The 57,475-nt window shown below is 56.2% G+C and carries 51 protein-coding genes (2 of these 51 cut by a window edge); 25 read left to right on the forward strand and 26 right to left on the reverse strand.

The genetic code is table 11. The features are described 5' to 3' along the window. The 4 genes from cobT to cobS form a co-directional block, all read right to left on the reverse strand. A protein-coding gene (gene cobT / locus ABJI08_RS14635) for a cobaltochelatase subunit CobT (protein WP_348402580.1) crosses the window boundary here: on the reverse strand, positions 1-106 show its beginning. 1,769 nt of this gene lie to the left of the window's left edge; 106 of the gene's 1,875 nt are visible here — the first part of the coding sequence; its start codon is at positions 104-106; its stop codon lies off the left edge, out of view. A 72-nt stretch (positions 107-178) separates the two neighbouring features. After that, on the reverse strand, positions 179-580 hold the full coding sequence (locus tag ABJI08_RS14640) for a hypothetical protein (protein WP_348402581.1): 402 nt from the start codon (positions 578-580) through the stop codon (positions 179-181). 173 nt (positions 581-753) lie between these two features. Then, a complete protein-coding gene (locus ABJI08_RS14645; protein WP_348402768.1) occupies positions 754-1,455 on the reverse strand; it encodes an aspartate/glutamate racemase family protein in 702 nt (233 codons plus the stop codon). Beyond that, complete coding sequence (gene cobS / locus ABJI08_RS14650; protein ID WP_348402582.1) at positions 1,455-2,429, reverse strand: cobaltochelatase subunit CobS; 975 nt, start codon at positions 2,427-2,429, stop codon at positions 1,455-1,457. Before cobS ends, ABJI08_RS14645 begins: the two co-directional genes overlap by 1 nt. 315 nt (positions 2,430-2,744) lie before the next feature. Between cobS and ABJI08_RS14655 the strand changes: the two genes are divergently transcribed. Continuing rightward, the gene (locus ABJI08_RS14655; RefSeq protein ID WP_348402583.1) at positions 2,745-3,809 is read left to right on the forward strand and encodes an MBL fold metallo-hydrolase; all 1,065 of its coding nucleotides are present in this window, start codon (positions 2,745-2,747) and stop codon (positions 3,807-3,809) included. 109 nt (positions 3,810-3,918) lie between these two features. Beyond that, positions 3,919-4,377, forward strand: coding sequence for a peptide-methionine (R)-S-oxide reductase MsrB (msrB, locus tag ABJI08_RS14660; protein ID WP_348402584.1), 459 nt, complete (start codon positions 3,919-3,921; stop codon positions 4,375-4,377). A 65-nt stretch (positions 4,378-4,442) separates the two neighbouring features. Here msrB and ABJI08_RS14665 read toward each other — a convergent pair whose 3' ends face one another. The 3 genes from ABJI08_RS14665 to ABJI08_RS14675 form a co-directional block, all read right to left on the reverse strand. Continuing rightward, complete coding sequence (locus tag ABJI08_RS14665; protein ID WP_348402585.1) at positions 4,443-5,153, reverse strand: response regulator transcription factor; 711 nt, start codon at positions 5,151-5,153, stop codon at positions 4,443-4,445. Positions 5,154-5,166: 13 nt separating this feature from the next. Next, a complete protein-coding gene (locus ABJI08_RS14670) occupies positions 5,167-5,379 on the reverse strand; it encodes a hypothetical protein (protein ID WP_348402586.1) in 213 nt (70 codons plus the stop codon). Between the two features lie 165 nt (positions 5,380-5,544). Then, positions 5,545-6,561 carry an AraC family transcriptional regulator gene (locus ABJI08_RS14675; RefSeq protein ID WP_348402587.1) on the reverse strand — a complete coding sequence of 339 codons (1,017 nt, stop codon included), beginning with the start codon at positions 6,559-6,561 and terminating at the stop codon, positions 5,545-5,547. Positions 6,562-6,669: 108 nt separating this feature from the next. Between ABJI08_RS14675 and ABJI08_RS14680 the strand changes: the two genes are divergently transcribed. Beyond that, a complete protein-coding gene (locus ABJI08_RS14680; RefSeq protein WP_348402588.1) occupies positions 6,670-6,927 on the forward strand; it encodes a hypothetical protein in 258 nt (85 codons plus the stop codon). Then, positions 6,924-7,334: a hypothetical protein gene (locus ABJI08_RS14685; protein ID WP_348402589.1), complete on the forward strand. Its 411-nt coding sequence runs from the start codon at positions 6,924-6,926 to the stop codon at positions 7,332-7,334. The genes ABJI08_RS14680 and ABJI08_RS14685 overlap by 4 nt, the downstream gene beginning before the upstream one ends. Here the strand turns inward: ABJI08_RS14685 and ABJI08_RS14690 are convergent. Together ABJI08_RS14690 and ABJI08_RS14695 are read right to left on the reverse strand one after the other, a co-directional pair. Continuing rightward, the gene (locus ABJI08_RS14690; RefSeq protein ID WP_348402590.1) at positions 7,316-8,872 is read right to left on the reverse strand and encodes an adenylate/guanylate cyclase domain-containing protein; all 1,557 of its coding nucleotides are present in this window, start codon (positions 8,870-8,872) and stop codon (positions 7,316-7,318) included. The two genes, ABJI08_RS14685 and ABJI08_RS14690, sit on opposite strands and share 19 nt — an antisense overlap. Before the next feature lie 69 nt (positions 8,873-8,941). After that, positions 8,942-9,565 carry a DnaJ domain-containing protein gene (locus ABJI08_RS14695; protein WP_348402591.1) on the reverse strand — a complete coding sequence of 208 codons (624 nt, stop codon included), beginning with the start codon at positions 9,563-9,565 and terminating at the stop codon, positions 8,942-8,944. A gap of 76 nt (positions 9,566-9,641) precedes the next feature. Here ABJI08_RS14695 and ABJI08_RS14700 point away from each other — a divergent pair, with 76 nt between their 5' ends. Continuing rightward, entirely contained in the window at positions 9,642-9,899 is a 258-nt protein-coding gene (locus ABJI08_RS14700) for a BolA family protein (RefSeq protein ID WP_348402592.1), read from the forward strand. Between the two features lie 8 nt (positions 9,900-9,907). On the opposite strand, the gene ABJI08_RS14705 is transcribed toward ABJI08_RS14700, so the two are convergent. The 7 genes from ABJI08_RS14705 to pepN form a co-directional block, all read right to left on the reverse strand. Then, entirely contained in the window at positions 9,908-10,594 is a 687-nt protein-coding gene (locus ABJI08_RS14705; RefSeq protein WP_348402593.1) for a DUF4177 domain-containing protein, read from the reverse strand. 121 nt (positions 10,595-10,715) lie between these two features. Further along, a complete protein-coding gene (locus tag ABJI08_RS14710; protein ID WP_348402594.1) occupies positions 10,716-11,189 on the reverse strand; it encodes a thioesterase family protein in 474 nt (157 codons plus the stop codon). Between the two features lie 18 nt (positions 11,190-11,207). Then, positions 11,208-12,494 carry a tetratricopeptide repeat protein gene (locus tag ABJI08_RS14715; protein ID WP_348402595.1) on the reverse strand — a complete coding sequence of 429 codons (1,287 nt, stop codon included), beginning with the start codon at positions 12,492-12,494 and terminating at the stop codon, positions 11,208-11,210. A gap of 647 nt (positions 12,495-13,141) precedes the next feature. Next, positions 13,142-14,653, reverse strand: a complete 1,512-nt coding sequence (gene gatB, locus ABJI08_RS14720; RefSeq protein WP_348402596.1) for an Asp-tRNA(Asn)/Glu-tRNA(Gln) amidotransferase subunit GatB — start codon at positions 14,651-14,653, stop codon at positions 13,142-13,144. A gap of 74 nt (positions 14,654-14,727) precedes the next feature. Continuing rightward, positions 14,728-16,032, reverse strand: a complete 1,305-nt coding sequence (locus ABJI08_RS14725) for a hypothetical protein (protein WP_348402597.1) — start codon at positions 16,030-16,032, stop codon at positions 14,728-14,730. Positions 16,033-16,140: 108 nt separating this feature from the next. Continuing rightward, positions 16,141-16,569: a hypothetical protein gene (locus ABJI08_RS14730; RefSeq protein WP_348402598.1), complete on the reverse strand. Its 429-nt coding sequence runs from the start codon at positions 16,567-16,569 to the stop codon at positions 16,141-16,143. Between the two features lie 3 nt (positions 16,570-16,572). Continuing rightward, a complete protein-coding gene (gene pepN / locus ABJI08_RS14735) occupies positions 16,573-19,158 on the reverse strand; it encodes an aminopeptidase N (protein ID WP_348402599.1) in 2,586 nt (861 codons plus the stop codon). Between the two features lie 215 nt (positions 19,159-19,373). Between pepN and ABJI08_RS14740 the strand changes: the two genes are divergently transcribed. The 3 genes from ABJI08_RS14740 to ABJI08_RS14750 all read left to right on the forward strand — a co-directional run bounded on the left by ABJI08_RS14740 (position 19,374) and on the right by ABJI08_RS14750 (position 22,867). Beyond that, positions 19,374-21,521 carry a malate synthase G gene (locus tag ABJI08_RS14740; protein WP_348402600.1) on the forward strand — a complete coding sequence of 716 codons (2,148 nt, stop codon included), beginning with the start codon at positions 19,374-19,376 and terminating at the stop codon, positions 21,519-21,521. A gap of 73 nt (positions 21,522-21,594) precedes the next feature. After that, positions 21,595-22,020 carry a heme-binding protein gene (locus ABJI08_RS14745; protein WP_348402601.1) on the forward strand — a complete coding sequence of 142 codons (426 nt, stop codon included), beginning with the start codon at positions 21,595-21,597 and terminating at the stop codon, positions 22,018-22,020. A gap of 67 nt (positions 22,021-22,087) precedes the next feature. Further along, positions 22,088-22,867: a gamma-glutamyl-gamma-aminobutyrate hydrolase family protein gene (locus ABJI08_RS14750; RefSeq protein WP_348402602.1), complete on the forward strand. Its 780-nt coding sequence runs from the start codon at positions 22,088-22,090 to the stop codon at positions 22,865-22,867. Here the strand turns inward: ABJI08_RS14750 and ABJI08_RS14755 are convergent. Further along, positions 22,854-25,208: a Hint domain-containing protein gene (locus tag ABJI08_RS14755; protein ID WP_348402603.1), complete on the reverse strand. Its 2,355-nt coding sequence runs from the start codon at positions 25,206-25,208 to the stop codon at positions 22,854-22,856. The two genes, ABJI08_RS14750 and ABJI08_RS14755, sit on opposite strands and share 14 nt — an antisense overlap. 486 nt (positions 25,209-25,694) lie before the next feature. Next, complete coding sequence (locus ABJI08_RS14760) at positions 25,695-26,447, reverse strand: SDR family oxidoreductase (protein ID WP_348402604.1); 753 nt, start codon at positions 26,445-26,447, stop codon at positions 25,695-25,697. A gap of 348 nt (positions 26,448-26,795) precedes the next feature. On the opposite strand from ABJI08_RS14760, the gene ABJI08_RS14765 reads away from it, so the two are divergent. From ABJI08_RS14765 to ABJI08_RS14780, 4 genes are all read left to right on the forward strand, one after another. Then, positions 26,796-27,248, forward strand: coding sequence for an isoprenylcysteine carboxylmethyltransferase family protein (locus ABJI08_RS14765; RefSeq protein WP_348402605.1), 453 nt, complete (start codon positions 26,796-26,798; stop codon positions 27,246-27,248). A gap of 136 nt (positions 27,249-27,384) precedes the next feature. After that, on the forward strand, positions 27,385-28,956 hold the full coding sequence (locus tag ABJI08_RS14770) for a Re/Si-specific NAD(P)(+) transhydrogenase subunit alpha (RefSeq protein ID WP_348402606.1): 1,572 nt from the start codon (positions 27,385-27,387) through the stop codon (positions 28,954-28,956). 13 nt (positions 28,957-28,969) lie between these two features. Next, complete coding sequence (locus tag ABJI08_RS14775) at positions 28,970-30,403, forward strand: NAD(P)(+) transhydrogenase (Re/Si-specific) subunit beta (protein WP_348402607.1); 1,434 nt, start codon at positions 28,970-28,972, stop codon at positions 30,401-30,403. Positions 30,404-30,686: 283 nt separating this feature from the next. Then, positions 30,687-31,967 (forward strand): DUF3422 domain-containing protein, encoded by a 1,281-nt coding sequence (locus ABJI08_RS14780; protein ID WP_348402608.1) that lies wholly within the window; start codon positions 30,687-30,689, stop codon positions 31,965-31,967. Positions 31,968-32,052: 85 nt separating this feature from the next. On the opposite strand, the gene ABJI08_RS14785 is transcribed toward ABJI08_RS14780, so the two are convergent. The 3 genes from ABJI08_RS14785 to ABJI08_RS14795 all read right to left on the reverse strand — a co-directional run bounded on the left by ABJI08_RS14785 (position 32,053) and on the right by ABJI08_RS14795 (position 35,779). Beyond that, positions 32,053-32,964 (reverse strand): ABC transporter permease, encoded by a 912-nt coding sequence (locus ABJI08_RS14785; RefSeq protein ID WP_348402609.1) that lies wholly within the window; start codon positions 32,962-32,964, stop codon positions 32,053-32,055. Next, positions 32,957-33,964, reverse strand: a complete 1,008-nt coding sequence (locus ABJI08_RS14790) for an ABC transporter permease (protein ID WP_348309593.1) — start codon at positions 33,962-33,964, stop codon at positions 32,957-32,959. The genes ABJI08_RS14785 and ABJI08_RS14790 overlap by 8 nt, the downstream gene beginning before the upstream one ends. A gap of 114 nt (positions 33,965-34,078) precedes the next feature. Next, positions 34,079-35,779, reverse strand: coding sequence for a peptide ABC transporter substrate-binding protein (locus ABJI08_RS14795; protein WP_348402610.1), 1,701 nt, complete (start codon positions 35,777-35,779; stop codon positions 34,079-34,081). Between the two features lie 295 nt (positions 35,780-36,074). On the opposite strand from ABJI08_RS14795, the gene ABJI08_RS14800 reads away from it, so the two are divergent. Beyond that, on the forward strand, positions 36,075-37,895 hold the full coding sequence (locus ABJI08_RS14800) for an ABC transporter ATP-binding protein (RefSeq protein WP_348402611.1): 1,821 nt from the start codon (positions 36,075-36,077) through the stop codon (positions 37,893-37,895). Between the two features lie 165 nt (positions 37,896-38,060). Beyond that, positions 38,061-38,930 (forward strand): alpha/beta hydrolase, encoded by an 870-nt coding sequence (locus ABJI08_RS14805; protein WP_348402612.1) that lies wholly within the window; start codon positions 38,061-38,063, stop codon positions 38,928-38,930. A gap of 62 nt (positions 38,931-38,992) precedes the next feature. On the opposite strand, the gene ABJI08_RS14810 is transcribed toward ABJI08_RS14805, so the two are convergent. After that, complete coding sequence (locus tag ABJI08_RS14810) at positions 38,993-40,054, reverse strand: hypothetical protein (protein ID WP_348402613.1); 1,062 nt, start codon at positions 40,052-40,054, stop codon at positions 38,993-38,995. Positions 40,055-40,238: 184 nt separating this feature from the next. Here ABJI08_RS14810 and argE point away from each other — a divergent pair, with 184 nt between their 5' ends. The 4 genes from argE to ABJI08_RS14830 all read left to right on the forward strand — a co-directional run bounded on the left by argE (position 40,239) and on the right by ABJI08_RS14830 (position 45,233). Then, positions 40,239-41,405 carry an acetylornithine deacetylase gene (gene argE / locus ABJI08_RS14815; RefSeq protein ID WP_348402614.1) on the forward strand — a complete coding sequence of 389 codons (1,167 nt, stop codon included), beginning with the start codon at positions 40,239-40,241 and terminating at the stop codon, positions 41,403-41,405. 101 nt (positions 41,406-41,506) lie between these two features. Next, positions 41,507-42,853 carry an FAD-dependent oxidoreductase gene (locus tag ABJI08_RS14820; RefSeq protein WP_348402615.1) on the forward strand — a complete coding sequence of 449 codons (1,347 nt, stop codon included), beginning with the start codon at positions 41,507-41,509 and terminating at the stop codon, positions 42,851-42,853. 24 nt (positions 42,854-42,877) lie between these two features. Next, on the forward strand, positions 42,878-44,044 hold the full coding sequence (locus ABJI08_RS14825) for a M20 aminoacylase family protein (protein WP_348402616.1): 1,167 nt from the start codon (positions 42,878-42,880) through the stop codon (positions 44,042-44,044). Between the two features lie 25 nt (positions 44,045-44,069). Beyond that, positions 44,070-45,233, forward strand: a complete 1,164-nt coding sequence (locus ABJI08_RS14830; protein ID WP_348402617.1) for a M20 aminoacylase family protein — start codon at positions 44,070-44,072, stop codon at positions 45,231-45,233. 156 nt (positions 45,234-45,389) lie between these two features. Here the strand turns inward: ABJI08_RS14830 and moaA are convergent, their stop codons facing one another. After that, on the reverse strand, positions 45,390-46,397 hold the full coding sequence (gene moaA, locus ABJI08_RS14835) for a GTP 3',8-cyclase MoaA (RefSeq protein WP_348402618.1): 1,008 nt from the start codon (positions 46,395-46,397) through the stop codon (positions 45,390-45,392). An 84-nt stretch (positions 46,398-46,481) separates the two neighbouring features. On the opposite strand from moaA, the gene ABJI08_RS14840 reads away from it, so the two are divergent. After that, positions 46,482-46,910, forward strand: coding sequence for a hypothetical protein (locus ABJI08_RS14840; RefSeq protein WP_348402619.1), 429 nt, complete (start codon positions 46,482-46,484; stop codon positions 46,908-46,910). An 8-nt stretch (positions 46,911-46,918) separates the two neighbouring features. Here the strand turns inward: ABJI08_RS14840 and ABJI08_RS14845 are convergent, their stop codons facing one another. Genes ABJI08_RS14845 through glmU form a run of 3 tightly spaced genes read right to left on the reverse strand, consistent with a single transcriptional unit; the run spans position 46,919 to position 50,815 of the window. After that, complete coding sequence (locus ABJI08_RS14845; RefSeq protein ID WP_348402620.1) at positions 46,919-47,596, reverse strand: DNA alkylation repair protein; 678 nt, start codon at positions 47,594-47,596, stop codon at positions 46,919-46,921. Between the two features lie 41 nt (positions 47,597-47,637). Continuing rightward, complete coding sequence (glmS, locus tag ABJI08_RS14850) at positions 47,638-49,461, reverse strand: glutamine--fructose-6-phosphate transaminase (isomerizing) (protein WP_348402621.1); 1,824 nt, start codon at positions 49,459-49,461, stop codon at positions 47,638-47,640. Position 49,462: 1 nt separating this feature from the next. Then, a complete protein-coding gene (glmU, locus tag ABJI08_RS14855; RefSeq protein WP_348402622.1) occupies positions 49,463-50,815 on the reverse strand; it encodes a bifunctional UDP-N-acetylglucosamine diphosphorylase/glucosamine-1-phosphate N-acetyltransferase GlmU in 1,353 nt (450 codons plus the stop codon). 139 nt (positions 50,816-50,954) lie between these two features. Between glmU and ABJI08_RS14860 the strand changes: the two genes are divergently transcribed. The 6 genes from ABJI08_RS14860 to ABJI08_RS14885 form a co-directional block, all read left to right on the forward strand. Then, a complete protein-coding gene (locus ABJI08_RS14860; protein ID WP_348402769.1) occupies positions 50,955-51,626 on the forward strand; it encodes an HAD-IA family hydrolase in 672 nt (223 codons plus the stop codon). A 130-nt stretch (positions 51,627-51,756) separates the two neighbouring features. Next, positions 51,757-52,950, forward strand: coding sequence for a DegT/DnrJ/EryC1/StrS family aminotransferase (locus ABJI08_RS14865; RefSeq protein WP_348402623.1), 1,194 nt, complete (start codon positions 51,757-51,759; stop codon positions 52,948-52,950). A gap of 187 nt (positions 52,951-53,137) precedes the next feature. Next, positions 53,138-54,301: an isovaleryl-CoA dehydrogenase gene (locus ABJI08_RS14870; protein WP_348402624.1), complete on the forward strand. Its 1,164-nt coding sequence runs from the start codon at positions 53,138-53,140 to the stop codon at positions 54,299-54,301. Next, a complete protein-coding gene (locus ABJI08_RS14875; RefSeq protein WP_348402625.1) occupies positions 54,298-54,798 on the forward strand; it encodes a lysozyme inhibitor LprI family protein in 501 nt (166 codons plus the stop codon). The genes ABJI08_RS14870 and ABJI08_RS14875 overlap by 4 nt, the downstream gene beginning before the upstream one ends. Positions 54,799-54,815: 17 nt before the next feature. Then, positions 54,816-56,423 (forward strand): carboxyl transferase domain-containing protein, encoded by a 1,608-nt coding sequence (locus ABJI08_RS14880; RefSeq protein WP_348402626.1) that lies wholly within the window; start codon positions 54,816-54,818, stop codon positions 56,421-56,423. A 186-nt stretch (positions 56,424-56,609) separates the two neighbouring features. Further along, positions 56,610-57,475, forward strand: the 5' portion of a protein-coding gene (locus ABJI08_RS14885; protein WP_348402627.1) for an acetyl/propionyl/methylcrotonyl-CoA carboxylase subunit alpha. 1,087 nt of this gene lie beyond the right edge of the window; only the first 866 of its 1,953 coding nucleotides appear in the window; the start codon lies at positions 56,610-56,612; its stop codon lies beyond the right edge, outside the window.

A 57,475-nucleotide genomic window follows, 5' to 3' on the forward strand; every position in this document is an offset into this window, starting at 1 on the left:
CGACCGTGTAGGTAACGTTCAGCTCCGGGTCGTCAGCCATCACTTTTGTGGCTTCGGCCAGCGCCTTTTTGAACGGATCAGCGGGGTTGTCAGACTTGGTGCTCATACTTTGTGATAAATCACGGGTTGTGACCCTTGCGCAAGTCACGAATCCCACAGCAGCAGCGCGATTTGCGGCTCAGCTCAGCAATTGTGCACGGCAGCTTTCGACGTTGCGCAACGCCAGCGTGCGGGCATTGTCCGCGCGACGGTCCTGTGTTGCAAATGTCGCCTGTGTCAGCAAAGCCGCCTGCGCCATTTTCGCCTCTACACGCCAGTTCAAAACGGTGCGTCCCTGATCCGGCGGCATCATTGCATCTATGATGTCCAGCACGGCCAGTCGCTCTTGAGAAATTCGGTCTGCGGCTGCGCCATCAAACATCCACTGAAACTCCATTTCCGCAGACAAACGTCCGGCGCAGGTGGCAAAGAACTGCAGAGGATCAGACGTTATTAGGGATTGGGAGAGCGCGGCTGGTCCTATGGGCGCAACCGCCGCGCTCAACACCAAAGAACTCAGTATTGTCTTGATACTGCCCATCCTTTGATCTTTGAGCAGAATAATGTGCCGGGCAAGTGTGCATTGTGAGAAAACTGACCCAAAATCGCGCTGTCACGGGAACGTGAGCGCTGCCCTTACGTCAACTTTTTTGCATAAGCAGAAAGAAGACTCGTAAGGAAACCAATAAGTTGAGTGCGCGACCTTAGAGGCGGTCAGAGTGTGGTCAGGCCATCCTTGCCGCACGCCAGTCGTGCCAACACATCAACATGCACGTCCAGCGCATCAATCACCCGATAACCGGGGGCCTGGCCATCAAATGCCAGATTGAGATCCGTCCCGGCCAGAACAACCGCGTCTGCGCCCCGATCGCGCACCAACCGTGCGCCCGCGTCTAGAAACACCGCGCGCTGATCAGCGGCGCAAATGCCTGCAACGGCCATGTCCTGATAGGTTTGACCCAATGTGTCGATTTCCGGCTCCAGCGCCACAGCGCGGGTTTTGGTCAATTGGCCATACAACTTGGTGCGCATGACCACGCCAGTGCCCAGTAAGCCGACAGTTTGCAGATCCTGCGCTGCGAAATACGCATCCAGCGGCGTGACAGCCGAAATCAGCGGCAGCGGCGACAGTGCCACCGTTTCTTCGAAACAAAAATGGCCGCCCAAGGATGTAATCGCCGCGCAATCACATCCGGCGTTTTTCAGTTGATGCAAAAGCGTCGCATAGACCTGTGCCTGAGACGCCCGGTCATCGGCAAGGTTGTTGCGGATGAGTTCGTGCACATCGCCATGCACGATGGTCAATTGCAAACCGCCGCCCATGGTGTCCACGGCGGCGGTCAGTTTTTGATAATAAACGACGGTCGCGGCAACACCGATGCCGCCGATCAGACCGATATGTAACGGTTTGCCGATCAGCCCAGGCTGACGCTGGCCGCGCTTTCTGGCAGCTCTTCGTCAAAACAACGCTGATAGAACTCGGCCACGGTCTGGCGTTCCAGTTCGTCACATTTGTTCAGGAAACTCAGGCGGAACGCATAGCCGACATTGCGGAAAATCTCGGCGTTCAGGGCCCAGTTGATCACTGTCCGCGGTGACATCACAGTGGACAAATCGCCATTCATAAATGCCGTCCGGCTGAGCGAGGCCACGGTGACCATCTGGCTGACAATTTTGCGCCCTTCGGCGGTGTTGTAATGCGGCGCCTTGGACAGAACGATGGCGGTTTCCGCGTCGTGGCTCAGATAGTTGAGCGTGGCAACCAGCGACCAACGGTCCATCTGGGCCTGGTTGATCTGCTGTGTGCCGTGATAGAGGCCAGTTGTATCGCCCAGACCAACGGTGTTGGATGTGGCAAACAGACGGAAATAAGGGTTCGGCGTGATCACTTCGTTCTGATCCAGCAGGGTCAGCTTGCCGTCATGTTCCAGCACGCGCTGGATCACAAACATAACATCCGCGCGGCCCGCATCATATTCGTCAAAAACGATGGCTGTGTTGTTGCGCAGCGCCCAGGGCAGAATGCCTTCGTGGAATTCAGTAACCTGTTTGCCGTCGCGCAATTTGATCGCGTCTTTGCCGATCAGGTCGATCCGGCTGATGTGGCTGTCAAGGTTCACACGCACACAGGGCCAGTTCAGACGGGCGGCGACCTGTTCGATATGGGTCGACTTACCTGTGCCGTGATAGCCCTGGATCATAACGCGGCGGTTATGCGCAAAGCCCGCAAGGATCGCCAACGTCGTGTCGGGATCAAACTTGTAAGTCGGGTCGATTTCGGGAACGCGATCGCCGCGCTCTTCAAAGCCACGCACCTTCATGTCGGTGTCGATGCCAAACACGTCCCGAACCAGAATATCCTCGGTGGGTTTTGCGTTGGTATCTGTCATCTGAGTTATCCTTGTCACACCGGCCGAATTATGCTGCCCAAATTTCCTCGACCAAAATCATTGGCCCTGTTCATCGGCCTGTCGTGCACGAAATTGCAGCGGATCACAAGAGAAATGAGACCCAACACGCGGTGGCAAATTCAGGGCGGTGAATTGAAGGATTTGACGCTGGTCGAGGGGCAGATCAGCGCAACGCAAAATGGAATTAGCGGCGCAATTCACAATCGATTAATAGCGAGGATGCCCACTAAAAACGAAAAAAAATGACATACGCCCGAAAAAACGATAAAAAGCATCTGGGACAGGAGGGACGATATGAAACATGTAAAGAGACTTGGACTAGGTGGCGCTGTGATAGCGGGCCTGATGGCGGCGTCTGGTGCGGCGGTTGCGGCACCTTGCCTTGATGTTATTTTGACGGGTGTTCAGGGCGGGCCGCCGGTATTTCGGGGCCAGGCCGGAGCGGGCACATTGGTGCGCTATGGCAGCGAAGAAAACAATTGTTCGGACGTTATGCTGCAATTTGACACTGGCCGGGGCACCACGCAGCAACTTTCAAAACTGGGCGTGCCTGCCGGAAAAATTAACGCTGTATTCCTGACGCATGTCCATTCGGATCACTCCGAAGGGCTGGCGGATCTGATGCAGCTGCGGTGGCATTTCGGGTCTGCAGGACCCAAAGTGGACATGGTGTGCAGCGATGATGTGACCACGCCCAAAGGCTACACAATGAGCTGTCGTGCCTATGGTGAAAACATTGGTGCGGCGCTGATTGCGTCTGGCGAAATGGCACAGCGGTTGGCGGAAAACCCCAAACGTCTGCCCGGTGGACCGGCTGACCTCTTGAATATTATGACCTTTTCGCCAGGCGACGACCCCGGCACAGTTTGGGAAAAGGGCGATGTCAAAGTGTCGGCGATCAAGTCACGCCATGTTGCGGGACATGCGTCTTACCGCGTGGATACGCCCGCAGGCAGCGTGGTTATCGGTGGCGATGCCGGAAACGATACGCCCAAACCGCCACGTGACAGCTCTACCTCGGCTCAGGTTGAAAAGCTGGCACAGGGCGCAGATGTTGTTGTGCATTCCGTGATCCATCCGATCATGGGACCAGACGGTGTGTCAGGATTTCCACCTCCGATCTATTACCGTCAATCAACCGCCACGGATCTCGGAGCGTTGTCCAAGCGAGCCGGGGTCAAGCATCTGATGCTGACGCACCATATTCCACCGCTGGGCGCGCCAAGGCAGGGACCTTATCCCGTGTCCAAGACCGGCCTGACCGCCGATGACTATATTGGCGCGGTACGTGACAGCGGCTATGAAGGTGACGTTGTTGTTGGGCCGGACCTGACCAAACTGCGACTTGTCGCGGAATAAAAAACAGGCACGGCTGCGGAATGTGTCAATCTTCTCACGCAGCCGTGCACAGGCTTTTATTGCCGTTTCCTCAAAGGCAACACATGTTGATCTGATAGGAGGACACAACATGAATCGTCGCTATTTTCTTGCGAGCGTTGCCGCAGCAACCCTGACACCACAATTCGCCAGCGCCGCCGCGTTTGAAGTCACCCGCACAGATGCGGAATGGCGCGCCATGTTATCGTCTCTGGAATATAAGGTCATGCGTCAGGAAGGGACCGAGCGCGCGGGCACATCACCGCTGGACAAGGTCACCGCCAAAGGCAAATACCACTGCCGTGGATGTGATCTGCCGCTCTATTCGTCGCGTCACAAATACGACAGCGGCACCGGCTGGCCAAGTTTCTACAAAGCGCTGAACAAAGCTGTGGACACCAAGCCGGACCGGCGCTGGTTGTCTGTTCATACCGAGGTGCATTGCCGCCGTTGCGGTTCACATCTGGGGCATATCTTTGATGATGGGCCCAAACCAACTGGCAAACGCCACTGCATAAATGGTGTGTCGCTGGTGTTCAAAGCGGCTTAACAAAAGGTCTGTCGCAAAAGGCCCGGGCGGAATGCCCGGGCCTTATTGATTTTTGGCTGCGTGCCTTAGTGTTTTGCCTCGTTGGGCGTCATCACATACCGATATCCCAAGCCATACAGTGTTTCGATCGAGTCAAACGTCGGATCAACCTTGCGCAGTTTCAGACGGATGCGCTTGATCTGGCTGTCGATGCTGCGGTCAGTGACATAGATGTCGTCACCATATGCAATATCCAGCACTTTGGACCGGCTGAACACGACGTTCGGACGTTGCGCGATGATCCACAGCACATTGAATTCAGTGACCGTCAATTGCACGGGATGATCGTTCCACGTCACCAGATGACAGTCGCGATCCATGTGCAACGCACCGCGGGTTAGCGCAGCACCTTCGCCAGTGGGCACAGACACGGCCTCGGGTTTGCGGCGCAAACAGGCGCGGACCCGTTCCACCAAAACGCGTGGCGAATAGGGTTTCTGCATGTAATCATCCGCACCCAGGCGCAACCCCATGGCTTCGTCTACATCCGAGCTCTCGCCGCTCAGGAACATGACCGGCAGGTTGGATGTTTCACGAATGCGGCGCAGCACTTCGAACCCGTCGATGTCCGGCATTTGAACGTCCAGAACCGCAAGGTCGGGCTTGGATCTGTTGATGGTCTGCAGCGCCCGTTTCGGGTCAGTAAAGCTGCGTACGGTGTGTCCTTCGTTTTCCAGCAGCGCCGAAACAGAAGTCAGGACGGAACGGTCGTCATCGACCAGAACGAGTTGAGCCATGGTGGTGCTCCTTTCAATAAAAGTTGGACGCCTTGCCGGCGTGGACCAGATAGAACAAGTTGTGATTTGTCCGCTCAAGACGAGCTTCGCGGTGATTTTCAGCGGTAATCGCGACCGGTTCAGGCAGGTTTGCTGCGAACATCGGTTTGATCATGGCGTCAAAAAAGGCTGTTGTATAAGAGGCTGGTGGTTGCGGTCGACACAAGCCCATCGGTTGAATAGTCATTTGGTTTCCCCCAAGTGTTCAAGGCCTTACGGCCCATTGCGCCCGGTGGGGGGTGCGATTTGTCTTTGCGTTCCCTCCGGTTCATTAGACATATGGGGTGGTTTCTGCCTTAATGATTTGGGGAAGCTGCCAGAAATTTGGGAATTCTCGCCAATATAGCGGAATTCAGGCAAGGCTGTGGCGGATTTCGCCCGGCGACCGACCTGTCCAGCGCTTGAAAGCGGTCGCAAAACTGCTGACATCTGAATAACCCAACAGATAGGCGATTTCGCTTTGCGACATCTGGGCGCTGCGCAAATACCGTTCCGCCAGTGCCTGCCGCAGGTTGGCCAGCACTTTTTGATAACTGACCCCGGTCTGATCAAGACGCCGCGCCAATGTGCGGGCGCTCATACCCAGATCACGCGCAATAATGTCCTGAGACAGATCGCCCGAAGACAACCGGTCGGCAATTGCACGCTCGACAATCACGCGGATGTCCGAGCTGTCAGGCGGGGTTTGTGCCAACACCATTTCGCAATGCTGTACGAGGATTTTGTTCAACCCTTCGTCCGAGGTCACAATCGGCAATGCAAGGTCCGCCAGATCAAACGTGATCTGGTTGCGGGGCGCGTGAAACTGAACAGGGCACCCGAAAAAGCGCCTGAACGTATCCTGGTGGTCGTCACGTTGATGTTCAAAGGCAAGCGCAGTGGGGCGGATCTGTTTCTGAACCGCGCGTGTAAATCCGACCAACATATATGCGGCCTGGGATTCAACAAACTGCGTGCAATCCACATGCGCAGGAACCTTGTAGGTCCATGAATAAACGCCGTCCTGGGCAAGTCGCGCGACATCAATCTCCATTGGCTCGCTGAACACACGTCGAAACCGGGCAAGATTGGCAAGCAATTGCCCCAATGTCGGCGAGGTGCGTCCCATGTAGCCGATCAACCCAAGCCGGTTGGCGCTGCGCTGTTTCCCCCAGTCCAATCCGATAAGATCATTCCCGGTCAGCGCCACACCTCGGTTGAACAAGGCCACAATGGCAGGCAAAGGCGCCTGCGCGCCGTCTTCTTCAATTTCAGACAGGACAAGCCCGGTGCCTTTGAGAATATCGCGTTCATCAAACCCCAGACTGACCAAATAGGCTGCAAAGTCCCGGGCAACGGCGGCGATATGGCTGGCTTGGTGTCTCGACATGCCTCAACATCTTACGCGGATCGTGCTCTGGCAAGTGTCTGAAATCAAAAATATGGTTTTCAGTTGCTCGTTACTTTGATACCAAGGTACCTCAAATTGGAGAATCGCATGAAACACATCGAAAGGGTTCAAACCGGGCTGCGGCTGGAAAAACGCATGCTCAAGGTGCTCAAAGCGCTGGCAGAACAACTTGATATGTCTACAGCTGAATTGCTGGAGGGGATTGTCCTGCATGCATTTGACGGTAAAACGCCGTTTTCGGATCGGACACTGGCCAAGATCGCAAAGCTAAAAGACGTCTATGAGCTGGATCTGACGTCACAGGATTCACATAGCTTACAAGAAAACCATGAGGGACAGACATGACTTATCTGACAATGCTGCAAAAGCTGGATGATGGCACGCTGGACCCACAAGACTTTAGCCACCGGGCGCATGTTGCTGTGGCGTGGGAGGCATTAGAACAGGGCGAATTCTTTACTGCGTCCGCCCGATTTGTCGCCGGATTGCGCCGATTGGTCGAGGCGGCCGGGGTTCCGGAAAAATTCCATGCCACCATCACTCATGCCTTTATGAGCGTTATTGCTGAACGTCGGCACGCCAACCCAACCCCGGATGCGGCAACATTTCTGGATCAGAATCCCGATTTACTGAATGGCACGTTCCTGACGTCGCGCTTTTCACCTGAAACACTGGCGTCCCCACTGGCGCGAACTGTGCCGCTGATGCCGGACTTGATTGGCGCGCCGATGCGTCAATCCGAAGAGGCTTGACGCCCGGCCAATGCCGCATCAACGGCGGCCGAAATCTCGCGTTTAGTGCGCTCGTCCATACCGTGCAGATCAACAACCAGCCGTTCGCTATCTTCGCGGGTGCGGCTTTTGGGTTGGTCAGGGGCAGGGCGCAGCACCTTATACGGTGTGATTTCGCGCGAAATACCTTTGACATGGCGCGGCTCTAACGGCTCGGCGTCGATCAGGTCGCGCACGTGGGCATATGTTTCATAGCTCATCACGATGCCGCCCGGCTCGGCAATGCTTTCAAGCCGTGCCGCCAGATTGGCTTCGGCGCCGATAATAGTGTAATCCATCCGGGAGTCAGAGCCGAAATTGCCGACGTTGCAATACCCTGTATTGATGCCCATCCGCGCCCGGAATGGGTGTTCCACTCCATCGGAGCGCCAAACATCTTCCAGCTCATCCAGCCGCTTTTGCATGTCCAGCGCCATACGCACACAGGCGCGCGCATCTTCAGCCGGACCGTGGGTCGATGGGTCTCCGAAAAACGCAACAATCGCATCACCGATGAATTTATCAATTGTGGCGCCGTGATCCTTGGCAATCAGGCTCATCTCACTGAAATACTTGTTCAGCAGCGACGTGAGTTCTTCGGGTTGCATACGTTCGGTTGTGGCGGTGAAATCTTTGATATCCGAAAAGAACACGGTCAGCTTTTTGCGTTCGGTTGAAATCGCCACGTCGCGTTCCCCGGCAAAGATCGATTTGTAGACTTGCGGTTCAAGATATTTCGAGATTTTGGCGGACACATCAGCCAAAAACGTATTGTTGGCGGTCAATTCATCATTGGCGGTGCGGAATTTTTCGGCCAATCGCAATTGGTGGATCGCAAACAGGAAACCCATCGTGCCAGCAACAGCAAGATAGGCGAGCAGGAACTTGAAAGAAAACAGGTTCAAAGCGATGGGTTGACGCACATGCACAATCTGCAATCCGCGCACATCCCCGATTTGCCAATCGCGTTTCGGGCTGTTGACATGGCTATTGTGACAATCAACACAGGTCTGCGCCATACGCACGGGGGTGGCCAGAAACATCTGATGGTCAAAAATGTTGCCAATTTCGTCTATCAGCATGTCTCGGGTGTCTGTTTCGTCGCGAAAGATCTTAAGCGCGTCAGTTTCAAACGCGGTCAGCTCATAATCTTCGCGGTTTGAAAACGGATGATCAGATACAAATCGATAGGCCAGACCACGATTCTGTTCTGAAATTGCTTCGCCCAGCTCAATTGACAAAGTGGCCGGGATTGGAATGGCACCGTCGACAGTGCGATAATCGTGCAGGGCCACGGTTTCATCGTCCGATCCCAGAACACGGGCAACAACATTCGCTGAATAATAGGACCGCACGCTGTTCAACAGCCCGTTCACACCGGTTGCCTGACGATGCAAATTGTTGTGCGACATGCTGTTGAGATCAAGCCAGACACACACCGGAAGCAATGCCACAGCCAGCGTCACAACCGCAAAAAGCAGGCGTGGCCGTTCTGTCATCAATGCGCTTAGCCATTTCATGTGTAGTCTCCGCCTGATCCGGTCAATCACAACCCTATCGACATACAGGTCAGGGGCCAAGCGAACGATTTATTTGAAGTTTCGGCTTTCCTTGATCTGATCCCAGGCCCAGACAACTTCTTGTAGCTGTTCTTCCTGGCTGCGGTCGCCGCCGTTCATATCCGGATGCAGAACCTTAATCAGTTTTTTGTAGGACTTGCGCACATCCGCTTTGGTCCAGTTGTCCTGCGCTTCCAGAATTTCAATCGCCCGGCGCTCTGTTGGTGGCAATCTGCGGGACCCGGCGCCGCCTTTGCCGGGGTTTTGCGTTGCGTTGTTGCCCAGTACCTGATGCGGGTCTTCGATCCCCAGCCGTGCCCAGGCGCGCGCTTCTGGATCGACAAAGGTCTTGGTTTCGCGTTCCCAGACCTTGTCCTTGGATTTCTGGGCATTCATTTCGGCTTCGGTCTTGCCGTCAAAGAAACTCCACTTAAGGTTATATTCGCGCACATGTTCCTTGCAGAACCATTTGAATTCATCAAGCACGTCCGGAGCGCGAGGGGCGCGGAACTGTCCGGCCTCTTCACAGCCCTCATGTTCGCATACCCGCGTCGACGTCTCCTGAGCCCCCGACATGCCCCGTCGTCCGCGGGGGTTCTTTTTCTTGGCTGATTTGATCGACATATCAAAACCAAAGGGATCAGACTTGGCCATGTTCTCACCTTTTCGACTCGGAGCAGAGAGTTTACCTTAAAGAGCGGCAGATTGAAGAGGCTGGAGGCAAAAATTCATGTCTAAGACACAGGAAATTTACGACCGGCTGAAAGTCGCCTTTGAACCGCACGATCTTGAGGTGGTTGATGACAGCGAAAGCCATCGCGGACATGGCGGATATCGCGAGGGTGGTGAAAGCCACTTTAATGTGCGCATCAGGGCCGGTGCGTTTGCAGGCATGACCCGTCTGGCCCGTCATCGCGCGGTGCATTCGGCGTTGGGCGCAGACCTTGTGGCCCGCATGCACGCACTGGCGCTGGACATCGACACCTAGGGCAGGGCTTACGTCTGCTTGACGTTCTTGGCGCGCGCCCGCAGGGCGATCGAAATATCACTGACCGTCGCGCCGATCTCTGGCTCTTCCTCGTCCTGCACTTCTTTTCGATCCGCATGTGTCAGGACCAAAGGCGCCGTCGCAGGTTTCTCGACATCCATGGCAGGGGGCACATCTGCTTCATCGTCAGCGGCAGCTACCTTGGTCGGCGCCTTGGGGGCAACAAAAACAGACGGCTCGGGCACGGTTTTTGGTTTGGCTTCACTGTCAGTTTCCTCAGACGCAGTCGTCGCATCCGCCTCGTCAGTGACAACCGGCGCTGCTGGCTCGGGCTTAACCTCGGCCACAACCACCTGAGGCCGCACGGGTCTTACGGGCTTCACCGGCTCAACGGGCGCAGGCAATTCCGCGACAACTGCAGGCGTGTCCAGCAAACGCGGCGCAAAGGCGCTGGCGTCATCCTTATGCGCACGTCGGAACACCATCACACTGCGAAACGTAGTTGTGCTTGACGTCAACCCACTGCGTTCTTCGCTGGGAAGCGTTTCTGTGCGCTGAAATTCCCACCCCTCGGCGGCCATGTCGTTCATCACGGTTTCCACCGCAAACGCAAACCGTCCCTCGGGGCCTTTGACCTTTTTGCCTTTGCGCCCTTTGGCCGGGGCGGGCACAACCTTGTATTCGTAACGCGTCATGATCAATCGTACCTGAAATATCACAATCAGCTATAACATTCGCCCCGGGCAGTGTCTTCCCGGAAATCCACGCGCCAACCCGCCCGAGGCCTGCGCGCCACAGCCCCGCCAAACCCACGGATCAAGCCCGCAGCCCCATAACCCGCCCCACACGCTCCGGGCGCGCCAAATCCTGATGCGCCGCATATAACGCACGCACATTGCGCAAAATATCCTCGGGCATCGCCGCCACCCGTGGCCCGCTTTGATCCACATGCAGCGCCACACCTTCGCCCGTCGCTGACACCCAGCCCTCCGGATGGATCAGCTCCTGATAAAAATGCACCGCCTTGTCGGTATGATCCAACAGATGAAAACTGACCGTGACCGCATCCCCCAGATGAATTTCACGCAGGTAACACACATGGAACTCTGCCGAAAACGTCGTGCACCCGCTGCGCACGCGATAGTCGGGACCAAAGCCCAATTGCTCCCAAACCTGATCCACACCCCGGTCAAACAACACATTGTAATACGCCATGTTCAGATGGCCGTTATAATCGATCCAGTCTGGCTCGACGGGCAGAGGGGTAGAGAGAAAGGGGGTGATGGTCATGGACGATCCTGTTGTGGGTCAGCGACGGCGCGATTGGATGGCACTAAGGCGTTTTTTTGTTTCCTCGACGAAATAAGATGCCTGTGTCTCTTCAAATACGTCCAGCGCCTGCTCTGCGTGGTCCTGCGCGCGGTCCAAAGCGTCCGCTTTTCCCGTTTTGTCAAAAAATGCAATCTCAACGCCGGCCAGATTATGCTGTGTCATGGCCCAGTCCAGCGGCACACGCTCCCGGAGCAACTCGCGGAGTGCGTATTGATAGGCGGTGGCAGCCTCCTCCAGTCGCGTTGTGCCAGTTTCGCGTTCCCCGAGAGTTAAGAGCGCAGTGCCCAGATTGTTCTGTGTCATGGCCCAGTCCAGCGGCACGCAGTCGCGGGTGTATTCCAACAAGGCATCGCGGTAAGCCTCGACAGCCTGCTCCAACCTGTCCGTCCCGGTTTCGCGTTTTCCGAGGGTCCAGAGCGCATTGCCCAGATTGTTCTGTGTCATGGCCCAGTCCAGCGGCGCACGCTCCCGGATCCGCTCGCGGAGCGCGTCGCGATAGGCGGTGACTGCCTCCTCCAGCCGCTGAGTGCCGGTTTCACGCTGCCCGAGGGTTTGCAGCGCAGCGCCTAGATTGTTCTGTGTCTTTGCCCAGTCCAGCGGTACGCGCTCTTGGGCCCGCTCGCGGAGCGCGTCACGATAGGCGGTGACAGCCTCTTGCAGCCGCTTTGTACCGGTGTCGCGTTCCCCGAGGGTTGCGAGCGCAATGCCCAGATCATTCAGCGCAGTCCCGCGTTGATCTTTGGTGTTTGCCGCCTTCTGTGTCTGCTGCGCCAGTCCAATCGCCACCTCTAGATCAAACCGCAACCCCTTGTCGCGCCCGCGTTCGTACCAGCCGCGCATGACATCGCGCAGGGCTTCAAACCCGCCGCTCTGAAGCGAGAGCTTCTTCAGTTCCAGCGCCACCGCCCGATCGACATTGCGCGTCAGCACCACCTGCCGCAATCCGGCCTCAACCAGCCGCAATTGCGCCGCTTGGGCCCGTTCCAGTTCGTCCCATAATGCTTCCTCAGCGGCGTCAACGTCACCGGCGTCGTTCAGCTTCTTTACTTGTGCCTCGACCAAGGTCGACGCGTCCGAAGCGCTCCCCGGCAACTGGTCCCGCATCTCTGCAGCCTGTTCCAGCGCGTGTTGCAAGCCTGATAGGGCGCTGTCGAAGTCTTCAGGGTTTCCTTCGTGATATCTTCTTGCGAGCGCTACTAGCAAGTTCTCTTGAGTGCCGATGGCGGCTTGCGTCTTTTCGGTAGCCTTGATGAGACGGTCCAAGCTAAGCGTGGTGTTTTGCTCGTCGACGTATTTGAGGCGTGAAAGCTCAATTTTTGGAATTGACAGAGCTTTGGAAAACCTACTGACCGTGTCGGGTCTGGGTCTACCATGTTTGCCAGTCTCAATCCTCGAAATATCTCCCTTTCGAGATTCTTGTCCAAAGACTATTTTTGCAAGCGCGGCTTGAGACAAGCCCAAAGCCTTACGGTGCGCTTTGACGAGCGCGCCGAATTCTTTGCCATAGGTTAAGTCTTGGTTCGACAATGTGATTGCAGTCTGTTTTTACCCAAGGTGCTTGATCAGCAGTAGAATAGCAGCAATAAATTGCAGTGCCACCCCACCTAATCCAAGCCAAATTATCCATGCTGTCATCCTGGCCTCCAATTGCTATGCCATCAACATAATCTAAAATTGAAGTTAGCGCAAGGTTAGCGTGCTAACTTTTCTCTAACTTTGCGGGCGAGAGACGAAGCGACGATATTTGATTTAGAGCGGCGGAGTCATGGGCTTTCGCCACGTGAGGCGAGAATATGAGCCTGCTAAAAACAAAACCCGCCACGGTGCTGTGGCGGGTTTTTTGATTTTCCGGGTGGCAGATGAAACCGACGCAATACCGACATAATACCGACGCGCTGCCGATGTGGGGTTTAGCCCTTGAGTTTTTGTGCGACCAGCTGGTTCACGGCCTTGGGATTGGCCTTGCCGCCGGTGGCTTTCATCACCTGACCCACGAACCATCCGGCCAGTTTCGGGTTCTCTTTGGCCTTTTCGACCTGCGCCGGATTGTCAGCGATGATCTGGTCCAAAGCGGTCTCAATCGCGCCGGTGTCAGTAACCTGTTTCATGCCGCGTTTCTCAACGATTTCAGCAGGTTCGCCGCCTTCGGTATAGACGATTTCAAACAGGTCCTTGGCGATTTTGCCGGAAATTGTCTCGGCCGAAATCAGCTCGATAATGCCCCCCAGCTGCGCCGGAGAGACCGGGCTGTCGGTGATATCGTGGTCTTCTTTTTTGAGCCGTCCAAACAGTTCGTTGATGACCCAGTTTGCCGCCAGTTTCCCGTCACGCCCCTCAGCCACAGCTTCAAAATAAGCCGCCGATTCCGCATCCGCCGTCAACACGCTCGCGTCATATTCGTTCAGCCCGAAGTCATTGACAAAACGCGCTTTTTTCTCGTCTGGAAGCTCTGGCAAGGTGGCTGCAATGTCGTCCACCCAGCCCTGTTCAATCTCCAGCGGAAGCAGGTCAGGGCAAGGGAAATAGCGATAATCATGCGCCTCTTCCTTAGAGCGCATTGACCGGGTTTCGTTTTTATCGGGATCGTAAAGGCGCGTCTCCTGATCCACCGAGCCACCAGCCTCGACAATTGCGATCTGGCGGCGGGCTTCATATTCGATTGCTGCCTGAATGAACCGCATCGAGTTCATGTTCTTGATTTCACACCGCGTCCCCAGATGCGAGAAATCCTGTGTTTCCATATACTTCTCGTGCTGTCCGGCCCGACACACCGACACGTTCACATCTGCCCGCAGGTTGCCGTTTTGCATGTTGCCATCACATGTACCCAGGTAGCGCAGGATCTGGCGCATCTTGGTGACATATGCCGCGGCTTCTTCGGGGCCGCGAATGTCAGGGCGGCTGACGATTTCCATCAGCGCGACACCGGTCCGGTTAAGGTCCACAAAGGACATGTTCGGATCCATGTCGTGCACCGATTTGCCCGCATCCTGTTCCAGATGGATACGTTCAATACGCACTTTGCGCGCCACGCCCGGCCCCATGTCGACGATGATTTCACCTTCGCCAACAATGGGTTCATATAACTGGCTGATCTGATAGCCCTGAGGCAGGTCGGGGTAGAAATAGTTTTTGCGGTCAAAGGCCGATTTGAGATGGATTTCAGCCTTGAGGCCAAGCCCCGTGCGCACCGCTTGTTCCACGCAATATTCGTTGATGACGGGCAACATGCCGGGCATTGCCGCGTCCACAAATGCCACGTTTGCATTGGGCTCTGCGCCAAATTGGGTGGACGCGCCGGAAAATAGCTTTGCGTTGGAAGATACCTGGGCGTGTACCTCCATACCAATGACCAGTTCCCAGTCATGTTTGGCGCCCGCGATGATCTTGGGCTTGGGGGTTTCATAGGTCAGGTCGAGCATCGCTCCGGCTCCTTGAATAACTGGCTGGTCTGCGTTCTAGGCCAGCCAAGGTGCAGGAGCAAGAGGGGAGCGGCTCAGGGGTTGATCTGAGTGATGCCGTCTGGTGTGAAATACACGGTTTGCCCAGCCTGCAGGCTGGTCAGGAATGGCATCGCCACCGCATGCAATGCGATTTCTTTACCTTTCTGTGCCAGACGTTCCTTGGAAATAATCCGGGATGTGTTTTCAAAGCCAATTTCAGCATGTCCCCAGATCAAGGGGTGAATTTCGCGCAGATGTTCACGCACGACCATGTCAAAACCTTTGCGCAGTGCCGGGGGTAAATCTTCGCGTAACCCGTCGTCGTAATATTGTTCCCGCGCGGTTTGCCAGCTGCGGAACAGGTGGGCGGCCATCAGATTGGCAATATGTTGATCCTGCACCCGTTCCAGAACATCCGTGACACCGTCCAGAAAATACTCGACCTCCAGCATCTCAAGACCTGTGGGATCGACAAGAAGCGCGTCAAACCACACCCATGCATATCCACCAGCGCCCCAGATGTCATAAGTTTGCGCAGCCACACGGCGCGCTTGCAGGTCGAGCTGTTCAAAATCGCCATACCAGCGCGGCAAAAGATAGTTTCCGAGCGCCCGCATGTGACGCGGATTGGTGGGGTCCAGGGCGATCAGCGACTCAAATTCGGTACTTAGCCGGTTTGCAGGATGCGGGTTGCCAGGCAATAAAGCACACCGCGCCGCCGAAAGGGCGGGCGAGTGATACTTTTTGGGGCAAAACCGGTCCAGAATGTCGGAAGCCCGGTCAAAATGTGCCTGAAACGCCTCGCGGTTGATCTCGCGTACGTCTTCTTTGGCGGCGGCACCACGCCAGGCCCAACCGATGTCGATATGCATATGCGCGACAACCAGTGCCAGCGCATAGCTGTCAGGGAAGTCTTCGAGCACGTATTCCAGTGCTTCGATGCCGGCAAAGAAGTCAGCGTCTTTGGCCGGGCTTCCATGCAAAAGGGCGTGTTCAGCGGCGCGAACCACATCGGAACGTGCGCCAAACACCATCAGATCCGACAATGGCGTGCCTGCTTTTGTGGTGGCGCGATTCTGATCATGTGTCCGAATCAGATCTTCAAGTTCTTCCCACATTTCCTGACGGGCCAGAAACAAACCGCGTTCGCGAGTAGCCTCGCTTTCGACCTGATCTGCAGTTGCGGTGTTGACGGGAATCAGAAGTCGTTCCTGCAGATCGCGATACGTATGATTGCCTTCTTCAGGCAGAGGTTCACCCTTAGCACGACGCGCAATTGGCAGCTTTCGCGTCAACATCTGAAGTGCCGGGGCGGCGACGCCGGACGCACCTTCTTTGTCTGATGAAAAGAGTTTCATTTTGTCGGTCTGCTCCTGTAGTTGCAAACACTATGAAACCTGTTTCAGGCTAAAAAAGGGCACCAAATTGAAATCATAAGGTCAGGGGTGCGATTGTGCAAAAATGTGTCATATCACCCTGAAATGGTGGCGTTCGGTTTTGATACCTCGTTCCTTGAACGCTTCTTCCAGAGCTTTGTGCGACGGCAAAACATCTTGTGGAATCCGCATCTTAGAGCCGTCTTCTAACGTCAGAGAAACGCGAACAGAAACGTCCAGCCGGGTGTCAAAGCGCGCAGAGGCGATCTTGTCCAACCCTACTTCGGCGGTTTGGGTTGCGCTTTTCCAGGACAAGTGTCGATCATTTAGCTCAAATGTGGCAACCGGGTTCAGCAACACGTCAAAAAAGGCCGGGATGGCAAACAGCGAAAGCAGAATCAAAACCCATGTCATCGTCCCGATACTGTACAAAAACAGCAGCAAAAGAGCCGCCAATGCAAGCGCGCCAAAGGTGCGCGGATTGCGACCTTCGTTGCGGTGGGTCAATGGCGCGACCAAGCCTCAAGCACCCCGGATGCGAGTGATCATTTCGGTCGCGTCCGGGCTCAGGCCAGCTTGCCCCGCGATCCGGTCAAGTTCACCCCTGATCAGGTCCTGACGTTCCTGATCATAGCGACGCCATGTCTGGAAAGCGGTGCACATGCGCGCCGTGGTTTGGGGGTTTACAGGGTCCAGACGGATTAACCAGTCGGCCATCAATGTGTAGGAGGCGCCGCCGCGATGGTGGAACCCGGCATGATGCATCTGAAGGGCGCCCATAACAGCGCGGAACCGATTGGGATTTTTCCAGTCAAAATCCATGTGATTGGTCAGCCGGCGCGTCGTTTCGGCTGCGTCCTCTGGTTTGGCGTGAAGAACCTGAAGGCTGAACCATTTGTCGATCACAAGACGATCATCGCGCCATTGATCGTAAAAGGCATTCAGGGCGTCCTGACCCTGACCTGCATCGATTAGTGCGCCAAGCGCGGAAAGCTGTTGGGTCATGTTTTCAGCGCTGGAATATTGATTGGCTGCCGTTGCGCCGCTGTCGGAGCGCGTGATCAGCGCCAACGCCGCGTTTGACAGGGCACGATCGCCTGCGGGTCCGGCCTCGGGAGAGAACGGGCCGCTTACCTGATGACGGGCATACAGGTCGGGCAGGATGTCGGAAATATGCGTCGCCTTGGCGTCGCGCAACGCTTCGCTGGCTGTATGAATGGCCTCGGGATCGGGCGTATGCCCGTTTTCGCTAAGTAATGCCGCCAGTTCTGATTGGGTCGGTTGCCCTAACATCAGGGCGCGGTAGGCCGCATCAAGAGTGTCGTCCTGCAACACGGTTTTCAGGCCCTCAAGATAGGCTGCTGACGGCACCGCGCCGTCTGTGACGCTTTTTAGCAAAGAGTCTTGAGCGAGCATTCGACCAGCTTCCCACCGGTTAAACGGATCGGTGTCATGGGCCAGCAAAAAAGCGCGCCGGGTATTGTCGATCTCTTGCTCAAGCATGACCGGGGCAGAGAATTCCCGCAGGATCGAGGGCACCGGACGGGTGGCGTGACCGGGGAAGGCAAAACTTTGCTCTGGCTCGGTGAGTTCCAGAATTGTCGTGGGCTGTACCTCGTCCCCGTTGGGGTTGAGCAGGCCGACGGCCACGGGGATCACTTGTGGGTCTTTGTCTGTTTGACCCGGGGTCGGGGCCGTTGATTGCGACAGATGCAAGGTGAAAGTATCGCCGTCATATTCCTCGCGCACCGTGACGCGCGGCGTGCCCGATTGCGCGTACCATCGTTGGAATTGCGTCAGATCGCGCCCGGTGGAGTCTTGAAACACCGCGATCCAGTCTTCGATCGTGGCGGCATCGCCATCATGGCGTTCAAAATAGAGGTCGAGTGCCTCTGAATATGCGTCGTCGCCCACCAGCGTTTTCAGCATACCGATGACTTCGGCGCCTTTTTCATACACCGTGGATGTATAGAAGTTGTTGATTTCCTGAAAGCTTTCGGGCCGAACCGGGTGGCTCAGCGGTCCCTGGTCTTCGGGGAATTGCCGCCCGCGCAGGGCAAGTACATTTGAGATACGCGCCACGGACGCCGACCGCATATCCGCCGTGAATTGCTGATCGCGAAAGACGGTCAGACCTTCTTTGAGGCACAGCTGGAACCAGTCTCGACAAGTGATGCGATTGCCCGTCCAGTTGTGGAAATATTCATGCGCAATGATCGCCTCGATGCGTTCAAAATTGGCGTCCGTGGATGTTTCCGGGCTGGCCAGAACACAAGACGAGTTAAAGATGTTTAACCCTTTGTTTTCCATAGCACCCATGTTGAAATCATCCACGGCAACGATGTTGAATTCGTCCAGATCATACTCACGCCCATAGACATCTTCGTCCCATTTCATGGATTTCTTGAGCGCTTCCATACCATACCCGCATTTGAGCTCGTCTCCCGGACGGACCCAAATGGCAAGGCTCACGTCCTTGCCCGACATGGTGGTGAAACTGTCCTGATGGGCGACCAGATCGCCCGCGACCAATGCAAAAAGGTAGGCAGGTTTTGGCCACGGATCCTGATAGATGGTCAGGTTTGATGCTGGTGACCGGGTTTGATCCTGTGCGTCATACATCCCGTTGCCGTTCGACAACATGACCGGTGTATGGTCGGTTGTGCTTTCGATGCGGACGGTGAATTGCGCCATCACATCCGGGCGATCAGGATACCATGTGATCTTGCGGAACCCTTCGGCCTCGCATTGCGTGCAATACATGCCGCCTGACATGTAGAGCCCCTCAAGCGCGGTGTTGGCCGAAGGATTGATTTCAACCTCTGATTCCCAGTTGAAAGGCGCGTCGGGCACGTCAGCCTCGATACCGCCGTCAACCGTTCGCAACGTGACCTCGTGGCCATCAACCTTGTTGTAAATCGGTTTCAAACCTTCGCCATGCAGGAAAAAGCGCCGGTCGGGTACGTCGTAATCAGGGCGGAACCGGATTCTTGAGATCACCCGCGTGGCCGTTGGATGCAATCGGAAGGTCAGATGGACGTCGTCAATAATCCAGCCAAAAGGTTTGTAGTCCTTAAGATAGATCGTCTGAGGAGTATCGTCGCGCATGAAACCATCCTGTAAAAGTGTCTGCCCCAGATGTAGCGCATCGTCGCGCACCCGCAAGGGGCCATGCGAAAGCTAGGCATTTCATGAAACTGTTCGCCCGGTTTCTTGAAAATCAATAAAATGTCTTTGGTCAAATCAATGGCGCAGTTTTGTTGCGTCAAGGAAACCCATGATCTAAGGGGAAGGTATACAGCGGTGCACAACAAAGGTGATACATGACGACGCGGATCGAAAAACACGGGCTTAAGGTGGCTGAAAGCCTGGTCGACTTTATCGAACAGCGGGCCTTGCCCGGAACAGATGTGACGCCGGATCGTTTTTGGGCAGGGCTGAGCACGCTGGCGCATGATTTTGGACCACGCAACCGGGCATTGCTGGCCGAGCGTGAAGCCATTCAACAAAAGCTGGACGGTTGGCACCTGAGCAACAAAGGCAAAGCCCATGATGCGGCGGCCTATGAGGCATTTCTGCGAGAGATTGGGTATCTCGTGGAAGAGGGACCGGATTTTGCGATTGAAACCGAAAATGTGGATCCCGAAATTGCCACGGTGCCGGGGCCGCAGCTTGTTGTGCCTATCACCAATGCACGGTTTGCGCTGAACGCTGCCAATGCGCGTTGGGGTAATCTTTATGACGCCCTGTATGGAACAGATGCATTGGGCGACCTGCCATCGGGTAAAGACTATGACGAAGATCGCGGCGCACGGGTGATTGCCCGGGGCAAAGCGTTTCTCGACGGTGCTGTTCCGCTGAACGGTGCAAAATGGGCCGATGTGACCGATATTCAGGCAGGCGAGACGCTTGAGATTAAAACGGCGGATGGGCCTGTCGGATTGGCCGACAAAGCCCAGTATCTGGGTCATATGGAATCCGATGGCTGGCGCGGTGCGTTGTTGGAAAACAATCGTCTGAAAATTGAAATTCTGATCAACCCAGAGGTTGGGCCGGGCAAAACAGATGCGGCTGGCATTGCTGCTCTGGCGATTGAGTCCGCTATGTCGGCGATTATGGATTGCGAAGATTCCGTTGCTTGTGTTGATGCCGAAGACAAAATTGTCGCTTATTCCAACTGGCTTGGTCTGATGAAGCGCGATCTGAGCGAAGACGTCACTAAAAACGGCGAGACCTTTACCCGTAAGCTTTATAACGACGCCACCTATACCGCGCCCGACGGCAGCCCCTTTACTGTGAAATGCCGGTCGTTGATGTTGGTGCGCAATGTCGGCCATCTGATGACGAACCCGGCCATTTTGGATCGGGATGGAGGTGAAATTGGCGAGGGTCTGATGGATGCGCTGATCACTGTTATGATCGCCATGCATGATCTGAAGGCAGAAGGCGGCAATTCGGAACACGGATCGGTTTATATCGTAAAGCCCAAGATGCACGGCCCCGAAGAAGTTGCCTTTGCCAATGAGATTTTTGGCAAGGTTGAGGACATTCTGGGGCTGCCGCGCAACACTGTGAAAATGGGCATCATGGACGAAGAGCGCCGCACCAGCGTGAACCTGAAAGAGTGTATTCGGGCCGCGAAATCCCGGGTTGCCTTTATCAACACCGGGTTTCTGGATCGCACCGGCGATGAAATCCATACGTCGATGGAGGCAGGGGCCTTTTTGTGTAAGGGCGATATGAAGACCACAAAGTGGATTCAGTCCTACGAAGATCGCAACGTTGATATTGGTCTGGCCTGTGGATTGCAGGGCAAGGCGCAGATCGGCAAGGGCATGTGGGCCATGCCGGACCTGATGCAAGCGATGCTGGAGCAGAAAATCGGACATCCAAAATCCGGGGCCAATTGTGCTTGGGTGCCATCACCCACAGCCGCGACACTGCATGCGATGCATTACCACGACGTTGATGTTCTGGCGCGTCAGGATGAGATCAAGGCGGGCGGCGAACGCGGCTCGTTGGCGGATTTGCTGACCATACCGCTGTTGGGCGGTGAAAACCTGAGCGATGAAACCATTGCACAAGAAATCGAAAACAACGCCCAGGGTATTTTGGGCTATGTTGTGCGTTGGGTGGATCAGGGTGTCGGGTGTTCCAAAGTGCCAGACATTCACGATGTTGGTTTGATGGAAGACCGCGCCACGTGCCGGATTTCCAGTCAGGCGTTGGCCAATTGGCTGCACCACGGCATTGTCAACGAAGCACAGGTTATACAGGCGATGCAGAAGATGGCTGGTGTCGTGGATCGTCAAAATCAGGCTGACCCGCTTTATCAGCCGATGGCGCCGGGATTTGACGGCGTGGCCTTTCAGGCGGCATGTGATCTGGTGTTCAAAGGACGACTGCAGCCATCCGGGTACACAGAGCCTGTGTTGCACGCACGACGTCTGGAGCTGAAGTCCACTCTATAAATCTTTGTTCCTGAAGCATTTTGAAGCTTCGGGAACGGGTCGAAACAAACTAAATCAAGTGAAAGGATTGACCATGTCAATATCGCTGAGAAAAGCCCGTGCAATCATTCGCAAGGCTTTGCAAACAGGCCGGGATATGGAGCTAAATCCATTGTCGGTTGTGGTCTTGGATGCCGGTGGCCATCTGCAGGCATTTGAACGCGAAGATGGTGCATCGCCGGGTCGGTTTCAGATCGCCCATGGTAAAGCCTATGGTGCGGTTATGTTTGGTGCGCCCAGTTCCGTGATCGGACAGGTGTCGATTGACCGCCCGCATTTTGGTGCAGCGTTGAACGGTGTTTATGGCGGGCAGGTTATTCCTGTACCGGGCGGCGTGCTTGTCAGAGACCGCAAAGGCGCGGTTATCGGTGCGGTTGGTGTTACGGGCGATACGTCTGAAAATGATGCAACCGCTGCGTTGGCAGGGATCGAAGCCGCAGGTCTTGAAGGGCAGGCGTGACTTAGGGCTTTTGCATTTGTCCCGTCGCGCCTATGTTGCAGACAGGTAAACACAAAAGAGGCTTTGAATGGCACGGCCTGTCGTCGGCATTATTGGCAACCAATACCTGATCAACGACCAATACCCGGCGCATGCCGGTGGGACGATGAATTCTGAAGCTGTTGCAAGGGTAAGCGGATGCATGCCCTTGCTTATTCCGGCAGATCCGCGATTTGTTACGGTGCCTGAGCTGTTGGAAAGGTGCGACGGTTTTATCCTGACGGGTGGGCGGCCCAATGTGCACCCTGAAGAATACGGTGAGGCCGAGACCGAGGCGCATGGAGCTTTTGACAGGGCGCGCGACGCGATTACCTTGCCATTGGTGCGCTCATGCGTCGAAAGCGGGCATCCGTTTTTAGGCATATGTCGCGGGTTTCAGGAAGTGAATGTCGCCATGGGTGGATCGCTTTTTCCTGAAATTCGGGACTTACCCGGGCGGGACAATCATCGCATGCCACCCGAAGGAACTCTGGAAGAAAAATTTGCATTGCGCCATACGGTGTCGTTTTCAGAAAACGGCGTGTTCCATCGTCTGATGGGGGCACAAACCGTGATGACCAACACGTTGCACGGGCAGGGTATCAAGCACGCTGGTTCACGCGTTGTGATCGACGGGCATGCACCAGATGGCACGCCAGAGGCAACCTACATTGAAGGCGCTCCCGGGTTCACTTTGGCGGTTCAGTGGCATCCGGAATGGGACGCGGTCAACGATCCCGTTTCTCGACCTTTGTTCAAAGCGTTCGGCGCGGCAGTGCACTCATGGGCGGATGGACGTCAAGCCTTCTCGATGCTCAGATCAGCCTGAGATTTGCGCCGACCGAAGGGGCCGCGACACGACGCGGGCTACGAGGGTATGTGGCGCCATTTGTTGACAAGATGGCGTCGGCCTCATGTCGTTTTAGGCATCGGCGCACAGTTGGACCATAGGCGGACAGGTCGGTGCGCAGTTCGGGAAATTCCTGCATCATGTCCTCGCGTTCCATGTCGCTCAGACCGGCTATCCCAATGTCCCCGGCATGAAAGCTTTCGGTCTCGACGCCTTCGGCATAGATGATCTGATGACGATCGAGCATCAGATGAATATAGGTGACAAAGCTGCGGGGCAGGGCGAATGCACGTTCGTCATCCACCATGTGGGTTGCGGAAACCAAAACTTCACGTTCTCCAAACATCAGTTCCGCGCGCCAGTCGGACACAAGAAAGCGGTGCTGGGGTGAAACCAGCAACGTGCGTTTGGCCTCGGGGAACAGCGCGGAGGTTACGGCGACGGGTGCAAACCGTCCATCGGCGGGTACAGTGCGGTCTCCGATCCAGCGGATTGGCTGCAAACCTTCGTCTTTGGTCATGACCATATCGCCGGGGCGCAATGTTTCGATCTCACGTTCGCCATGTTCCGTCAAAATGCGGGTACCAGGGGTAAAACACACGATATTTTCTATCTCCGAGAACTGAACAAGCGTGCCATCCCGAAGCTCAACAGTACCGCTAAGGCCACCATTGCTGTCATCGGAGTTGGTGATTGTCAGAGTTGAGCGATCCGCCAGACCATTCAGGTCAAGTGTATCGCCATTGGTTTCGCGGCCTTCGCCACCGACAATTACGATTGTGCCCGTGTCGCCGGTGTCAGTTATGACAAAAAGGTCGTCGCCGTTTTCGCCGTAGGCTTCATCGCCTTGACTGACATAAAGCGTGTCGTCGCCATCGCCGCCTTCCAGGCTGTCCGCGCCAGCGCCACCGGATAACGTATCGTCGTTTCTTCCGCCCAGCAGTGTGTCCGCACCTGACCCGCCATAAAGCTCGTCTTCGTGGATTCCGCCATCCAACAGATCGTCGTCAGCACCGCCAAAAAGCGTATCATTGCCTGTGCCGCCTTCTAACGTGTCATCTCCGGTGAGGCCAAAAATCAGATCATCGCCGGACCCGCCGACGAGTGAGTCATCGCCCAATCCACCAATGATCGTATCGTCGCCGCCACCTGCAAATACCGTGTCGTTGCCTGCGCCACCATCAATGCTGTCGTCGTCCCCATCGTAGACAGCATCAAAGGTAATATCGGACACCCAAACTGCCTGAGTTCCGTCGAGCCCATTTTCATAGATAATCTCGATTTCTTCGACCGGGCCTTCAATCGTGATCAGGGCCGATCCAGAAGCATCCGCCTGAGATTCGCCTAAATCCCCAGCTGTGATTGTATTGCCAGAGACAACGTCGTTGGACCCCGGCGTAATCTGAACCGTTACGGCATTTCCATCTGCGTCATAGGCGTTAACCGTGACGATGTCGCGATGGTTTGCATTCCCCCAATCGATGTCGGAGATGCGAAATCTAACGTTAGTGACTTCGTCTTCAACCTGGCTGCCTGAAGCGGCTGCGAAGTTGAGCGTCGTCGTCGAAGTCGACCCGTCGCCATTTCCAAAAAGCCTCAGCGACGAGTTTTGATCGAAACTCTCGCCGGGAGCCTGATAAATGGTGTCGGTTGTTTCGATATTGGCTTCAGCGCTGTTATTTCCAATGTCAGAAAACGAAACGCTGACATCGATCTCTCCGGTGTTCTGAGTAAACCCGGAAAAGACATCAGCGCCATCAACACCTTGATCTGACCAATTAAACTCTTGGCTGACCGAAAGCTCCGAGTCGCCGTAGACAACATCATCACCATCTGAGGCATCAATACTGTCTGCACCAAGGCCACCGAAAACCGTATCGTTACCAAGGCCTGACGCAACAGTGTCATCACCTTCTCCGGCTAATATCGAATCGTCGAGGCCGCCGGTCCCTGTACCTGTGCCACCGTCAACCACGTCGCCATTGTTGTCTGTGAATGTAACATCGATGACATCGTCAAGATCGCTCCCGTCGATCACACCATCCCACGTTGTGTAAGACGGAGCGCTGGTCACGGTTGATGCGGTCAGGGTATCGACAGGGCCGTAGTCCGGTACAAAATAAACGTTTCCATCGGTGGCAGCGTAGTACACACCCGGTTCGGCTTCGTTGGTGAAGGTGATGCCCGACCAGGTTCCGGACCATTCCCAGTTGCCGGCGCCGATGACAGTGTCTGTGGTGAACGTGACGATGGGGTCAACGATCGTGTCGCTGACGTCCAGGGAATAGTTTCCCAGCTGTACTAAATAACCTGACGGCATTGTTCTACTCCAGCCTCGCCTCGGGTCTGCGCCCGTAAGTCGATTGCCCCTAAGATGCTGGAAACGTTGGGCAACAGTTTGAGACAATTGCGATCATTTTGAAGCAGAGCCGTCATTCAGGCGGGCGCCGTCGCCTTAATCTGAAGGGTTAAGGTATTGAAAGTATGAAATTAAATGGGTCTCACAAGCCTCGGTTGTACCGGATGCCCAGCCGATGCCCAGGTTTCGCCTTGTTTGGGCAGCTGCGGCGGGATCCGGCGTCAATGAAATCGAAGCAAATGGCGTATTGTAAACCGGCGGGAAACAATGGCGGCGGTTGCTGCGTGGTTCGTGGCTGACGGCTGTCAATTCGGTGCCGGCAGCGCGTCGGTTTTCTGTCGGTATTGCGTCGGTTTCATTTTGGTAATGCGCGCAATTGAAAACAGCCGCGCACCCGAAACGGTGCGCGGCTGTCAGCAGGTGCTAGGTGTCAGAAACGCTGCGCGGTCAGATGTCGCCGCCTGCGATTTTGATCGTCTGGCCGTTGACGCTGCCGGAACCGGGGCCGCACAACCAACGTGCGGCCTGGGAAATCTCTTCTGGAGCGATCAGGCGTTTGTGCATATTGGCGCTGACCATTATTTTCAGCGCTTCGTCTTCCGAGACCCCGGCGCGGTCTTTGATGGACTGGACATTGCGCGTAATGATGTCTGTCTCGACATAGCCGGGGCAGATTGCATTAAACGTAAATGGCGTGCCCTGATAATCTTCGGACAGCGCACGCATCATACCGATGACCCCGTGTTTGGTCGCGGAATAGGCCATGCCGCCCTTGAGACCGCGCACGCCTGCGATGGATGAGATGATAATTACACGACCCCAATCGGTCTTGAACATCGAGTCAAAGCTCTCGCGGACTGTCAGAAAGGCGCCAGTCAGGTTGGTCGCGATCATATTGTCCCAGAATTCCGTATCCGTGTTGTGCAGCGCACGACCTTCGGCCACGCCTGCATTGGCAATGCAAATCTGGATTGGTCCGCGCGCGGCAACGGCGTCAGCCACGCCTTGTACGATGCTGCTTTCGTCGCGCACATCCATCACCAGCGGGTGCAGAAGATCTGTGGCAACGTCCTGCAAGACCTCTGCACGGCGTCCGGTGATGGTGACGTGCGCGCCGTCTTCGGCCAGTGCGCGCGCGATGGCCAATCCAATGCCGGTGCCGCCGCCTGTGACCAGCGCATGTTTGCCTTGCAGATGCATGTCTCTCTCCCTGTTGTCTGCGCACAGCTTATTGGGGCAGGGGCGGCGCGCAAGAAGAATGGGCACAAAGGCGCGCAGCGTCACGCGAACGATTGCGCCCGCGAATAATGAATGGACACCGAGAGAGGCAAAACACAGCGGCCAACAGGCGTAAAAGACGGCTATGCGCGCCGAAGAGAAGGCATTTGGTGACATGTGGCGCCTTGGCGGCTTGCCTTCGCGTCAATTGCTGGTAATAGCGGCACATGCTTTTAGACTCCAAAGCGACAGAACACAGGCAGGTGCGCGCCACCGACCTGTTTCGCCATGGATATCGGGCATGTCCTTGTGCACAGGAAATTGTTTAACATGTTACGCTGGTTGGATATTCCTCCGGTCTGGCTTGCTGCGTTTTTAGCATTGTCATGGAGCCAGGCCCGTTTTTTGTCGTTCGGGCTGAGCCTGGAGACTGGAGTGACGGACCTTGTCGCGGGTCTGTTGATTGGGGCGGGCTTGATCCTGATCGTGCTGGCGGCCAGCGAAATGCGGCGTCAGAAAACCACGATTATTCCGCATCTTGAGGCTGACCGCCTTGTGCAGAGCGGAATATTCTCAAAGTCACGCAATCCGATCTATTTGGGTGACGCTTTGATCCTGACCGGGTTCATTCTGTATTGGGACGCGGTTCTGGCACTTGTGTTGGTACCGACCTTTGTCTGGGTTATCGAGCGACGCTTTGTCATATCGGAAGAAGATCGTTTACGGCGCAAGTTTCGTGCGGATTTCGCGCGGTACGAACAAAAGGTGCGCCGATGGATGTAACAGAAAGGCGACGTAGTAATACGGGAAAAAACCAACGTTGCTTGTGCAACATCCGTATGCGCGATAAAAATTTATGCAAGTGCGGCATTCGCTGCTTGCAGCAATCCTGCTCTTTCACCGAAGGGGGAAAAGAAACGTGAAAATCGGAACACCAAAGGAGGTGTTTGCTGGAGAAAACCGTGTCGCGATGACGCCGGACTCTGCCAAACAGCTTCAGAAACTGGGATATGAATGCGCCATCGAAAGCGGCGCGGGGGCCAATGCCGGATTTTCGGATGCGACATACGAAGCCGCAGGCGTCGAGGTTCTAAAAACCGCAGCCGCGCTTTGGAAAGCATGCGATATCGTCGCCAAGGTGCGTCAGCCCAATGCCACCGAGCTGAAGCGTCTGACAAAAGACAAGACGCTGATTTCATTCTTTAATCCGGGCGGAAACGAAGATGGCATGGAGGCCGCGAAGGCCAAAGGTGCCAACGTGATCGCTATGGAAATGGTGCCACGTATCAGCCGCGCTCAGAAGATGGATGCGCTGTCGTCGATGGCCAATATCGCCGGGTATCGCGCCGTTATCGAAGCGGGTAACAATTTTGGCCGGTTCTTTACGGGACAGATCACAGCCGCGGGTAAAGTGCCCCCGGCCAAAGTTCTGGTGGTTGGTGCCGGTGTGGCCGGTCTGGCCGCGATCGGGACCTCGACGAGCCTTGGTGCCATCACGCTGGCGTTTGATGTACGTCCCGAAGTGGCCGAACAGGTCGAATCGATGGGCGCCGAGTTCGTCTATCTCGACTTTGAAGAGGAACAACAGGACGGAGCCGCCACCGGTGGGTACGCTGCTGTGTCGTCTCCTGAGTTCCGCGAAGCCCAGTTGGCCAAGTTCCGTGAACTGGCCCCGGAAGTCGACATTGTGATCACCACAGCGTTGATCCCGAACCGCGAAGCGCCAGAGTTGTGGACCGAAGATATGGTCGCAGCGATGAAGCCCGGTTCCGTGATTGTGGACCTTGCGGCGGAAAAAGGCGGCAACTGTAAGCTGACCGTCATGGATGAGAAGATCGTGACCGAAAATGGTGTGACCATTATCGGCTATACCGACTTCCCAAGCCGGATGGGTGCGCAGGCATCGACGCTTTATGCGACAAACATTCGTCACATGTTGACCGACCTGACCCCTGAAAAGGATGGTCAGATCAATCACGACATGGAAGACGACGTGATCCGTGGCGCGACTGTGACGTTTGAAGGTGAGATCACCTTCCCGCCACCACCGCCTAAGGTGCAGGCCATCGCGGCCAAGCCCAAAGAGGTTGTGCCGGAACTGACCCCGGAAGAAAAACGCGCCGCCGAAGTGGCCGCGTTTAAAGCGCAGACCAAGCAGCAGGTTACTCTGTTGGCTGTTGGTGGCGGGCTTCTCCTTGCGGTTGGTCTTGTCGCGCCTGCCAGCTTTATGCAGCACTTTATCGTGTTTGTTCTGGCCGTGTTTGTTGGGTTCCAGGTGATCTGGAACGTGGCGCACAGCCTGCACACGCCTCTGATGGCGGTGACGAATGCGATTTCTTCGATCATCATTTTGGGCGCGCTGATGCAAATCGGCTCCGGGTCGTTCCTGGTGATCCTGCTTGCCGCGCTTTCGGTCTTTATGGCCGGGATCAACATTTTTGGTGGCTTCCTCGTGACACGGCGCATGCTCGCCATGTTCCAGAAATCTTAAGGGGGTCGGGATCATGGAATTCGGATTTACAACAGCAGCCTACGTGGTTGCAGCTGTTCTCTTCATCCTGTCGCTTGGCGGTCTGTCAGGTCAGGAAAGCGCGAAACGCGCCGTATGGTACGGCATTGTCGGCATGGCGCTGGCGGTGTTTGCCACGCTGATTGGCCCCGGTGCCGGTCTGTGGTGGTTGTCGATCGTTCTGATCGCAGGCGGGGGCGCCATTGGTTATGTCGTGGCAACTCGCGTGCAGATGACCGAGATGCCTCAGCTGGTAGCTGCGATGCACTCTCTGGTGGGTCTTGCGGCTGTGTTTGTGGGCTTTATTGCGCATATTGAGCTGGGCAACGTCATGGCGCTGAGCCATGAAGCACGCGAAGGGCTTGAAGGATTTGCAGCATTGCTGGCGCATAAATCGTCGGTAGAGGTGTCGATCCTGCGGGTTGAATTGTTCCTCGGCGTCTTTATCGGTGCTGTGACCTTTACCGGCTCTGTTGTGGCTTATGGCAAGCTGGCTGGCAAATTGACATCGAACGCAACTAAATTGCCGGGTGGCCATTTGCTGAATGCTTCAGCGGCGGCAATTTCGGTACTGGCGCTGATCTGGTACTTTAACACTGGTGGCTTGCTGCCGTTGTTGGTGATGACAGCCGCTGCGCTGTTCATCGGGTATCACCTGATTATGGGCATCGGTGGTGCCGACATGCCGGTGGTTGTATCGATGCTGAACAGCTATTCCGGCTGGGCCGCGGCGGCGATTGGTTTCAGCCTGGGCAACGATCTGTTGATCGTGGTTGGCGCGCTGGTGGGTTCGTCTGGTGCGATCCTGTCCTACATCATGTGTAAGGCGATGAACCGGTCCTTTATCTCGGTCATTTTGGGCGGCTTTGGCGGCACAACTGGTCCCGCGATGGAAGTCGAAGGCGAGCAGATTGCGATTGAGGCTGATGGTGTGGCTGCGGCGTTGGAAGACGCTGACAGTGTGATCATCATTCCGGGCTATGGCATGGCCGTGGCACAAGCGCAGCAGAACGTGGCCGAGCTGACACGTCGTTTGCGTGCCAAAGGCAAAACCGTACGCTTTGCCATTCACCCGGTTGCCGGGCGTCTGCCGGGGCACATGAACGTGCTGTTGGCCGAAGCGAAGGTACCTTATGACATCGTGATGGAAATGGACGAGATCAACGATGACTTCCCGGAAACGGATGTTTCGATTGTGATCGGCTCAAACGACATCGTGAACCCTGCTGCACAGGAAGATCCCAACAGCCCAATCGCCGGTATGCCGGTTTTGGAATGCTGGAAATCCAAGCAGGTGTTCGTGTCTAAACGTGGTCAGGGTACGGGCTATTCCGGTATCGAGAATCCGCTGTTCTTTAAAGAGAACACGCGCATGTTCTATGGTGATGCGAAAGCCAGCCTTGATAAGTTGCTGACACTGATTGACTGATCAGGTTCTGACGGGAAGTCGTTTCCCATCTGACTGAAAATCGGAAAAGCGCCCCATTTTTGGGGCGCTTTTTTATTTCGGCAGGCTGTCCGGTCCTGTTCAGACCTTGGCCGAAAGGTCATTTCAGCCCATGCAGGATCATCGGCCACCCGAATAAAATCGATGAATTGCAGAGGGTTGCGCGTATGTATACAGTTGTATTCCGCTAACATATTGAAAAATAACATTTTTCTTTACATGGAGGTCAAAAACGGTAGGTTGCCGAAAAGACCGGAGACGCGCGATGCATACAATTGAAGATCACCCGTTACGCTATCGATTGGCCAATGAATTACACGCGCGTCCGTTTCCAACGCTGACGACGCCGTGCACAGCTGCGTTTCTGGCGGTGAAGCAAGCCGATGCTGCCGTGGTGCGGGACAGGGCGCAGGATCTGGCGCATCTGGTGGATTTGCTGGACCGTCACGGCGCTCCGCATCCACAGCCCGGCGCGACGCATTATTCCGGGCAGATTGGGCGTCATTTTCTGAAGTGGGAACAGCACACTGAATTTGTGACCTATACAATTTTCACGCCGGGGCTGAGCGCAAGGGCATTTGATCCGGCAGAGTTCGAAGTTTTCCCGGAGGATTGGTTGCACGCTGCGCCGGGGGTGCGCATGACGTCTGCGCTGATCCGTGTTGAGCCGCGCCCGGATCGTGATGCAGTGGTGGACCGGTTGGCAGATTGGTTTGTCCCGGAGAGTTTGGCGGTTTCGGATGTTCTGGATGAGGCGGCGGTTGTCGCATCGGATTTTCGCATCGATTCAGCCGGGCATATGCGTATTGCCGCACTGGTGTCACCGGGCACAGATGACCGGCGGATTGGCCGGATTGTTCAGCGGCTGTGCGAGATTGAGACCTATAAAACCGCGTCGATGATGGGGTTTGCGCGGGTGCGGGCCTTGTCGGGCAGCATGGGAGAGATCGAAGGGCGGTTGAACCGGATGATGGCGGAAATTACCCAAGGGGATGTGCCGTCGGCGGATATTCTTGATGCCCTTCTGCAAACCTCGGCTGAGTTGGAAAACATGATTGCCGAAAGCTCGTTCCGGTTTGGCGCGACGGGCGCTTATGAGGCGATTGTCAATCAGCGTATCGAAGTCATGCGGGAAGCCCGGTTTGAGGGGCGTCAGACTTTTGGTGAGTTCATGATGCGTCGGTATGATCCGGCGATGCGTACAGTGGCGTCGACAAAAACGCGCATGGAGGCGTTGGCAGAACGGGCGATGCGGGCGGGTGAATTGCTGCGGACCAAGGTCGATGTGGCTCGGTCAGCGCAAAATCAGGCGTTGTTGGAAAGCATGGATCGCCGGGCGGATCTGGCGCTGCGTTTGCAGGAAACGGTTGAGGGGCTGTCTGTGGTGGCGATCAGCTATTACGCCGTGTCGCTGGCCAGCTATGTGGCGTACCCGTTGACCGGGCCGTTAGGTATCAGCAAGGGCGTGTTGACGGCTGTTGTGACTGTGCCGGTTGTGTTGACCGTGTGGTGGATGGTGCGGCGGATCAAGGCGCGCATGCACTGATTGGTGACTGTTGCGCTTTGTTACAAAGAAACAGGCCGGATCGATCGATCCGGCCTGTTTTGATTTAAAAGCTGAAGCGCGGTTTTCAGCGACCTCGGATGCGCGGGTCAAGCGCGTCGCGCAGGCCATCGCCAAGGTAGTTCACGCTGAGCACTGTCAGCGAGATCGCAAGGCCGGGCCAAAACACACGTTCCGGGTAGTCCTGCAGGTATTGCGTTGCGTCATTCAGCAAGCGCCCCCATGTGGGAAAATCTGGTGGAAATCCCAGACCAAGAAACGACAGCGCGGATTCGGTGATGATCGCGTTGGCAATGCCCAGCGTTGCCGAGACCATGATGGGCGACAGAACATTGGGCAGGATGTGCCGGGTGATCATGCGTGAATTTGGCGTACCGATCGAGCGGGCCGCCATGATGAATTCGCGTTCCTTCAACGCCAGAACATCACCACGCACAATGCGCGCGGTTGGCATCCAGCTGGTGATGCCGATGGCGATCACGATCAGGATAAAGATGCCACGTTCCGGGCCAACGGCCGATGACAGCGGGTCGCGGAACAACAGCATCATCACCAGCAGGAGCGGCAGGATAGGCAGGGCGAGAAACAGGTCGGTCAGGCGCATCAACGGGCCGTCGAGACGTTTGAAAAACCCGGCGGTGATACCAACAAAGCTGCCCAGACCCAGCGCCAGCAGCATCGCTGTCAGGCCAACCGAGATGGATGTCTGACCGCCTGCCATCATCCGCGCCATTGTATCACGGCCCAGTTGGTCGGTGCCAAAAGGATGCGCCAGAGAAGGCCCCTGGTTGCGGGACCGGATGTCGATGAACTGAGCGTCATAGGGCCAGAGCCACGGGCCGATAAAGACCCCGAGGATGATCACGATAAAGATGATTCCGCCGAGCATGGCGCCCTTGTGGGCTTTGAACTGGTCCCAGACATCCACCCATTGGCTGCGCTGTGGGGTGGTGGGTTCCGTGTTACTTGTATCAGTCATAGCGGATCCTCGGGTCGAGCACGCCGTAGAGCACGTCGGCAATCAGGTTGAAGAACACGATCAGGAAGGCAAACATAAAGGTCAGGGTTTGCACTGTGGGCAGATCATTGGCCTGAATGGCGCCGATAAGCTGTGCGCCGATGCCGTTCACGCTGAACACCTGTTCGGTGATGATGGCACCGCCAAAGATGGCAGGCAGCCCCAAGGCGATCACGGTGACAACCGGGATCATCGAGTTTCTGAGCACATGCACCAGTACGACAACCCGTTCTGACAGCCCTTTGGCGCGGGCGGTGCGCACATAGTCCTGATTGAGGTTGTCCAGCATCGAAGCGCGCATATAGCGGCTGATCTGGGCGGTGGTTTGCAGGGCCAGAACCATCACCGGCATGATCATTTGTCGGAGCTGATACACAAAGCTGTCCCAGTCGTTCACTACATGTGTCGTGTCATAGATGAACGGGAACCAGCCCAGCTGCACTGAAAAGATCACAATCACCAGAGGCCCGGTAAAGAAGGGCGGGATCGAATAGCCGATCATGGTGATAAACGTTCCGGCCTGATCAAAGATCGAATATTGGCGGTAAGCCGAATAGATGCCGATGGGCAGGGCGATCAGGATGCCGACGATATAGGACATACCAACAACCCAGATCGTCTGGGGCAGGCGCTGAACCACAACGTCCATGACAGGTGAGCGGGTTTGCCAGCTGATAACGCGCAGTTTGCCTTCTGCAAAAGCGGTGCCAAAGTAATGGTCGATCAGAACCTGCGGTTCGATCCAGAAGAACTGCACCAGCCATTTCCAGAACCGGATGTACATCGGTTCGCCCAAGCCAAGGGCGAGGCGCATCTTTTCTTTGACTTCGGGGGGCACGGTCAGCGGGACCTGTGCCATCGGATCGCCCGGCGCCAGTTCCAGCAACAGGAAGATGACGAGGCTGATAAACAAAAGCGTCGGGACCGCGAGGATCAGACGTCGAATGGTGAAGGTCAGCATATGTGGCGCCTTTATGCGTCAGTGTCTTTTTATCGTTGAGCGTCGGGCAGCGACCTGCCTACCCGGCACCAGATAGAAAAGGGGCGGGCACCATGCCCGCCCCAAATCCGTGGGTTACTTGACCCGATGCCAGTCGGCAACGTTCCAGGTTTCCGCATCCCATGTATTCAGGACAACGCCGCCCAAAGAGTTGGCATGTGCGGAAACACGACCGCGATCCACCAGAGCGATGATGACGTGCGAGTCTTTGGTCAGCATGTCATTCAGCTTTTTGGAGAGCTCATAACGCTTTTCCAGATCAGACGTCTTGGAAAGCTCTGCAATCATGGCATCAAACGCAGGGTCACAGTAGCGGTTGATGTTTTCACCCTGCCACTGAGAATCCGGGCCCGGGAATTTGTCACAGGTGTGCTGGGACAGGTAGCTTTCCGGGTCGGTTCCGTCAAAGTTGTTGGCGTACATTTCAACGTCCGCATAAAAACGCTGGAATGTGTCGGGCGAACCCGGATCACCACCAAAGTAGACCGATGCATTCAGGTTACGCAGTTCGGTTTCAACACCAATCTCGCTCCACCACTGTTTGATCAGAGCCTGAAAGTCCTGACGTACAGCATTGGTAGATGTTTGATAGAGAAGCGACAGGCGCATTCCGTCTTTGGTGCGCACGCCGTCAGCGCCTTTGGTCCAGCCAGCATCATCAAGCAACTTATTGGCGCCCGCGATGTCTTGCGTCAGACACGCTGTGTTGTCGGATGCGTAAACAGCAGGTCCGGGAACCAGATTACAGGTCGGACGACCCGCCTGACCATAGCCGATTTCAACCAGCAGGTTGCGGTCGATGGACATCGACAGTGCCTGACGTACGTTGATGTCGGTCAGGAACGGGTGTGGATGCTTGGCAGTAGCGCGTTCGCCTTCTGGCAGGTCCGGTGACGGATCAGTCAGGTTGACTTCGATACGTTCAACCAGCGATCCGAATGCTGCAACGGTTTTGCCTTTGCCGCCTTCGGCCATTTTGGCCAATACGTCGGGTGCAAGCTGCAGGTTCCAAGCGTAGTCGAATTCACCGGTTTCCAGAACCGCACGGCCCGAAGCTGTTGCATCCCCGCCACCTTTGAAGGTCAGCGTCGCAAAGGCCGGTTTGGCCGGATCGCGGTAGTTCGGGTTGGCAGACATGGAGATCACGTCATTGGTGCGGAATTCATCCACAACAAACGGACCCGTGCCGATCGGGCCAAAGTTGGCATCGGTGCATTCAGGTGCCTTGGCGCCCATGCAATCCTTGAATTGTGCCATCTGGATGATCGGAGACTGGCCACCCATGAACGGGCCATAAGGGTTTGGTTTGGGCTCAGAGAAGTGCACGGTGACGGTCAGGTCGTCAACGACCTCAACATTGTCCACGCCTTCGAATTTGGCCAGCTGTGCACAGCCGCCTTCCGGGTCCATGCAGTAGTCGGCGGTGAATTTCACGTCGGCTGAGGTCACTGCAGAACCGTCAGACCAGAGCAGGCCGGACTTGAGTTTCCATGTGATTGACTTGAGATCTTCCGAAACGCCGCCATTGGCTGTGGTCGGAATTTCTTCGGCCAGATAGGGCACCAGCGCGCCATTCGGGTCGTAGCGGCCCAGTGGTTCGATAACCAACGCGGCAGATTCGATGTCTTTGGTTCCGCTGGACAGATACGGGTTCAAAATCGAAGGCGCTTGCCAATAGATAATGTTTACATGGCCATCTGAACCACGCTCTGCCATAGCCGCCGGGGCCATCGCAAAGGCGGCTGCAGCGCCTAGCATAAGGGTCTTAGCTTTCATCTTACACTCCTTGTTGCGCACTTGATGTGCGTAGCGGACGGTTTAAGCCCGTCCATTTTTGTGTGTCATAAGAGAAGAAAACAGATCGCTGATCGCATTAGCGAAGCCAACCGTTACAACATCCCCTCTCGACTGTAGGTATCTCAGACCAGCCGCTGGGAAATTGCAAGGGTTCCTTTCAACTTGACGTCGCGCCACTTGGTTGCGCGGCCGCATAGGTTTGACTTTGGGGCGGACCTGTCGTTAGCGTCGGGCCTTGGGAACATGAACAAACCAGACGCGGGGAGCCGGACCAATGCTGGACAAAGCAATTGCCTCAATCGAGAACCTGAGGGTCGAGTTCCAGACCAAGGATGGTCCGGTTGTTGGTGTTGAGGACGTGTCGTTTCAGGTCAACCCGGGTGAAACCGTATGTATTGTTGGCGAATCCGGGTCGGGAAAATCGGTTTCCAGCCTGTCGCTGATGCGCCTGGTCGAGTTCGGCGGCGGCGAAATTACCGGTGGTCGGTTGCTTTTTGACCGGCGCGAAGACGGCGAAGCGGATCTGGCGAATACGGATCAGGATCTGATGCGCACGATTCGTGGCAATGAAATAGGCATGATTTTTCAGGAGCCGATGACAGCACTGAACCCGGTCTTTACGGTGGGTCGACAACTGACCGAAGGCCTGCGCCTGCACAAAAAACTGTCAAAAGACGACGCAGAAGCCCGTGCATTGAACCTTTTGCGTGAAGTGCGCATCCCCGAGCCGGAACGGCGTTTGCATCAATATCCGCATGAATTGTCCGGTGGCATGCGCCAGCGCGTGGTGATTGCCATGGCGATGGCCTGCGAGCCGCGCCTGTTGATTGCTGACGAGCCGACAACGGCGCTGGACGTGACCATTCAGGCGGAAATACTGGCCTTGATGGATCGTCTAAAACGGGAAACTGGCACGGCGGTGATGTTTATCACTCATGACATGGCGGTTGTGGCCCAGATGGCGGACCGGGTTGTGGTGATGTTCCGCGGCAACAAGGTCGAAGAAGGCACGGTGCACGAGATTTTCTCGAACCCGACGCATGATTACACAAAGGCGCTTTTGGCGGCGGTGCCCAAGCTGGGGGATATGTCGGGGACGGATGTGCCCAGCCCGATGAAGCTGTTTGGCGATGACAGCCATTCGACCGCGCCTATTCCGGGCACGGATCAGCCGATTCTGACGGTGAAAAATCTGACGACGCGGTTCCCGGTGCAGGGGGGGCTTTTGCGGCGGACCGTGGCCAATGTGCATGCGGTCGAGGATGTGTCGTTTACGGTGAACAAGGGACAAACCCTGTCGCTGGTGGGCGAGTCGGGATGCGGCAAATCCACCGCCGGGCGGTCTTTGTTGCGACTGGTTGAGCCGCAATCGGGCCATGTGGAATTTGACGGGGTGGATGTGCTGAGCCTGAACGCAAAGGACATGCATCGGGTGCGTCAGGACATGCAGATGATCTTTCAGGATCCGTTTGCATCGCTGAACCCGCAGATGAAACTGAGCGATCAGGTTGCCGAGCCGATGCGCAATTATGGCACGCATAGTGGCTCGGAAATGATGGACCGTGTTGCGATGTTGTTTGACCGGGTCGAGCTGCCGCGCAGTTTCATGAATCGGTATCCTCATGAAATGTCGGGTGGGCAACGTCAGCGCATCGCGATTGCGCGTGCCCTGGCGCTGAACCCAAAGCTAATTGTGTCTGACGAAGCAGTATCGGCGCTGGACGTGTCGGTGCAGGCGCAGGTGTTGAACCTGATGATGGAGCTGCAGGCAGAGCTTGGCATTTCCTATGTGTTTATCAGCCATGACATGGCCGTGGTCGAACGTGTCAGCCATCATGTCGGCGTGATGTATCTGGGTCGGATTGTCGAGATCGGACCGCGCCGCGAGGTGTTTGAGAACCCGCAGCACCCCTATACCCAAGCGTTGATGAAGGCCGTTCCGATTGCCGATCCGAACCAGCGCAAGTCTGAAAAGGACCTGAATTTCAAACCGATACCGTCGCCAATTCACCCGGTTGAATACGAGGCAGGGCCATCGGAATACAAGGAAGTCGCCCCTGGCCATAAGGTGTTGATTTCGGATAGCGGTTATTGATCGCGAAACGCATCATGTTTGACCACGAGCCCTCCGACAACGTTGCAATGCGACGCTGAAGTGCAAACGTGGGCTATGTCTTGACCTAACGGCCTTTTGTCCTTGTAGACTTTGCGATCCTAGGAAAACCTGTAAATCGGAAGCCAAGATTTTTGGGGATTATCCATGTTTGTATCGGTCAACGGCGCAAAGCTTTATTTCGATGTGGATGGCGAAGGGGTTACGCCCGATGGCTCTGTAATGCGGGAAAAACCAACCGTTGTGATGGTTCACGGTGGTCCGGGCGCTGATCACACTGTTTCAAAACCGTTTTTCTCTCAACTCACGGATATTGCGCAGGTCGTATATTACGATCATCGCGGCAACGGTCGAAGTGACCTTTGTGATGAAGACACTTGGACTCTGGAACAGTGGGCCGATGACTTAAAGGGTTTGTGCGACGCTTTAGGCATCGAAAAGCCTATTGTGATTGGAACGTCATTCGGTGGGTTTGTTACGCTTGCCTATGCTACCAAGTATCCTGATCACGCCAGTGGCCTTGCTTTGATCAGCACATCAGCGAAGGTGGAATTTCCGGCTGTCTATGACGCTTTCCATCGTGTTGGTGGGGAAGAAATAAGCAAGATCGCCGAGGCGTATTGGGAAAATCCAACAGACGAAGGGCGCGCTTTGTATCGGGATCGTTGCGTTCCGTTTTACGATTTCGCCGAGGATAACTCTTCGGATTGGCTTGTGCGCATTTTATGGCGCAATGAAACGGCCTTGTGGTTTAACGGTCCGAACAATGAACATGGTCGATTTGACTTCCGCGATCGGTTATCGAAAATCAATTGCCCCACACTTGTCATGGTCGGAGAAGAAGACCCGATTACACCACCGGAGTTTAGCGATGCGCTGGTCGCGGGGCTGCGAGCTGATCAAACGCATTACATCAGATTTGATAGGTGCGGACATGGCGTTGTCGGAGACAAACCGGACGAGGCGCTAAAGGCGTTGCGTCAGTTCATCAGGTCTGTTTCCACGTCCAGTAGGTGACCGCTTTGGTTACGTTACGTAGTCTTCCACGACCAGCCTTGGCAAAAATAGGTGCGCCCAGCTTATTCTGTCAGAGTTTTCAGATAGTTTTTCAACCCAAGCAACTGGCTGTTAATATTCGACAGCTGAACCCGGTACATCTCACGGATTTCCGCCGTGGGCGACGTTTCTGCCATGACGCGCAGATGTTCGACCAGTTCTTCGAAAGTTGAAATGGCTTTTTCGGCATCTTCAATCGCGGTTTCGTTATCGGCCGGGCTTTCGTCGACCTCCAGTTCAAGGATGATCCGTTTGACTTCGACAATGACCGTATCCGACCAGGTCAGTGCGCTGATCGTCGCGAATGCGTCGACCGTGGTCTGATCCCGATCCATTGGCGCTTCGGCCTCTAACAGCCAGCTCGTCGGGTTTGTGCTGTTCTGCGTCATCATCGCACCCACCCGGTCACGACGCCCTCCTGAATTTAGAAAGGAACGGCCGGTATGAGAGCCGCTGGGGAACGAGTCCGTCGGGTCCCAGTCATCCACGTCATATGTGGGGGGATTGGCGTGAAAGGTGGCACCTGCTCCAATTTTAAGGTTTTCGATCTCAATCCAGGCTTTGTTGTCTGAGGAGGTCGGATCGTCAGTAGCCCAACGCGCATCTATCGCTATGCGCGCCTTGAGCGTAACCGTGCGGCCTTGTCTGTTGTTCAGGGCCACTTTTAGCTGGTCAATGGACAGCGATCTGTCCGCCTGAGTGTGGTCAAGAATGTCGTCGATATCTCCAATCGTATTGATCGCGATGTTTACGGCGGCCTCGGCATTTGCCGGAACAAGCCCGGCACCGGTGGCTACGGTGCCACCAAGCCCGTTTGCTGCGCGTAGCAACGCGCCGACAATACGCTGGAATTTCTTGCGTGTGCCTTCTTCGGAAACAGACACCAACATTCCCATGTTCCAAGTGATTGTCCGCCGGGGGCTTGGCGTGGTTGGAGCCGGTTCAATCGTGACATTCGGCGACATCGTTTTGAACCCTGTTTGCGGATTTGCCGCGCCCATTTTGAGCTGAACAAGCTTTCGGATTTTTTCGTCTCCGAGCGCATTGAGGACGTCGTTGTGTGTAATTCCAAGGTCAATGGTCATAGCGCGTTCCTTATTTGATTACGCAAATACAGGCATCTGGAGCTGTGCGATCTACTCTACCATAACACGAATTGACCCTGGTGCGAAATTCGGGTTGGGACGTGCGGTTGAAATCTCTTGTTTGGGCTCTGTCCAACGGCATAAGGGTAGGTTAGCGTGTATCGAGATTTCGAACGGAGACCACATGCCTGAAACCCTTTCCCCACGCGATATTCTGGACCAGCTGGTGTCGTTTCCAACCGTGTCCCATGACACCAATCTGCCATTGATCGACTGGGTCGAAACCTATCTGGGCAGCCATGGCATCGAGACGTTTCGCCATCCGCATGAAACCGCAGCCGATAAAGCAGCGGTGTTTGCACATGTCGGGCCTAAGGTAGAGGGCGCAATTGTGTTGTCCGGGCATACGGATGTGGTGCCAGTGGCCGGGCAACCCTGGAGCACGGATCCGTTTGTCGTGACTGAAAAAGACGGCAAGCTGTTTGGCCGGGGCACCTGTGACATGAAGGGGTTTGACGCGCTCGCGATCTGGGCCATGGTCGAGGCGCATTACGCCGGGGTGACGCGCCCTTTGCAGTTGGCGCTGAGTTATGACGAGGAAATTGGCTGTACCGGTGCGCCACCTCTGATTGAAAGCATGAATGCGGTATTGCCCAAGGGCAGTGCCGTGATCGTTGGAGAACCCTCGATGATGGGGGCGGTGACGGGGCACAAAGGCGGTACCGGGTTTCATGTGCATGTGCGCGGCTTTGAAGTGCACAGTTCGATCATGCATACCGGCGCGAATGCGATCATGTATGGTGCCAAGCTGATCGAGTGGGCCAATGAGATGAATGCGGCGAACCGTGCGGTTGAACCGACCGGAATGGACGCGGTGTTTGACCCGCCGTGGACCACGTTGCATGTCGGACAGATTGAGGGTGGAACCGCGCATAACATCACGGCGCTGGATTGTCGGTTTGGGTTGGATTTCCGGTTTGTACCCGGCGATGCCGTCGAGGACTGGACCGCCAGAGCCCGCGCAAAGGCCGCAGAGATTGAAGCGGAAATGCAGGCGGTGGTGCCCGAAACGCATATCGAAATGGCAGAGTTTTTCGGCGTGCCTGCTTTGAAGCCCGAAGAAGACGGCGAAGCGGAATTGATTGTGCGCCAGATCACCGGGGACAATGCGGCGCGGGTGGTGAGTTATGGCACCGAGGCTGGGCATTTTCAGAACGCTGGTTACTCTGCGGTGATTTGTGGCCCCGGCGATATTGCGCAGGCGCATCAGCCGGATGAATTTTTGAGTGTGGCACAGTTTGAAAGCGGCCAGAGTTTCATGCGCAAACTTGTGGAAACGCTGAAAGAGTGACCAGCCGACGCCCACATTGCGTGATTGGCTTGATCGCGTCATAGATATTTGCGCTGATTATGCCGCCTGTTACAGCGCGGGCGAAACCCACGAGGCGGGCGATGTCAGAATTTCCAATTTCCCTGCGCAATCCGATTGAACATGCCGGACCATTGCCGACCGAGGCGGATGTAGTGATCGTTGGTGGCGGCGTGATTGGTGTGAGCACCGCGTATTATCTGGACCGCAAAGGGTTGCGTCCTGTGCTGTTGGAGAAAGGGCGCATTGCCGGTGAACAATCATCGCGCAATTGGGGCTGGATTCGCCAACAGGGGCGCGATCTGGTTGAGTTGCCGATCATGATCGAAGCCAATCGATTGTGGAATGAGATTGCTGCTGATCTGGACGCGGATATTGGGCTCTCTACCTGCGGGCTGACATATTTCTCAAGCGGCGAGGCTGAAACCACGCGTTACGAGCACTGGTTAAAAGACGCCGTGCCGTTGGGCGTGGACAGCAGGATATTGTCATCGCGCGAGGTTGACGCGTTGATCCCGGGCATGACCCAAAGCGTTCCGGCCGGATTGCACACCGCTTCGGACATGAAGGCCGAACCATGGGTGGCTGTACCGGCTATTGCGCGTGCAGCGGTGCGGGCCGGGGCGGTTATTGTCGAAAACTGTGCGGCGCGGGTGTTGGACCGTTCGGGTGGGCGGATCAGCGGTGTGGTGACAGAGTTCGGCTTGATCCGGGCGCCAGAGGTGATCGTGGCTGGCGGCGCGTGGTCATCGCTGTTTCTGCGCAACGAAGGCGTGTCGATCCCTCAATTATCGGTCCGAGCCACTGTGGCGGCGACTCAGGCACTACCTGATGTCTATCAAGGCGGCGCGGTTGGCGAGTCTCTGGCGTTTCGCAGGCGGGGCGACGGCGGCTATACGCTGGCCGCCGCTGGGTATCACGAGCTTTTTGTGGGATGGGATGCGCTGCGCAATGTGCCAAAATTTGTGCCGCAACTGCGCCGCGCGCCTTTTGGCACGACATATCGCCCGTTTTCGCCAGAGGTAGGGTATCCGGACGGGTGGTCTACAAAACGGAATTGGGACGCGGATCAGGAAACGGTGTTTGAACGCATGCGTGTTCTGAACCCGGCGCCCAATGCGGGTAAAGTCGAACAGGTCAGAGCCGGGTTCCAGGCCTTGTTTCCGGCCCTGGGCGATGTCAGGATCACGACAAGCTGGGCCGGGATGATCGACACGATGCCCGATATTGTACCGGTTGTGGACCGCGCGCCCGTGCCCGGGCTGAGTATTTGTACCGGCATGTGCGGGCATGGCTTTGGCATTGGACCGGGATTTGGTCGGATCATGGCCGATCTGGTCAGCGGCGACGATGTGGGGCATGATCTGACACGGTTCCGGTATTCCAGGTTTAGCGATGGGTCGCGTCTGGAGTTGGGACCTGACCTTTAGAATTTGCGACAAGGGGGGCAGGGGATGCCAATAAAGAATAGCTTTGCAGAAATGCAGGAAGAGATCACCGGTTGGCGTCGTCACCTGCACAAAAATCCCGAGCTTATGTTCGATGTGCACGAGACCGCAGCCTTTGTCGAAGCTCGCCTGAAAGAGTTTGGTGTGGACGAGATCACCACCGGCATCGGGCGGACGGGTTTGGTGGCAGTGATCAAGGGGCGGCAGGACAGCAAAGGGCGGGTTGTTGGGCTGCGTGCAGATATGGATGCGCTGCCAATCCACGAGGCGACGGGGTTGGATTATGCCTCTGAAGTTGAAGGCAAAATGCACGCCTGCGGCCATGACGGACATACGGCGATGTTGTTGGGGGCGGCCAAGTATTTGGCAGAGACCCGCAATTTCGATGGAACGGCGGTGATGATCTTTCAGCCGGCCGAAGAAGGTGGCGGCGGCGGCAAGGAAATGTGCAACGACGGGATGATGGAGCGATGGGGCATTCAGGAGGTGTACGGCCTGCACAATGCGCCCGGTCTGCCAGTGGGTCAGTTTGCCATCCGCCCCGGGGCGTTGCTGGCGTCGGCGGACGAGTTTGAGATCACTGTAACTGGCAAGGGGGGGCACGCAGCCGCCCCGCATGAAGCGGTGGACACAACCCTGGTTGCGGCGCAGATTGTCGTGTCTTTGCAATCGATTGTCGCGCGGAATGTGAACCCGTTGCACCGGGTTGTGGTCACGGTGGGCACGTTTGAAACCGACAGTGTGGCGTCAAATATCATCGCCCATCAGGTGCGCATGAAAGGCACTGTGCGGGCTTTGGATGCCGAGAACCGCGAACTGGCCAAAGAACGTATATTGCGCATTGCCAAAGATACGGCGTCAGCGTTTGGCGCGACGGCGGTGATGGACTGGCAAGATGGCTATCCACCAACGGTCAACCATGAGACCGAGACCGTTTATGCCGCCGAAGCCGCGCGGGTCGTGGCGGGGGATGTGGATGACAATGTTGATCCGATCATGCCAGCCGAAGATTTTGCTTTCATGCTTGAAGAGCGCCCGGGAGCCTATATCTTTCTTGGCAATGGGGACAGCGCACAGTGCCACCATCCCGCATATAATTTTGATGATGACGCGATCCCGGCTGGGTGTAGCTGGTTCGCGGAAATGGTCGAGCGCCGAATGGCGCTGGATTGAACCAGTCACGTAGGAGCGAAAACCAATGCCCGTAAAAAACCGGTTTGCAGAATTGCAGGCAGAAATCACCGAATGGCGTCGCGATATGCATGAGCATCCCGAGATCCTGTTTGAAACGCATCGCACAAGCGCGCTTGTTGCTGAAAAACTTAAGGAATTTGGGTGTGACGAGATTGTCACCGGGATTGGCCGCACTGGTGTTGTTGGGGTGATCAAAGGCAAATCTGACAGCGCGGGCAAGGTGATTGGCCTGCGTGCGGATATGGATGCCCTGCCTATCCTTGAGGCAACCGGGTTGGATTATGCGTCCAAGACCGATGGCGCGATGCATGCCTGCGGCCATGATGGGCACACGGCGATGTTGCTGGGGGCCGCCAAATATCTGGCAGAGACTCGCAATTTTGACGGCTCGGTTGTGGTGATCTTTCAGCCCGCCGAAGAAGGCGGCGGCGGCGGCAAAGAGATGTGCGATGACGGGATGATGGATCGCTGGGGCATTCAGGAAGTCTATGGTATGCACAACTGGCCGGGTCAGCCGGTTGGGGCGTTTGCCATTCGTCCGGGGGCGTTTTTTGCTGCCACGGATACGTTTGACATCGCGTTTGAAGGTAAAGGCGGGCACGCTGCCAAGCCGCATGAAACGATTGACACAACGGTGATGACCGCACAGGCGGTGCTGGCGTTGCAGACCATTGCCAGCCGCAATGCAGACCCGGTGGATCAGATTGTGGTGTCGGTGACATCCTTTGAAACTTCGTCCAACGCCCATAACGTTATTCCGCAAAAAGTGCAGTTGAAGGGCACGGTGCGCACCATGAGCCGTGCCATGCGCGATCTGGCAGAAACCCGGATCAAGGATGTGTGCGCTGGAGTGGCGACGACATTTGGCGGATCGGTGGATGTCGACTATAACCGGGGGTATCCGGTGATGGTGAACAGCGAAGAGCAGACCGAATTTGCTGCGGATGTGGCGCGTTCGGTAAGTGGGCAATGTGAAGATGCGCCTTTGGTGATGGGCGGCGAGGATTTCGCGTTCATGCTGGAAGAGCGTCCCGGTGCCTATATTCTGGTGGGCAATGGTGACACGGCGATGGTGCACCACCCCGAATATAACTTTAACGACGAAGCTATTCCGGCTGGATGCAGCTGGTGGGCCGAAATTGTCGAGAAACGTATGCCGGCGGCATAATTGTGAGGTTGGGAGGAGGGGCGTTGCCCCTCACGATGCCTTTGCTATGCAAAGGTATCGCTCACCCCAGAGTATTTTCGGCAAAATGAAGCCGAGGCGGGGACGTGTTCCCGTGATGGGCGTGGCGCGCCGTGCTGTTGTCAGCCAGCCCGTATGTCAGCCGCCTGTATGGCTCATGTGGCGCGACATCTGACCGTCAACTGCCTGACGTGAATAGTCGAAATCATGCCCTTTGGGCTTGAGCCGGATCGCGGCGCGAATGGCCTCTTCAAGTGTGACGTCGTCCGTATCGCTTGCGCGCAGGGGCGCACGCAGGTCGGCCATGTCTTCCTGGCCCAGGCACATAAAGAGCTGTCCGGTGCAGGTCAGGCGCACGCGATTGCAGCTTTCGCAGAAATTATGGGTCAACGGCGTGATAAAGCCGATCTTTTGATCGGTTTCTTCCAGCCGCACATAGCGGGCCGGGCCGCCGGTACGTTCGGTCAGATCGCTGAGCGTATAGCGTTCTGCAAGGCGCGCGCGCAGATCGTTGAGGGACCAGTACTGATCCAGGCGATCCTCGTTGCCCAGATCACCCATTGGCATCACTTCGATCCAGGTCATGTCCATATCCCGGTCGGCGCACCATTCGGCCAGCGTGAACAATTCGTCTTCGTTGAAGCCTTTGAGGGCGACGGCGTTGATTTTGACACGCAATCCCGCCGCCTGAGCCGCATCAATACCACGCATCACCTGAGGCAGACGGCCCCAGCGGGTGATGTCGGCAAACTTGGTTTCGTCGATTGTATCAAGCGAAATGTTCACACGCCGCACGCCGCACGCATATAATTCGCCCGCAAACCGTTCGAGCTGAGAGCCGTTTGTGGTCAGTGTCAGCTCTTTCAGGTCGCCGCTGTCCAGATGGCGTTTCATGGCGCGAAAGAACGTCATGATGTCGCGGCGCACCAGCGGTTCGCCCCCGGTGATGCGCAGTTTCTGTACGCCGAGCCGTACAAAAGTGGTGCACATGCGATCCAGTTCTTCCAGAGTTAGAAGCTCTTTCTTAGGCAGAAAGGTCATGTTTTCGGCCATGCAATAGACGCAGCGGAAATCGCACCGGTCTGTCACGGAGACACGCAGGTAATTCACGGCGCGCTGAAAGGGATCGATCAATGGTGTTGTCATGGCACCATAGGTAGTGGCGAATGCCTGCTTGAGCAAGTGTTGTGCGACTTGAAGCTGTCGAAATTCAGGTGCAGTATCTGAGATATGAAAAGAGTTTGGATTATTGTGTTTCTTTTGAGTGTTGCGGGTTGTGACAAAGTCAATATCGGCTGGTTGCAGCGCGACAGCGGTCAGACGTCTGTATCAGATCCGTCACCCAGTGACGTTGTGAGCCCTGAGCCTGTCGACATTGAACCCGTAGCTGTCGTTGACCGCCCGGAAGCGAACAGGGGCGTTCTGGGCACCACGGTAGCGTCGCTAGGGGCCGCGACTGAGCCCGGGATGTGGCTAAAGACGCCGCTGGTGGCCAAAACACGGCCCGGGACGGTGCGCTGGAGCGGGAAAACGGCGTCAGTGACATTGATCCCGATCGAGGGCGAAAGCGGCGCGGGAAGCCGGATTTCGCTGCAGGCGATGCAGGCGTTGGGGATGCCTTTGACGGATCTGAGCGAAGTTCAGGTGTCGGCGGAGTAAACCAAAGTTTAGGGCAAGTATTTGCCGGCTTCTTTGCGTGCAAATGGCTTCATTTTCGCGCCATGCGTGTCCAGAAAAGCGCGGGTCCTGTCGGGATCGTGTTTGGACAGATCGCGCAGCCACCAGGCAATGCCTTTCTGGATAAACCATTGCTGGTCCACAACATATTCGGCGGCCCAGCCCAGAACCCGGTCACGAATTTCCAGATCGCCGGGTTTGGGAAAATTCTGTTTGGTCCAGGGCAATGTAATGACCAGCGCGGCGCGACGGGTCCACATGTGATCCGATGTGGTCCATGTCTCGACCTGTTCGATGCGCGCGGGATCTGCGGTCAGACGTTTTTGCCCCGCCATGCAGGCGTGATTGGCAATTGCCCAGCTGTCAAACTCGGGAACCCATGACTGGATCAGCTCCCATGCCTCGGTGTCGGGGCGAAGCCGGGCCTGGGTCAGGAGTTTGGCTGCGGCCAGACGCGTCTCGAATATGTCAGTTTGCCATAGCGCCTGTGCCAGCGCGACTCGGTCGGGAACGGGCAGCGTGCGCCGCCAGTTTTTGGTCAGATCGTTAATGGCCGTGTTGGGAATGCCCAAAACTGTGCGGGATTGTTTGTGATACACCGCCATTTGTTCGGCGCGTCCAGGTTCAACCAAGTCAGTGAGTGCGGCGAGGGCATCCTCAAGTGTCATGTCAGGGTCCGGTAAGGTTTGTGTTGTGCTGTGCGCATGATTTATTCGACTGTCACTGATTTCGCGAGATTGCGCGGTTGATCCACATCCGTACCCTTTGCCATAGCCGTATGATAGGCCAGCAATTGGGCAGGCAACGCATAGAGGATCGGGCTGAGAATGTCGGGCACTTTAGGCAGTTGAATGGTTTCCCATGTGCCGTCTGATCCTTCGGACATACCTTGGGAATCCGTGATCAACAGCACCTTGCCGTTGCGGGCCATAACCTCCTGCATATTTGATACGGTCTTGTCAAAAAGCGTGTCGCGCGGTGCCATCACCACAACGGGCACATGTTTATCGATCAGTGCGATGGGGCCATGCTTGAGTTCGCCTGACGCATAAGCTTCGGCATGTATATAGCTGATTTCTTTTAGCTTAAGAGCGCCTTCAAGGGCGAGAGGGTACATCACGCCACGTCCTAAGAACAGGATATCACGCGCCTCGGATAGTTTGCGGGCGGCCTCGGCAATTTGAGGTTCAGTTTCCAGCGCCACGTTTAGCGTACCCGGTAAGGCGCGCAAATCTGACAGGTGATCGGCCAGCTGTTCGGAATTGAGAACGCCGCGATCACTTGCGGCTTTAAGGGCAAGCAACAGCAGGACCGTGAGTTGGCAGGTGAACGCCTTGGTCGAAGCCACGCCAATTTCGGTTCCGGCAAGAATGGGCAGGGCCAGATTGCTTTCCCGCGCAATTGAGCTTTCTGCGACATTGACTACAGAAACGATTTTTTCCGCCTTGCCTTCGCAGTACCGCAAGGCCGCCAATGTGTCGGCCGTTTCACCGGACTGAGACACGAAAAGTGCAACGGTGCGGGCCGGGATGGGTGGTTCGCGATACCTGAATTCGCTGGCAATATCCACGTCGACGGGGATCCTGGCGATCTGTTCGAACCAATACTTTGCCGTCAGGCAAGCATAGGACGCAGTGCCACAAGCCACCATCGTCAGCCGGTCAATTTGAGTGAAATCAAGACCGGGATCAGGCAGAACAACCTGTGTTCCGTCGCCCGACAGGTAGTGATCAATAGCCTCCCCGACCACGGTGGGCTGTTCTGCGATTTCCTTGGCCATAAAGTGCTTGTGCCCGGCTTTGTCGACGCGGGCCTGATCCGTTTTGATCTGTTTGACCGCCCGGTTGGCCAGATTTCCGTCAATGTCGCGGATTTCAAGGCTGGAGCGTGTGATAACAGCGCTGTCGCCTTCTTCGAGATAGGTGATCCGGTCAGTCATGGGTGCCAGCGCGATGGCGTCAGAACCGACAAACATTTCGCCGTCCCCATGTCCAATCGCAAGCGGTGACCCTTTGCGGGCGGCAACAATCAGATCTTCCTGACCTTTGAACAGAAAGGCCAGGGCAAAAGCTCCGTCCAGACGGGCCAGCGTTTTTCGCGCGGCCTCAACAGGAGACAGGCCCTTTTCCAAGTAAAGTTGTGTCATGAGCGCGACGGTTTCCGTGTCGGTCTCAGTCACAAAAGAAATTCCGGCTGCCGACAGCTCTTCGCGCAGCTCGCGGAAGTTTTCGATGATGCCATTGTGAACAACCGCCACAGGTCCGGCCTGATGCGGGTGGGCGTTGCTTACGCTGGGTGCGCCGTGTGTCGCCCAGCGGGTGTGTCCGATGCCTGACTTGCCCTGAAGCGGGTTATGCACCAGCAGGTCAGACAGATTGACGAGCTTGCCGACAGCACGGCGGCGGTCCAGCACACCATCGTTTACTGTGGCAATCCCGGCGCTGTCATAGCCGCGGTATTCCAGACGTTTGAGCGCTTCTACCAAGAGAGGCGCAGCTTCGTGGCTCCCAAGAACCCCTACAATTCCGCACATTTTAGCTCTCCTCGCCGCGCTTTTTCTTTTTCATTTTTAACATTTCGAACAATTTGCGTGCAAGACCCGGTTTGGTCACCTGCTCAGCGCGGGCCAAGGCGAGGGCTGCATCCGGCACGTCTTTGGTGATCACCGACCCTGATCCTGTCATCGCGTCATTGCCGATACTGACGGGTGCCACAAGCATTGTGTTGGACCCGATAAAGGCGTTGTCGCCGATGTTCGTTTGATGCTTCATCACGCCGTCATAGTTACAGGTGATTGTGCCAGCGCCGATGTTGGTGCCTTTTCCAACGGATGCGTCGCCCACATAAGACAGGTGGTTCACCTTGCTGCCTTCGCCAATCGTCGCGTTTTTGATCTCGACGAAATTGCCAATATGCGTGCGTTCCGAAAGCTCGGCACCCGGTCGCAGGCGGGCATAAGGACCCACGATGCTGCCACGGGAAACATGGCAGCCTTCCAGATGTGAAAATGCCCGGATGCGCACGCCGCTTTCGACGGTGACACCGGGTCCGAAATACGTGTTGGGTTCGATCACACAATCGCGCCCGATGACCGTATCAAAGGACAACATCACAGAGCCGGGCTGTTGCAGGGTCACGCCCAGATCCAGTAGCTCGGCGCGCGCGCGGTCCTGAAAAATCGCTTCGGCTTGTGCCAGATGGGCGCGCGAATTTATGCCAAGCGTTTCGTCTTCGTCACATTCAACGGCTGTCACGGAAAGACCACGGTCGCGGGCGATGCCAACGATGTCGGTCAAGTAGTATTCGCCTTGCGCATTGTGTGGTTGAACAGCAGAAATCAGATCAAAAAGCTGCGCACGTTGTGCAAGCATTACGCCCGAGTTACAAAATGTTATGGCGCGCTCTTCAGGTGAAGCGTCTGCGAATTCGACAATCTTTTCCAGACTGTCCCCCTGCATGACGAGGCGTCCGTATTTGCCGGGGTCCTGTGCATCAAAGCCGAGCACAACCACGGCGTTATCCTGTCGGGCGCTGACCATTTTTTGCAAGGTTTCGCCGCTTACGAATGGGGTGTCGCCAAACAGAACAATCACGTCACCGTCAAAATCATTCAGCGCGTCCCGGCAAGCATCAACGGCATGAGCGGTTCCGTTTTGGCTTTCCTGCATGACAACCGTAGCATCCGGGTCATGATCCGCCACAGCGGCGCGGACTTCTTCAAACCCATGACCGGCCACGATCACAGTTCGGGCGGGTTCCAGCGCGGCGCCAGCCTGCATCGCGTGCACCAGCATTGGGGCGTTGGCGATTTGGTGCAGAACCTTGGGCTTGTCTGAATTCATCCGGGTGCCTTTGCCTGCGGCAAGGATGACGAGTGCTGTGCTCATGGTGTTTTCTCTTTGTATTCCTGTTGCGCCCGTTTTATCCGCATACAGCAAGGGCGCAAGGCTGATGGCCATCAAAACTGATTGCGCGTTGTAACAGCAATGCGCGGAATAGCGCCAATCCAGAGCAGGGGGCAAGATGATGCGGACAGTGGTTTTCGATCTGGACGGTACATTGGCGGACACAAGCGGTGATTTGATCGCGGCGGCCAACCATTGTTTTCGCGACATGGGGTTTGGCGATGTTCTGAGTGTCGATACGGATGCGGGCGTGGCGTTGCGTGGCGGGCGGCGCATGCTGTCCGAGGGTCTGACACGGTTGGGGCGCATGGACGCTGCGGTTGTCGATCAGTACTACCCGATCCTGTTAAAGGCTTATGGCGATGCGATTTCAGAACATACTGTTTTCTACCCTGGTGCCTTGGAGGCGGTTCGTACGTTGCGCAATTTGGGGTATGGCGTTGGCATATGCACCAACAAACCCGAGGCGTTGGCGGATCAGCTGATGCGCGAGATGGGCGCAAGGGACGCGTTTGGTGCTTTGGTTGGCGCGGATACGTTGCCGGTGCGCAAGCCTGATCCGGCGCCGTTGATTGAAACGGTGCATCGATTGGGTGGCGATCCTGCGAAGACAATTTTAATCGGTGACAGCGATACGGATCACAACACAGCCCGCGCGGCGGGTGTGCCGTCTGTTTTGGTGACGTTTGGTCCCAGTGGCGAAGATATGGCAGCGTTGGAACCGGATGCGTTGCTGCATGATTATGCGGAATTGCCGGACCTGGTGCAGGCGTTGATCGGGCGCAACAGCTGAACTGTATTTTGTTTGGGTGCGCCCGGATGGGTCCTGACTGGAAAGCGATCTGGATATATCGGTCATGATTGCGTTGGTATGACCTGTGCAGTATCGCTGATGCACAGGATTTGGCGGTACGAGGCAGCAGATGAGCGAGATATTTTCCGGCAATTTCACCCAGCAGGAACCAATCCCCGAAGACGCGATTGAGGCGGCTGTGGCCGTGATGCGTTCGGGGCGGCTGCATCGCTATAACGTTGCTGATGGCGAACTGGGCGAAGCGGCGCTGTTGGAGCAGGAATTTGCTGCGCAAGTGGGGGCGAAATATTGCCTTGCTGTGGCGTCGGGCGGATACGCGATGGGCTGTGCGTTGCGCGCGATTGGTGTGAAACCCGGAGACAAAGTTCTAACCAACGCTTTTACACTTGCGCCTGTGCCGGGGGCCATTGCCAGCGTCGGCGCTGTTCCGGTTTTTGTCGGTGTAACGGATCAGTTGATGATCGATCTGGAGGATTTGGCGGCCAAGGTGGATCAGGCAGATGTTTTGATGCTGAGCCACATGCGCGGGCATATCTGTGACATGGATGCCTTGATGACCTTGTGTGACGCCAAGGGTGTGACCGTCATCGAAGATTGCGCGCACACGATGGGCGGCAACTGGAAAGGTGTGCCTTCGGGGCGGCATGGGGTTATGGCGTGTTACTCCACGCAGACTTACAAACACCTGAATTCCGGCGAAGGTGGTTTTCTGATCAGCGATGACGCGGATCTGATGGCGCGGGCTGTTATCTTGTCCGGGTCCTATATGCTTTATGATCGGCATCTGGCCGCGCCCGAACCCGAAGTGTTTGAAAAGGTGAAATACGAGACCCCGAATGTGTCAGGTCGTATGGACAATTTGCGGGCCGCGCTTTTGAGACCTCAGTTGCGTAAGCTGTCCCGGCAGGTCGCCGCGTGGAATGCGCGGTATCAGGTGCTGGAAGAAGGTTTGCGGAACACGCCCGGTTTACAGATTGTTGAGCGCCCGGAGGGAGAGGCCTTTGTTGGGTCGTCCATTCAGTTTCTGCTGTTGGATTGGAGTGCGGACAAGATCAATGACGTCCTGGCGCGTTGCGGGGCGCGTGGTGTGGATCTCAAGTGGTTTGGCGGTGCCGAGCCAGAGGCGTTTACGTCGCGATATGACAGTTGGCGATACGCACCCAGCGCGCCGATGCCCGGAACGGACCGGGTGTTGAAAGGTATCGTTGATATGCGTGTGCCGCTTACATTTTCGTTAGACGATTATGCACTGATTGCGCGGATCATTCGGGCCGAAGTTGGTGCTGTTTGGCAGGGCGGATAGGAGCCACTTCTGCAGATCGGTAGGTTTTGACGCTTCTCCAAGGAGGCGTTTGGGTCAAGATAGACGGGTGCCTGAATTCAGGTGCCCGTTTTTTGTTGGAGATGGGGCCTGTCGCAAAAGAAACTTGATAGAATCGCACAGGCAGCGTATTTAATGAACAAGCGTTCAATAAATGGGAGGGTGGCGCATGTTTATGCACACGATGACATTCGATCTTGGTGAAGACATCAATGCGCTGCGGGACATGGTGCATCGGTATGCGCAGGAGCGTATCAAGCCGATGGCTGCCAAAGTTGATCAGATGAATGCGTTTCCCAACGAGCTTTGGAAAGAATTCGGTGATCTGGGGCTGCTGGGCGTGACAGTGCCCGAGCAATACGGCGGCGCAGACATGTCTTATCTGGCGCATGTGATTGTCATCGAGGAACTGGCGCGGGCGTCGGCATCTGTGTCGCTGTCATATGGCGCGCATTCCAACCTGTGCGTGAACCAGATCAAGCTGAACGGCACAGATGAGCAAAAGGCGAAATACCTGCCGCGTCTGATTTCGGGCGAACATGTGGGCGCGCTGGCCATGTCAGAACCGTCGGCCGGGTCAGACGTTGTGTCGATGAAGCTGCGCGCCGAAAAACGCAATGATCGTTATGTGCTGAACGGCAACAAATACTGGATCACCAACGGGCCGGACGCTGACACGCTGGTGGTTTATGCAAAAACCGACCCAGACGCAGGCCCGCGCGGCATCACGGCGTTTCTGATCGAAAAAGAGATGAAAGGGTTTTCGACCTCTCCGCATTTCGACAAGCTGGGCATGCGCGGATCAAACACCGCAGAGCTGATCTTTGAAGATTGCGAAGTGCCGTTTGAAAACGTGCTGGGTGAAGAGGGGCGTGGAGTCGCCGTTCTGATGTCTGGTCTGGATTATGAACGGGTTGTGCTGGCCGGGATTGGGACAGGCATCATCGCGGCCTGTCTGGACGAGGTCATGCCCTATATGGTCGAACGCAAGCAGTTCGGGCAACCGATTGGGAATTTCCAGCTGATGCAGGGCAAGATTGCCGACATGTATACGGCGATGAATTCGGCGCGGGCTTATGTCTATGAATGCGCCAAGGCCTGTGACGACGGGCGGATCACCCGTCAGGACGCGGCCGCATGCTGTCTTTATGCCTCTGAGGTCGCGATGACACAGGCGCATCAGGCGGTGCAGGCGCTGGGCGGCGCCGGGTATCTGAGCGATAACCCCGTGGGGCGGCTGTTCCGCGATGCCAAGCTGATGGAGATCGGAGCCGGAACCAGCGAAATCCGCCGGATGCTGATCGGTCGGGAATTGATGGCGGCGCAGTCATGAAACGTTTGGCTGCAGCTCTTTGCGTTTTGGGCGCCGCGCCGGTGAGCGCGCAGGAGCTGGTGTTTTCGCCAACTGCGACCGAGCAATGCCTTGCTTCGGTACCGGCAGGCGGGAACACAGATCACTGCATCGGAGAGTCGGCCAATTTGTGCATGGCGCAGACAGAAGGCGGTTGGTCTACGGTTGGCATGTCCGGCTGTTTTGATCGCGAGTGGCAGTATTGGGATACGCGTCTCAACGCGGCTTACAAGAATGTCAGGGCGATCCGCCGTGCGACGGACGCCGAAATGAAAGATTTGGGCAGCGCCGCGCCCAGTCAGGCTGAGGCTTTGAAGCTGATGCAGCGTGGCTGGATCAGCTACCGTGATGCAACTTGTGACTATGAACGGTCCTTATGGGGCGGTGGAACAGGGGGCGGTCCGGCAACGGTGTCGTGCCATATGTTCCTGACAGCCAGACAGGCGCTTTACCTCGAAATCGACGCGATGACGCAATAGACAAACGGGACGATACGATGACCAGACTGACTTCCCGGATCATGACCGGATCAGATGATTTTGCGGCCAACCGGGCTGCGCATCTTGAGATGATTGAAACGGCGCGCGCCGTCGCACAACTGGCCGCACAGGGTGGCGGTGAACGGTCGCGAACGCGCCACCTGAGCCGGGGTAAGATGTTACCGCGTGACCGCGTGGCCGGATTGCTGGACCCGGGCAGCCCGTTTCTAGAGATCGGCGCCACAGCTGCGCATGATATGTATGACGGGGCTGCGCCGGGGGGCGGTGTGGTCGCTGGGATTGGGCGTGTCTGCGGGCAGGATGTTATGGTCGTGTGCAATGATGCCACTGTAAAGGGCGGCACTTATTTCCCGATGACGGTCAAAAAGCATCTGCGCGCCCAGGAGATTGCCGAGCAGAACCATTTGCCTTGTGTGTATTTGGTGGACAGTGGCGGGGCAAACCTTCCTCAACAGGATGAGGTGTTCCCGGATCGCGACCACTTTGGCCGGATTTTCTATAATCAGGCCAATATGAGCGCCAGGGGCATTCCTCAGATCGCCGTTGTCATGGGGTCGTGTACTGCGGGCGGGGCGTATGTTCCGGCGATGTCGGATGTCACGATCATCGTCAAGGAACAGGGCACGATTTTTCTGGCGGGTCCGCCTTTGGTCAAGGCAGCAACGGGTGAGGTCGTGAGCGCCGAAGATCTGGGCGGCGGCGACGTGCACACGCGCCTGTCGGGTGTGGCCGATTATCTGGCAGACGACGATGCCCATGCATTGGCGCTGGCGCGTCAGGCGGTGGGGCATCTCAACCGCAGCAGGCCACAGACGGTTGACTGGGCCTCGCCCGAAGAGCCAGCCTATGACCCCGAGGAAATTCTGGGCGTGGTGCCGGGGGGATTGCGCACGCCATATGACATTCGCGAAGTCATCGCCCGCGTGGTGGATGGATCGCGGTTTGACGAGTTTAAAAAACGCTTTGGCGAAACGCTGGTGTGTGGCTTTGCGCATGTCAAAGGTTGCCCGGTTGGGATAATTGCCAACAATGGTGTGCTTTACAGCGAAAGTGCCGCCAAAGGCGCGCATTTTGTAGAGCTGTGCTCGCAGCGCTCCATTCCGCTGGTGTTTTTGCAGAATATCACCGGCTTTATGGTGGGGCAGAAATACGAGAGCGAAGGCATTGCGCGTCACGGTGCCAAATTGGTGACGGCGGTGGCCACCACTAAAGTGCCCAAGATCACAATGCTTGTCGGCGGGTCGTTTGGCGCCGGGAATTACGGCATGGCAGGGCGGGCTTATTCGCCCCGGTTTCTGTGGTCGTGGCCCAACAGCCGAATTTCGGTGATGGGCGGCGAACAGGCGGCCGGGGTACTGGCCACCGTCAAACGGGATGCGATCGAGCGGGCCGGACAGGAATGGTCTGCCGAAGAAGAGGCCGCGTTCAAGCAACCGACGCTGGACATGTTCGAACACCAGTCGCACCCGCTTTACGCCTCGGCGCGGCTTTGGGACGACGGTATCATCGACCCGCGCCAAACGCGCGACGTGTTGTTTCTGAGCCTGAATGCTGCGCTGAACGCCCCAATTGAGGAGACACGCTTTGGCGTGTTCCGGATGTAATGGGGGCGTTCAAAGGTAACGCCAATTCCGGTTTTTCATTGCTACACATGAATACAAACCGCCAGCTAATTTCATACACCGACAAAGACGTCACGAAACCCTCTGAAGTGACTTCATTTTGCCAGAAATACTCCGGGGGGTCCGGGGGGCAGGCCCCCCGGCCTTGCCATCAACAAGGACAAACAGATGTTCACTAAAATTCTGATTGCCAACCGGGGCGAAATTGCCTGCCGGGTTATGGAAACCGCCCGCGTGATGGGTGTGAAAACGGTTGCTGTGTATTCTGACGCCGATGCCGGGGCCAAACATGTGGCGATGGCGGATCAAACCATACATATTGGCGGGTCTGCCCCTGCAGAAAGCTATTTGCGGGGAAATGTCATCATCGCGGCAGCGCTGGAAAGCGGCGCCACCGGTGTTCATCCGGGATATGGCTTTTTGTCCGAAAACCCTGACTTTGTAGACGCTGTGGAGGCCGCAGGACTGGTGTTTATTGGACCTTCGGCGGATGCTATCCGCAAGATGGGCCTGAAAGATGCAGCCAAAGTGTTGATGGAACAGGCGGGCGTGCCGGTTGTTCCGGGGTATCACGGCGCGGAACAGGCGCCTGACTTTCTGGCCGGGCAGGCTAAAGAGATCGGATATCCGGTATTGATCAAGGCGGTGGCCGGGGGGGGCGGCAAGGGCATGCGGCTGGTGGAAAAGCCTGCCGACTTTGCCGTGGCCCTGGACAGTGCGCGCAGCGAGGCGACAACCGCATTTGGCAATCCCGATGTGTTGATTGAAAAATACATCCAACGCCCGCGCCACATCGAGGTGCAGGTGTTTGGCGATGGCACCAACGCTGTGCATCTTTTTGAACGGGACTGTTCATTGCAGCGCCGCCATCAGAAAGTCATCGAAGAAGCCCCGGCACCGGGAATGACAGAGGAAATGCGTGCTGCGATGGGCTCTGCGGCTGTGCGCGCCGCCGAAGCGATTGGCTATAAAGGCGCGGGCACAATTGAGTTCATTGTGGACGGATCAGATGGGCTGCGCCCGGATGGGTTCTG

Origin of the sequence: Shimia sp. (assembly GCF_039969785.1) — a bacterium.
In the GTDB taxonomy this organism is placed as follows: Bacteria; Pseudomonadota; Alphaproteobacteria; order Rhodobacterales; family Rhodobacteraceae; genus Shimia.

Bases quoted from the DNA above. Each gene is read 5' to 3' on its own strand.
- ABJI08_RS14685 (WP_348402589.1), top strand. From the start codon at position 6,924: ATGACTTATCTGACAATGCTGCAAAAGCTGGATGATGGCACGCTGGAC.
- glmU (WP_348402622.1), bottom strand. From the start codon at position 50,815: ATGAGCACAGCACTCGTCATCCTTGCCGCAGGCAAAGGCACCCGGATG.
- ABJI08_RS14745 (WP_348402601.1), top strand. From the start codon at position 21,595: ATGTCAATATCGCTGAGAAAAGCCCGTGCAATCATTCGCAAGGCTTTG.
- ABJI08_RS14690 (WP_348402590.1), bottom strand. From the start codon at position 8,872: ATGAAATGGCTAAGCGCATTGATGACAGAACGGCCACGCCTGCTTTTT.
- ABJI08_RS14695 (WP_348402591.1), bottom strand. From the start codon at position 9,565: ATGGCCAAGTCTGATCCCTTTGGTTTTGATATGTCGATCAAATCAGCC.
- ABJI08_RS14785 (WP_348402609.1), bottom strand. From the start codon at position 32,964: ATGACTGATACAAGTAACACGGAACCCACCACCCCACAGCGCAGCCAA.
- ABJI08_RS14725 (WP_348402597.1), bottom strand. From the start codon at position 16,032: ATGAAACTCTTTTCATCAGACAAAGAAGGTGCGTCCGGCGTCGCCGCC.
- ABJI08_RS14870 (WP_348402624.1), top strand. From the start codon at position 53,138: ATGTTTATGCACACGATGACATTCGATCTTGGTGAAGACATCAATGCG.
- ABJI08_RS14775 (WP_348402607.1), top strand. From the start codon at position 28,970: ATGGAATTCGGATTTACAACAGCAGCCTACGTGGTTGCAGCTGTTCTC.
- ABJI08_RS14845 (WP_348402620.1), bottom strand. From the start codon at position 47,596: ATGACACTTGAGGATGCCCTCGCCGCACTCACTGACTTGGTTGAACCT.
- gatB (WP_348402596.1), bottom strand. From the start codon at position 14,653: ATGCTCGACCTGACCTATGAAACCCCCAAGCCCAAGATCATCGCGGGC.
- ABJI08_RS14790 (WP_348309593.1), bottom strand. From the start codon at position 33,964: ATGCTGACCTTCACCATTCGACGTCTGATCCTCGCGGTCCCGACGCTT.
- ABJI08_RS14755 (WP_348402603.1), bottom strand. From the start codon at position 25,208: ATGCCGTCAGGTTATTTAGTACAGCTGGGAAACTATTCCCTGGACGTC.
- ABJI08_RS14800 (WP_348402611.1), top strand. From the start codon at position 36,075: ATGCTGGACAAAGCAATTGCCTCAATCGAGAACCTGAGGGTCGAGTTC.
- argE (WP_348402614.1), top strand. From the start codon at position 40,239: ATGCCTGAAACCCTTTCCCCACGCGATATTCTGGACCAGCTGGTGTCG.
- ABJI08_RS14830 (WP_348402617.1), top strand. From the start codon at position 44,070: ATGCCCGTAAAAAACCGGTTTGCAGAATTGCAGGCAGAAATCACCGAA.
- ABJI08_RS14780 (WP_348402608.1), top strand. From the start codon at position 30,687: ATGCATACAATTGAAGATCACCCGTTACGCTATCGATTGGCCAATGAA.
- cobS (WP_348402582.1), bottom strand. From the start codon at position 2,429: ATGACAGATACCAACGCAAAACCCACCGAGGATATTCTGGTTCGGGAC.
- ABJI08_RS14680 (WP_348402588.1), top strand. From the start codon at position 6,670: ATGAAACACATCGAAAGGGTTCAAACCGGGCTGCGGCTGGAAAAACGC.
- ABJI08_RS14640 (WP_348402581.1), bottom strand. From the start codon at position 580: ATGGGCAGTATCAAGACAATACTGAGTTCTTTGGTGTTGAGCGCGGCG.
- ABJI08_RS14820 (WP_348402615.1), top strand. From the start codon at position 41,507: ATGTCAGAATTTCCAATTTCCCTGCGCAATCCGATTGAACATGCCGGA.
- ABJI08_RS14795 (WP_348402610.1), bottom strand. From the start codon at position 35,779: ATGAAAGCTAAGACCCTTATGCTAGGCGCTGCAGCCGCCTTTGCGATG.
- ABJI08_RS14865 (WP_348402623.1), top strand. From the start codon at position 51,757: ATGAGCGAGATATTTTCCGGCAATTTCACCCAGCAGGAACCAATCCCC.
- ABJI08_RS14665 (WP_348402585.1), bottom strand. From the start codon at position 5,153: ATGGCTCAACTCGTTCTGGTCGATGACGACCGTTCCGTCCTGACTTCT.
- ABJI08_RS14810 (WP_348402613.1), bottom strand. From the start codon at position 40,054: ATGACCATTGACCTTGGAATTACACACAACGACGTCCTCAATGCGCTC.
- ABJI08_RS14700 (WP_348402592.1), top strand. From the start codon at position 9,642: ATGTCTAAGACACAGGAAATTTACGACCGGCTGAAAGTCGCCTTTGAA.
- msrB (WP_348402584.1), top strand. From the start codon at position 3,919: ATGAATCGTCGCTATTTTCTTGCGAGCGTTGCCGCAGCAACCCTGACA.
- ABJI08_RS14825 (WP_348402616.1), top strand. From the start codon at position 42,878: ATGCCAATAAAGAATAGCTTTGCAGAAATGCAGGAAGAGATCACCGGT.
- ABJI08_RS14860 (WP_348402769.1), top strand. From the start codon at position 50,955: ATGCGGACAGTGGTTTTCGATCTGGACGGTACATTGGCGGACACAAGC.
- ABJI08_RS14655 (WP_348402583.1), top strand. From the start codon at position 2,745: ATGAAACATGTAAAGAGACTTGGACTAGGTGGCGCTGTGATAGCGGGC.
- ABJI08_RS14760 (WP_348402604.1), bottom strand. From the start codon at position 26,447: ATGCATCTGCAAGGCAAACATGCGCTGGTCACAGGCGGCGGCACCGGC.
- pepN (WP_348402599.1), bottom strand. From the start codon at position 19,158: ATGCGCGACGATACTCCTCAGACGATCTATCTTAAGGACTACAAACCT.
- moaA (WP_348402618.1), bottom strand. From the start codon at position 46,397: ATGACAACACCATTGATCGATCCCTTTCAGCGCGCCGTGAATTACCTG.
- ABJI08_RS14875 (WP_348402625.1), top strand. From the start codon at position 54,298: ATGAAACGTTTGGCTGCAGCTCTTTGCGTTTTGGGCGCCGCGCCGGTG.
- ABJI08_RS14805 (WP_348402612.1), top strand. From the start codon at position 38,061: ATGTTTGTATCGGTCAACGGCGCAAAGCTTTATTTCGATGTGGATGGC.
- ABJI08_RS14740 (WP_348402600.1), top strand. From the start codon at position 19,374: ATGACGACGCGGATCGAAAAACACGGGCTTAAGGTGGCTGAAAGCCTG.
- ABJI08_RS14880 (WP_348402626.1), top strand. From the start codon at position 54,816: ATGACCAGACTGACTTCCCGGATCATGACCGGATCAGATGATTTTGCG.
- ABJI08_RS14750 (WP_348402602.1), top strand. From the start codon at position 22,088: ATGGCACGGCCTGTCGTCGGCATTATTGGCAACCAATACCTGATCAAC.
- ABJI08_RS14765 (WP_348402605.1), top strand. From the start codon at position 26,796: ATGTTACGCTGGTTGGATATTCCTCCGGTCTGGCTTGCTGCGTTTTTA.
- ABJI08_RS14675 (WP_348402587.1), bottom strand. From the start codon at position 6,561: ATGTCGAGACACCAAGCCAGCCATATCGCCGCCGTTGCCCGGGACTTT.
- ABJI08_RS14710 (WP_348402594.1), bottom strand. From the start codon at position 11,189: ATGACCATCACCCCCTTTCTCTCTACCCCTCTGCCCGTCGAGCCAGAC.
- glmS (WP_348402621.1), bottom strand. From the start codon at position 49,461: ATGTGCGGAATTGTAGGGGTTCTTGGGAGCCACGAAGCTGCGCCTCTC.
- ABJI08_RS14705 (WP_348402593.1), bottom strand. From the start codon at position 10,594: ATGACGCGTTACGAATACAAGGTTGTGCCCGCCCCGGCCAAAGGGCGC.
- ABJI08_RS14670 (WP_348402586.1), bottom strand. From the start codon at position 5,379: ATGACTATTCAACCGATGGGCTTGTGTCGACCGCAACCACCAGCCTCT.
- ABJI08_RS14840 (WP_348402619.1), top strand. From the start codon at position 46,482: ATGAAAAGAGTTTGGATTATTGTGTTTCTTTTGAGTGTTGCGGGTTGT.